32 protein-coding genes and 2 tRNA genes (1 of these 34 running past the window's edge) are annotated in these 49,621 nt (G+C 69.9%); 25 read left to right on the top strand and 9 right to left on the bottom strand.

The features are described from left to right. Positions 1–254: the 3' portion of a 50S ribosomal protein L19 gene (rplS, locus tag H4F98_RS12695; RefSeq protein WP_141519391.1), read on the top strand. 133 nt of this gene lie to the left of the window's left edge; only the last 254 of its 387 coding nucleotides appear in the window; the start codon falls outside the window, past its left edge; its stop codon occupies positions 252–254. A gap of 97 nt (positions 255–351) precedes the next feature. Further along, a complete protein-coding gene (locus tag H4F98_RS12700) occupies positions 352–783 on the top strand; it encodes an RNA-binding S4 domain-containing protein (protein WP_182688214.1) in 432 nt (143 codons plus the stop codon). Between the two features lie 14 nt (positions 784–797). Here H4F98_RS12700 and H4F98_RS12705 read toward each other — a convergent pair whose 3' ends face one another. Further along, positions 798–1,418 carry a DUF937 domain-containing protein gene (locus H4F98_RS12705; protein WP_182688215.1) on the bottom strand — a complete coding sequence of 207 codons (621 nt, stop codon included), beginning with the start codon at positions 1,416–1,418 and terminating at the stop codon, positions 798–800. A gap of 62 nt (positions 1,419–1,480) precedes the next feature. Beyond that, positions 1,481–1,957, bottom strand: coding sequence for an Lrp/AsnC family transcriptional regulator (locus H4F98_RS12710; protein WP_182688216.1), 477 nt, complete (start codon positions 1,955–1,957; stop codon positions 1,481–1,483). A gap of 91 nt (positions 1,958–2,048) precedes the next feature. On the opposite strand from H4F98_RS12710, the gene H4F98_RS12715 reads away from it, so the two are divergent. Next, positions 2,049–3,248, top strand: coding sequence for a trans-sulfuration enzyme family protein (locus H4F98_RS12715; protein ID WP_182688217.1), 1,200 nt, complete (start codon positions 2,049–2,051; stop codon positions 3,246–3,248). Positions 3,249–3,593: 345 nt separating this feature from the next. Here H4F98_RS12715 and katG read toward each other — a convergent pair whose 3' ends face one another. Next, the gene (gene katG, locus H4F98_RS12720; RefSeq protein WP_182688218.1) at positions 3,594–5,846 is read right to left on the bottom strand and encodes a catalase/peroxidase HPI; all 2,253 of its coding nucleotides are present in this window, start codon (positions 5,844–5,846) and stop codon (positions 3,594–3,596) included. A 309-nt stretch (positions 5,847–6,155) separates the two neighbouring features. Between katG and H4F98_RS12725 the strand changes: the two genes are divergently transcribed. Further along, positions 6,156–6,824: a hypothetical protein gene (locus H4F98_RS12725; RefSeq protein ID WP_182688219.1), complete on the top strand. Its 669-nt coding sequence runs from the start codon at positions 6,156–6,158 to the stop codon at positions 6,822–6,824. A gap of 117 nt (positions 6,825–6,941) precedes the next feature. Continuing rightward, positions 6,942–7,556 (top strand): glutathione S-transferase family protein, encoded by a 615-nt coding sequence (locus tag H4F98_RS12730; RefSeq protein WP_182688220.1) that lies wholly within the window; start codon positions 6,942–6,944, stop codon positions 7,554–7,556. A 1-nt stretch (position 7,557) separates the two neighbouring features. Here H4F98_RS12730 and mutS read toward each other — a convergent pair whose 3' ends face one another. Continuing rightward, a complete protein-coding gene (mutS, locus tag H4F98_RS12735) occupies positions 7,558–10,155 on the bottom strand; it encodes a DNA mismatch repair protein MutS (protein ID WP_246373177.1) in 2,598 nt (865 codons plus the stop codon). Positions 10,156–10,289: 134 nt separating this feature from the next. Here mutS and H4F98_RS12740 point away from each other — a divergent pair, with 134 nt between their 5' ends. Genes H4F98_RS12740 through arsH form a run of 4 tightly spaced genes read left to right on the top strand, consistent with a single transcriptional unit; the run spans position 10,290 to position 12,923 of the window. Then, positions 10,290–10,619, top strand: a complete 330-nt coding sequence (locus H4F98_RS12740) for an ArsR/SmtB family transcription factor (protein ID WP_182688221.1) — start codon at positions 10,290–10,292, stop codon at positions 10,617–10,619. 32 nt (positions 10,620–10,651) lie between these two features. Next, the gene (gene arsC / locus H4F98_RS12745; RefSeq protein WP_425487606.1) at positions 10,652–11,083 is read left to right on the top strand and encodes an arsenate reductase (glutaredoxin); all 432 of its coding nucleotides are present in this window, start codon (positions 10,652–10,654) and stop codon (positions 11,081–11,083) included. After that, positions 11,080–12,180, top strand: coding sequence for an ACR3 family arsenite efflux transporter (arsB, locus tag H4F98_RS12750; protein ID WP_182688223.1), 1,101 nt, complete (start codon positions 11,080–11,082; stop codon positions 12,178–12,180). Before arsC ends, arsB begins: the two co-directional genes overlap by 4 nt. Beyond that, positions 12,177–12,923 (top strand): arsenical resistance protein ArsH, encoded by a 747-nt coding sequence (gene arsH, locus H4F98_RS12755; protein WP_182688224.1) that lies wholly within the window; start codon positions 12,177–12,179, stop codon positions 12,921–12,923. The genes arsB and arsH overlap by 4 nt, the downstream gene beginning before the upstream one ends. A gap of 4 nt (positions 12,924–12,927) precedes the next feature. On the opposite strand, the gene H4F98_RS12760 is transcribed toward arsH, so the two are convergent. Both H4F98_RS12760 and H4F98_RS12765 read right to left on the bottom strand, forming a co-directional pair. Then, positions 12,928–13,791 (bottom strand): universal stress protein, encoded by an 864-nt coding sequence (locus tag H4F98_RS12760; protein WP_182688225.1) that lies wholly within the window; start codon positions 13,789–13,791, stop codon positions 12,928–12,930. An 11-nt stretch (positions 13,792–13,802) separates the two neighbouring features. Next, the gene (locus tag H4F98_RS12765; protein WP_182688226.1) at positions 13,803–15,281 is read right to left on the bottom strand and encodes a SulP family inorganic anion transporter; all 1,479 of its coding nucleotides are present in this window, start codon (positions 15,279–15,281) and stop codon (positions 13,803–13,805) included. A gap of 437 nt (positions 15,282–15,718) precedes the next feature. Between H4F98_RS12765 and H4F98_RS12770 the strand changes: the two genes are divergently transcribed. The 11 genes from H4F98_RS12770 (at position 15,719) to H4F98_RS12820 (ending at position 27,832) form a co-directional block, all read left to right on the top strand. Beyond that, positions 15,719–18,343, top strand: coding sequence for a TonB-dependent receptor (locus tag H4F98_RS12770; RefSeq protein ID WP_182688242.1), 2,625 nt, complete (start codon positions 15,719–15,721; stop codon positions 18,341–18,343). Between the two features lie 65 nt (positions 18,344–18,408). Then, on the top strand, positions 18,409–18,909 hold the full coding sequence (locus H4F98_RS12775) for a CinA family protein (protein ID WP_141519379.1): 501 nt from the start codon (positions 18,409–18,411) through the stop codon (positions 18,907–18,909). A 45-nt stretch (positions 18,910–18,954) separates the two neighbouring features. After that, the gene (gene lexA / locus H4F98_RS12780) at positions 18,955–19,626 is read left to right on the top strand and encodes a transcriptional repressor LexA (RefSeq protein WP_182688227.1); all 672 of its coding nucleotides are present in this window, start codon (positions 18,955–18,957) and stop codon (positions 19,624–19,626) included. A 211-nt stretch (positions 19,627–19,837) separates the two neighbouring features. Continuing rightward, entirely contained in the window at positions 19,838–20,869 is a 1,032-nt protein-coding gene (gene recA, locus H4F98_RS12785; protein ID WP_182688228.1) for a recombinase RecA, read from the top strand. A gap of 68 nt (positions 20,870–20,937) precedes the next feature. After that, the gene (locus H4F98_RS12790; RefSeq protein WP_182688229.1) at positions 20,938–21,522 is read left to right on the top strand and encodes a regulatory protein RecX; all 585 of its coding nucleotides are present in this window, start codon (positions 20,938–20,940) and stop codon (positions 21,520–21,522) included. Positions 21,523–21,716: 194 nt separating this feature from the next. Next, positions 21,717–24,365 carry an alanine--tRNA ligase gene (gene alaS, locus H4F98_RS12795; protein WP_182688230.1) on the top strand — a complete coding sequence of 883 codons (2,649 nt, stop codon included), beginning with the start codon at positions 21,717–21,719 and terminating at the stop codon, positions 24,363–24,365. 144 nt (positions 24,366–24,509) lie between these two features. After that, positions 24,510–24,710 carry a carbon storage regulator CsrA gene (gene csrA, locus H4F98_RS12800; RefSeq protein WP_182688231.1) on the top strand — a complete coding sequence of 67 codons (201 nt, stop codon included), beginning with the start codon at positions 24,510–24,512 and terminating at the stop codon, positions 24,708–24,710. 67 nt (positions 24,711–24,777) lie between these two features. Then, positions 24,778–24,870 (top strand) — tRNA-Ser (locus H4F98_RS12805). A 242-nt stretch (positions 24,871–25,112) separates the two neighbouring features. Next, positions 25,113–25,189 (top strand) — tRNA-Arg (locus tag H4F98_RS12810). A 219-nt stretch (positions 25,190–25,408) separates the two neighbouring features. Further along, a complete protein-coding gene (locus H4F98_RS12815; protein WP_182688232.1) occupies positions 25,409–26,182 on the top strand; it encodes a 4'-phosphopantetheinyl transferase family protein in 774 nt (257 codons plus the stop codon). 255 nt (positions 26,183–26,437) lie between these two features. Next, positions 26,438–27,832 (top strand): TIGR03013 family XrtA/PEP-CTERM system glycosyltransferase, encoded by a 1,395-nt coding sequence (locus H4F98_RS12820; RefSeq protein WP_182688233.1) that lies wholly within the window; start codon positions 26,438–26,440, stop codon positions 27,830–27,832. Positions 27,833–27,868: 36 nt separating this feature from the next. Here the strand turns inward: H4F98_RS12820 and H4F98_RS12825 are convergent, their stop codons facing one another. After that, the gene (locus H4F98_RS12825) at positions 27,869–28,465 is read right to left on the bottom strand and encodes a J domain-containing protein (RefSeq protein WP_220479207.1); all 597 of its coding nucleotides are present in this window, start codon (positions 28,463–28,465) and stop codon (positions 27,869–27,871) included. A gap of 56 nt (positions 28,466–28,521) precedes the next feature. On the opposite strand from H4F98_RS12825, the gene H4F98_RS12830 reads away from it, so the two are divergent. From H4F98_RS12830 to H4F98_RS12850, 5 genes are read left to right on the top strand one after another with little or no spacing between them, the layout of a single operon-like run. Further along, a complete protein-coding gene (locus tag H4F98_RS12830) occupies positions 28,522–36,066 on the top strand; it encodes a polyketide synthase (protein WP_220479208.1) in 7,545 nt (2,514 codons plus the stop codon). Between the two features lie 2 nt (positions 36,067–36,068). Beyond that, complete coding sequence (locus H4F98_RS12835) at positions 36,069–42,671, top strand: non-ribosomal peptide synthetase (RefSeq protein WP_182688235.1); 6,603 nt, start codon at positions 36,069–36,071, stop codon at positions 42,669–42,671. Then, positions 42,668–43,489 (top strand): alpha/beta hydrolase family protein, encoded by an 822-nt coding sequence (locus tag H4F98_RS12840; RefSeq protein WP_182688236.1) that lies wholly within the window; start codon positions 42,668–42,670, stop codon positions 43,487–43,489. The genes H4F98_RS12835 and H4F98_RS12840 overlap by 4 nt, the downstream gene beginning before the upstream one ends. Continuing rightward, a complete protein-coding gene (locus tag H4F98_RS12845; protein WP_182688237.1) occupies positions 43,486–44,373 on the top strand; it encodes an alpha/beta fold hydrolase in 888 nt (295 codons plus the stop codon). The genes H4F98_RS12840 and H4F98_RS12845 overlap by 4 nt, the downstream gene beginning before the upstream one ends. Next, the gene (locus H4F98_RS12850) at positions 44,370–45,875 is read left to right on the top strand and encodes an oligosaccharide flippase family protein (RefSeq protein WP_182688238.1); all 1,506 of its coding nucleotides are present in this window, start codon (positions 44,370–44,372) and stop codon (positions 45,873–45,875) included. The genes H4F98_RS12845 and H4F98_RS12850 overlap by 4 nt, the downstream gene beginning before the upstream one ends. Here H4F98_RS12850 and H4F98_RS16980 read toward each other — a convergent pair. Next, the gene (locus tag H4F98_RS16980) at positions 45,764–47,977 is read right to left on the bottom strand and encodes a choice-of-anchor Q domain-containing protein (protein WP_182688239.1); all 2,214 of its coding nucleotides are present in this window, start codon (positions 47,975–47,977) and stop codon (positions 45,764–45,766) included. The two genes, H4F98_RS12850 and H4F98_RS16980, sit on opposite strands and share 112 nt — an antisense overlap. A 243-nt stretch (positions 47,978–48,220) precedes the next feature. Further along, a partial coding sequence (locus tag H4F98_RS12860; RefSeq protein WP_220479209.1) for an NEW3 domain-containing protein occupies positions 48,221–49,621 on the bottom strand: 1,401 nt, incomplete at its 5' end.

Raw genomic sequence — 49,621 nt, forward strand, 5'->3', positions numbered from 1 at the left:
TCCAGGCCTATGAGGGCGTCGTGATCGCGCGCAAGAGCGCCGGCCTGAATTCCTCCTTCACCGTGCGCAAGATCTCGCACGGCTTCGGCGTCGAGCGCGTGTTCCAGAGCCACAGCGCGATCATCGATTCGGTCAGCGTGAAGCGTCGCGGCAAGGTCCGCGCCGGCAAGCTGTACTACCTGCGCGGCCTGGAAGGCAAGAAGGCGCGCATCAAGGAAGACCTGGCGGCTTACGCGAAGGCCAAGGCCAAGTAAGACCCACCCGCCCGGGTTTCCGCAGCGGCCGCCCCATGGGCGGCCGTTTGCGTTCTGGCGCCGACCCGCCGGCGAACGAGCCGCTAGACTTCCTCCCATGGCGCACATTCCATCCCCGGGCGGCAGCCCGCCCGCCGACGAGGCGGCCACGGTACGACTCGACCTGTGGCTCTGGGCCGCCCGTTTCTTCAAGACGCGCGGCCTGGCGCGGCAGGCGATCGAGAACGGAAAGATCGAGGTCGGCGAGCAGCGGCCCAAGCCCTCGCGCTCGGTGCGGGTGGGCGATGCCCTGCGCGTCGCGCGCGGCGAGGAGCTGTTCGACGTGCGGGTCCTGGGCCTGAGCGATACGCGCGGCCCGGCCACGGTCGCGCGCACCCTGTACGAAGAGAGCGAGGCCTCGCGTGCGGCGCGCGAACAGGCACGTGCCCTGCGCGCGGCCGCCCACGCCGGCTACCGGGCGCCGGAGGGCAAACCCGACAAGCGGGCCCGGCGGCTGATCCGCGCGCTGGGCGACATCGACGCGACCTGATCCGGCGGAGCGCCTCAGCGCCCGCCCAAGAGCGAACCGCCCAGGCGCAGGAGGTCGCCCAGGTCGGTATCGCCGTCGCTGTCCTGGTCGAGGACCGCGCCCAGCAGGCCACCCGCCAAGCCGCCCGACTCGCCGATGCGCCGGCTTTCCTCGCCGAGCACGCTGCCCAGGCTTTGCGGCGTCGGCGACAGCGGCGTGGTGCCGGCGGGCGCCGGATCGGAGGAGAACATCCGCCGGGCCAGGTAGGCCATGACCAGGGGCGCGAGCATTTTCAGCAGGCTGCCCGCGCGATCGCCGTCCAGGCCGGTGCTGGCCTCTATGCCACGAATCGCGGTCTGCTGGCGTCCGCCCAACACGTGTTCGAGGATGCCAGCGCCCTGGCCGCCGCCGCCCAGCACCGCGCCCAGCACGCTGCCGACGTCCTCGCCGGCGTGGTCGCGCTGCAGCGCGCCGAACAGTGCGTCGGCGCCTTCCGGCTGGCTGGCGTTGCGGCCCAGTGCGCCCAGCAGCAGGGGCAGGGCGGTGGCGACGGCGCCTTGGACCTGGCTGTCGGACAGGCCGAGCTGGCGGCCGATGTCGGAAAGGGGTTGGCCCTGCAGGCGGCCGAGGAGGTCCTGTGCGATCGGGCTGGTCATGGGCGTTTCATCCGTAGGTGCGGGGTTCCATCCTACGCCCGATGACCGTCCCCGGAGCGCGCTCAGGGATCCGGCGATCGGAAGACCGGCAGTTCGGTGTTGCGGCGGAACTCGAAGATCAGCTGCGTCTGGATGTGCGCCACTTCCTCGCGCTCGGTGAACGCGGTCAGGGCGAATTCGCGCAGGTGGTCGCTGTCGCGCACGCCGACGTGGACGAGAAAATCGTCTGCGCCGGCCAGGTGGTAGAAGGCGAGCACTTCCTGCAGGCCCTGCAGGTGGCGGTGGAAGCTGTCGACCATCGCGCGCGAATGGCGGGCGAGCCGGACCACGACCATGGCCTGCAGCCCGATGCCGATCGCGGCCGGGTTGATCTCCGCGTGGTAGCCCTGGATCGTCCGCGACTCGTGCATGCGGCGGATGCGCTCCAGCGCCGTCGAGGGCGCGATCCCGGCTTTCTCTGCCAGGGTCTTGTTCGGCAGCCGCGCATTCTTCCGCAACAGCCGCAGCAGGGCGAAGTCGGTTCGGTCGAGTCGGAACATTCCGGGGCCTTGACGAATATCGTTCGGCCGTCAGGTTATCAGGCGCAGGTGTTTCTAGTATCGGGGGGATATCCGACGAAATGGTGCTGCCATGACCCGATTTTCGACCCGTGCCGTGCACGCCGGCCGCGACGAGCTGCGCGAGCTCGGCGTCCACGCCCCGCCGATCGACCTGTCCACGACCTATCCGGTGACCGACCTGGAAGCGGGCACCGCCAGCTTCGACGCCCTCGTCGGGGGCCAGGCCCGCGCCGGCAATCCGATCTATGCCCGTCTGCACAACCCCACGGTGGCCCGCGTCGAGGACGCGCTGGCCGCGCTGGAGGACACCGGTGCCTGCGTGGCCTTCGGCTCGGGCATGGCGGCGCTGACCGCGGTCCTCATGGCCCGTCGCGCCCACGGCGCCCACGTGCTGGTGGTGCGTCCGCTCTACGGCACCTCCGACCACTTGCTGGCCAGCGGCCTGTGCGGCATCGAGGCCGAGTTCGTCGAAGCGGGCGAGATCGCGTCGCGTCGACGCGCCGACACCACGCTGGTGATCGTCGAGACGCCGGCCAACCCGACCCTGGACCTGGTCGACATCCGCGCGGTCGTGGCCGCCGCCGGCGACGTGCCGGTGCTGGTCGACTCGACCTTCGCCACGCCGGTGCTGCAGAACCCGGCCGCGCTGGGCGCTCGCTACGTGCTGCACAGCGCGACCAAGTTCCTGGGCGGGCATGGCGACGTGATCGCCGGCGTGGTGTGCTGCGCCGACGAGGACGCCCGGCCCCTGCGCACGGTACGGGCAGCGACCGGCGGCCTGTTGCATCCACTGGCGGCCTACCTGCTTCACCGCGGCCTGCCGACGCTGGCCCTGCGCGTGGAGCGCGCGCAGGCCAATGCCGAAGTGCTTGCCGAGCGGCTGCAGGCGCATCCGCGCGTCGCGAAGGTGTTCTACCCCGGGCTGGGGACGGTGAGGAACGCCGCGCTGCACTGGACCCAGATGCGCGGCCCTGGTTGCCTGGTGGCGTTCGAACTGGCGCAGGGCCATGCCGCCGCGGCGTCGGTGATGCGCGAAGTGAAGCTGCTGACGCCCGCGGTCAGCCTGGGCTCGGTCGACACCCTCATCCAGCATCCGGCCGGCCTGACCCATCGCGTCGTCGGCGAGGCCGACCAGCTGGCCCATGGCATCACGCCTGGACTGCTGCGCATGTCGGTGGGCATCGAGCATGTCGACGACCTGTGGGCGGACCTGTCGCGCGCACTGGAGGCGGTGCCGGCTGGCGTGCAGCGGGACGCAGCGGCGGCGTAGTCGAGCGCACGCATGGCGCACGATGGGTTTTGCTTCGCGCTACCCATCCTACGACCCGGCCTCTCATCGCGCTTCGTAGGGTGGGTAGAGCCCAAGGCGAAACCCACCGTGCGCGCAGCCGCACGCAGGACGCACGATGGGTCTTCCTTCGCGCAACCCATGCGAAGAGCAATTTGGGGTCTGCCGGCAACGTAGCCCGGGCAAGCGAAGCGCGCCCGGGGCCCCGCGCGGGATCCGTCCGGGCGACGTGGATGCTGGCGGCCTGCCTTGCTCCGGCCCCCGGCGGACGCACAAGGAAGAAGCCCGGCGGATGCCGGGCTTCTTCGCGAGCACGCGTCGGACTGCTCAGGCGAGGTCGAAGCGGTCCAGCTCCATGACCTTGTGCCAGGCGGCGACGAAGTCCTTGACGAACTTGTCCTGCCCGTCGGCGCTGCCGTAGACCTCCGACAGGGCGCGCAGCACCGAATTCGAACCGAAGACCAGGTCCACGCGGGTGCCGGTCCACTTGAGGTCGCCGCTCTTGCGGTCGCGGCCCTCGAAGGCGTCGCGCGCATCGGACGTCGGCTTCCACTCGGTGCCCATGTCGAGCAGGTTGCGGAAGAAGTCGTTGCTGAGCACGCCGGGGCGATCGGTGAACACACCGTGCCCGGACTCCCCGCTGTTCGCGCCCAGCACGCGCAGGCCGCCGACCAGGGCGGTCATTTCCGGCGCGGTCAGGGTGAGCAGCTGCGCCTTGTCCACGAGCAGGTGTTCGGCCGGGATGGCGTAGCGGGCCTTGGCGAAGTTGCGGAAGCCGTCGGCGACGGGCTCCAGCGGTGAGAAGGAGTCGACGTCGGTCTGCGCCTGCGAGGCATCGGTGCGACCGGGCGAGAACGGCACGCTCACCTGGACGCCGGCCTCGCGCGCCGCCTTCTCGATCGCGGCGCCGCCGCCGAGCACGATCAGGTCGGCGATCGACACCTGCTTGCCGTTGGCCTGGGCGCCGTTGAAGTCGGCCTGGATTCCCTCGAGTGCCTTGAGCACCTTGCCCAGGCGGGCCGGGTCGTTGGCCGCCCAGTCCTTCTGCGGGGCCAGTCGCACGCGCGCACCGTTGGCGCCGCCGCGCTTGTCGCCGCCACGGAAGGTCGAGGCCGAGGCCCAGGCCGCGGCGACCAGGTCGCCGACCGCGAGACCGGAGGCGAGGATCTTCTCCTTGAGCGCGGCGATGTCCTTGTCGTCGATCGCCGGGTAGTCGGCGGCCGGGACCGGATCCTGCCAGATCAGCGCCTCGTCAGGCACTTCCGGACCGAGGTAGCGGCTGCGCGGTCCCATGTCGCGATGGGTCAGCTTGAACCAGGCACGGGCGAAGGCGTCGGCGAACTGGTCGGGGTTCTCCAGGAAACGGCGCGAGATCTTCTCGTAGGCGGGATCCATGCGCAGCGAGAGGTCGGTGGTGAGCATGGTCGGCAGGATCTTGCGGTCCTTGTCGTAGGCATGCGGGATCGAAGGCTCCGCGCCCTTGGCGACCCACTGGTGGGCGCCGGCCGGGCTCTTGGACAACTCCCACTCGTGGCCGAAGAGGTTCTCGAAGAAGCTGTTGCTCCACTGGGTGGGGGTCTTCGACCACGTGACCTCCAGGCCGCTGGTGATGGTGTCGGCGCCCCTGCCGCTGCCATGGCGGTTGTGCCAGCCGAAGCCCTGGGCCTCGAGTTCGTCGGCTTCCGGCTCGGAGCCCACGTTGTCGGCTGCGGCCGCGCCATGGGTCTTGCCGAAGCTGTGGCCGCCGGCGATGAGGGCGACGGTTTCCTCGTCGTCCATGGCCATGCGGCCGAACGTATCGCGGATGTCGTGCGCCGCGGCGATGGGGTCGGGGTTGCCGTCCGGGCCTTCCGGGTTGACGTAGATCAGGCCCATCTGCACCGCGGCCAGGGGGTTCTCGAGCCGGCGGCTGTGTTCGTCGCCGTCGGCGTCGTCGTCGGACACCAGCACGGCATGGTCGCCGCCCTTGACCACGCCTTCGTCGCCGTGGGCGTAGCGCACGTCGCCCCCCAGCCAGGTGGTCTCGCGGCCCCAGTAGACGTCCTGGTCGGGTTCCCAGGTGTCCTCGCGGCCGCCGCCGAAGCCGAAGGTACGGAAGCCCATCGTCTCAAGCGCCACGTTGCCGGCGAGGATCATCAGGTCGGCCCAGGAGATCGCCTGGCCGTACTTCTGCTTGATCGGCCACAGCAGCCGGCGCGCCTTGTCGAGGCTGACGTTGTCCGGCCAGCTGTTGAGCGGGGCGAAGCGCTGCTGGCCACGACCGCCGCCGCCGCGGCCGTCGCCGATGCGGTAGGTGCCGGCGCTGTGCCAGGCCATGCGGATCATCAGCCCGCCGTAGTGGCCGAAGTCGGCCGGCCACCAGTCCTGCGAATCGGTCATCAGGTCGGCCAGGTCCTGCTTGAGCGCCGCATAATCCAGGCCCTTGAAGGCCTTGGCGTAGTCGAAGCCGGGGTCCAGCGGGTTGGAGCGCGCGGAATGCTGGTTGAGCAGGTCCAGACGCAGCCGGTTCGGCCACCAGTCCTGGTTCTGGGTACCGCCACCGGCGGTGGCGTGGAAGGGGCACTTCTTCTCGCTGGACATGGTCGATCTCCTTGGGCCATTCGCGCCCGGACCCATGTCCGGGCATTCAGTAGGGTGCGTCGCGCGCGGCGTCGGATTCCCATGGGGCACCGGGGCGGCAAGGCGGTGGAAGCACCCGACCACCGTACGCCGGTGCCGTTCATATCTGAAATTGAATGTTCTGCTCGTTCGGATAGCGAGGGGCTATCGCCAAAGCCGGGCGAAGGAGCGCATCATGCGCCCGCAACGATGACGGAATCGTCCACGCCTGTGTGGCGCTGCGGTTACCATCGAGGCCCTCCGCCGCCACCCTTCCGCGCCCGCGCCTCCATGACCGATCCCCGACCCGCCTCCGACCCCGCCGACATGATCGCCCGCAGCGCGGCCCACTTCGCCGCGGAGGGGTTCAGCGTATTGCGCGGGGTGCTGGCGCCGGCCGAAGCGGAGCTCTGCGCCAACTACGCGGTGATGCAGACCGGCGTGCCGGGCCATTACACCGTCGAAGAGAGCCTGGGGTCGCAGGGGCGTTATGCCGACACGCTGTCGGAATGCCTGCTGTTGCGCGTCCTGCCCTTGATGGAGCGCGTGGCCGGCGGTCCCCTGCACCCGTGCTATTCCTACCTGCGGGTGTACATGCCCGGCGCCGAACTGCCCCGCCACCTGGACCGGCCCTCCTGCGAGATCAGCACCTCGCTGACCCTGGGCTTCGATGCCGACCGCCCCTGGACGCTGGGACTGCAATCGGGCGGCGGCGACCTGGAACTGCCGCTGGCCGCGGGCGACATGCTCGCCTACAAGGGCGCCGAACTGCCGCACTGGCGCGGTCGCTTCGACGGGCGCTACTGGGTGCAGGTCTTCCTGCACTACGTACGGGCCGATGGCGAGTTCGCCGACTACCGGTTCGACGGTCGCGACCGCATCGGTCCGTTCGACCCGGCCCGGCAGGTCCGGCGCTTCGATGCCACGCCGCCGACGGGCGCGGGTGGCGAGGCCGCCTGACTGTCGCGTGCCGGCCCCATCGACGGGGCCTGGGCGGAGCGTGCTGACATACCCTGTCAGCAGGGCAGGCGTACCGTGGGCCCCCTTGCCCCGCCCACGTTCCAGGAGGAACCGCCGATGTCCACGCTGACCCTGTATACCCACCCCGAGTCCCGCGGCGTCGTCGCGCGCTGGATGCTCGAGGAGACCGGCCAGTCTTACCGCACCGAGTACCTCGAGTACGGCACCACGATGAAGGCGCCGGAGTACCTGGCGATCAATCCGATGGGCAAGGTGCCCGCGATCCGCCACGACACCACCGTGGTGACCGAGAACGCCGCCATCTGCGCCTACCTGGCCGACGCGTTCCCCGCCGCAGGGCTGGCGCCGCCCTCGGGCAGCCGCGAGCGCGGCGATTACTACCGCTGGCTGTTCTTCGTCGCCGGTCCGCTGGAAGCGGCGGTGCTGGCCAAGCTCGGGGGCGCGACGCTGGAGCCGCGATCCGCCGGCTTCGGTTCGCTGGAAGACGTGCTGGCCACGCTGGACGCGCTGGTGTCCAGCCGCGAGTTCGTCGCCGGCGACCGCTTCAGTGCCGCCGACCTGATGCTGTCGGCCTACCTGGGCTGGTACATGCAGTTCGGCGTCATCGACAAGCGCCCGGCCTTCGAGGCCTACGCTGCCCGCCATGCCGGCCGCGAGGCCGCTGTGCGCGCGCGCGCGACCGAAGCCGAGCGCGCCGCCGCCAAGGCCTGAGTCAGGCCAGCGACTTCAGGCGGTACAGGGCCTCGAGCGCCTGCTTCGGCGTCAGCTCGTCCGGCTCCAGTCCGGCCAGCGCTTCCATCGCCGCCGATGGCGCGGAAAACAGCGTGGCCTGGCGCGGCGCATCCAGCACTTCCGGCACCAGCGGCGCCGCGCTGGGCGCATCGTGGCCACGTTGCTCCAGCTCGGCCAGGCGGCCCTTGGCCTGCTGCACCACCGACCGGGGCAGGCCCGCCAGCGCCGCGACCTGGAGGCCGAAGCTGCGGTTCGCCGGGCCGTCCTTGACCGCGTGCATGAAGACCAGGCGGTCGCCATGTTCGCGGTCGTGGTGCTCGACCGCGTCCAGGTGCACGTTGGCGATGCCGCTGCCCGGTTCGGCGAGCGCGGTGAGCTCGAAGTAATGCGTCGCGAACAGCGTGTAGGCGCGGTTGTGGTGGGCGAGGTGGCGGGCGCAGGCATCGGCCAGGGCCAGGCCGTCGTAGGTGGAGGTGCCGCGGCCGATCTCGTCCATCAGCACCAGCGATTCCGCGGTGGCGTGGTGGAGGATGTAGCTGGTCTCGCTCATCTCCACCATGAAGGTGGACTGTCCGCGGGCGAGGTCGTCGCCGGCGCCGATGCGGGTCAGGATCCGGTCGATCGGACCGATCGAGGCGCGCTCGGCCGGCACGAAGCTGCCGATGTGGGCGAGCAGGACGATCAGCGCGTTCTGCCGCATGTAGGTGCTCTTGCCGCCCATGTTCGGGCCGGTGATGACCAGCATGCGGCGTGATTCGTCGAGCACCAGGTCGTTGGGCTCGAACGGATCCTCGCGCACCGCCTCGACCACCGGGTGACGGCCGCGCTCGATGTGCAGGCAGGGCCGCTCGTCCAGGTCCGGCCGCGCCCAGTCCAGCGCGTGCGCGCGCTCGGCCAGGCCGGCGAGCACGTCAAGTTCGGCCAGTGCGGCTGCGCAGGCGCGCAGCGGCGGCAGGCGTTCGTTGAGCGTGTCCAGCAGTTCTTCGTACAACAGGCGTTCGCGCGCGAGGGCGCGCTCGCGCGCCGACAGCACCTTGTCCTCGAAGTCCTTCAGCTCTTCGGTGATGTAGCGCTCGGCGTTGGCCAGCGTCTGCCGCCGCGTGTAGTGCGTGGGCGCCTTGCCGGCCTGCGCCTTGCTGATCTCCAGGTAATAGCCGTGCACGCGGTTGTAGCCGACCTTCAGCGTCGGGATGCCGCTGGCTTCGCGCTCGCGCGCTTCAAGTTCGACCAGGAACTGGTCGGCGTTGCTCGACAGGCGCCGCAGTTCGTCGAGTTCGGCGTCGTGGCCCTCGGCGAACACGCCGCCGTCGCGGGCGAGGACCGGCGGCTGCTCGACGATCGCCGAGGCCAGCAGTCGCGCGTGCGCATCGTGTTCGCCCAGGGCATCGAGCAGGGCCGCCAGGCGCGGTGCGTCCAGTGGCGAGAGCAGGGCATGCACGCCCGGCAGCAGGCCCAGGCCGTCGCGCAGCGTGGACAGGTCGCGCGGACGTGCGCTGCGCAGCGCGATGCGCGACAGGATGCGTTCGAGGTCGCCCAGGGCACGGAAGCGCTCGCGCAGGTCGTCGCCCGCGCCGCTGTCCATCAGGGTTTCGACCGCCTGGTGGCGCAGGCGCAGGGTCGGCCGGTCGCGCAACGGCCGGTGCAGCCAGCGGCGCAGCAGGCGTCCGCCCATCGGCGTCACCGTGCTGTCGAGCACGCCGAGCAGGGTGTGGCGGGTGTCGCCGTCGATGCGGGTGTCCAACTCCAGGTGGCGCCGGGTGGCGGCGTTCATCGCGATCGCGCCGTCGCCGGACTCGACCGCGATCGAGGACAGGTGCGGCAGGCGCTGCTTCTGCGTTTCCTCCACGTAGCCCAGCAGGGCGGCGGCGGCGGCGATCGACAGCGGCTTGTCCTCGATGCCGAAACTGCCCAGGTCGTGCAGGTTGAAGAAGCGCAGCAACTGGCGGCGACCGCTGTCGGCGTCGAACAGCCAGGGCGGGCGGCGGCGCAGGCCGCCGCGCGCGGTGACGAAGCCCGGCCAGCCGTCCTCGTCGGCGACCAGGGTCTCGGCCGGCTCGAGGCGGGCCAGTTCGGCTTCCAGGGTGTCGTCGCCGGCGACTTCGTTGACCAGGAAGCGCCCGGCCGCGAGGTCGGCCCAGGCCAGGCCGTAGCCGTTGCGGCCACGCGCGATCGCCAGCAGCAGGGTATCGCGGCGCTCGTTGAGCAGGGCCTCGTCGGTGACCGTGCCCGGGGTGATGATGCGCACGACCTTGCGCTCGACCAGGCCCTTGCTGGCGGCCGGATCGCCGATCTGCTCGCAGATCGCGACCGACTCGCCCAGCGCCACCAGGCGCGCCAGGTAGCCTTCCGCGGCATGGTGCGGGACGCCTGCCATCGGGATCGGCGCGCCGCCGGAGCTGCCGCGCTGGGTCAGGGTGATGTCGAGCAGCCGCGCCGCCTTGCGCGCGTCGTCGTAGAACAGTTCGTAGAAATCGCCCATCCGGAAGAACAACAGCACGTCCGGATGCTCCGCCTTGGCGGCGAAGAACTGCTTCATCAGGGGGGTGTGCTCGGGCGTCTTGTCGGCGCTCTTGGACATCGGCTCGCTTGGCTGGTCGTGGGGCGGGCAGGGCGGGCCCGTCGCGGCCAACGATTGTAACGGCAGGGTCAAGCCCGCCTGGATCGAGGGGGCGGGCCTCGACTTCAATACCACTGTTCCAGTATTATCGAATAATGGACGACACCGCTGCGCTCGACGCCCTCGCCGGACTGGCCCAGAAGACCCGCCTGGCGATCTTCCGCCACCTGGTCGAAGCCGGCCCGAAAGGGGCCACGCCGGCCGACCTGGGCGAAGCGCTGGGTATCGCCGCGACCACGCTGTCGTTCCATCTCAAGACCCTGTCCCAGGCCGGACTGGTCGATGCCGACCCGCAAGGGCGCAGCATTACCTACCGCGCCGACTTCGCCGCCATGCGGGGCCTGGTCGACTACCTCACCGACAATTGCTGCGGAGGCGACGCCTCGGCGTGCGTGCCGGCCGGTCGCGGCGGAGACTGCGCATGAGCCCGAACGACACGCTGGCCGCCCTGGATCCGGTGGACGTGGTGATCTACCACAACCCCGACTGCGGCACCTCGCGCAATACCCTGGCGATGATCCGCAATGCCGGCATCGAGCCGCACGTGGTCGAGTACCTGAAGTCGCCGCCCACCCGCGCGATGCTCGAGTCGTTGCTGGCGCGCATGGGCATGGGGGCACGCGAGCTCCTGCGCGAGAAGGGCACGCCCTACGCCGAGCTCGGCCTGGACGACCCTTCGCTGGACGACGCGACCCTGCTCGACGCGATGGTGGCCCATCCCATCCTGGTCAACCGGCCGATCGTGGTCTCGCCGCTCGGCGTCGCCCTTTGCCGTCCGTCCGAGCGCGTGCTGGACCTGTTGCCGTCGCCGCAACGTGCGGCCTTCGCCAAGGAAGACGGTGAAGCCGTGGTCGATGCCGACGGCCAACGCGTCGGTCCCGCGCCATGAGCGCCGGAACGCCCCGGCTGGGCTGGCTGGACCGTTACCTCACGGTATGGATCTTCACTGCGATGGCGGTGGGGATCGGCCTCGGGCTCGCGTTCGAGGGCCTGCCGGTCGCGCTCGACCGCATGTCGATCGGCGGTACCAATCTGCCGATCGCGATCGGCCTGGTGCTGATGATGTATCCGCCGCTGGCCCGGGTGCGCTACGAGTCGCTGCACCGGGTCTTCGAGGACCGGCGCGTGCTGGTGCTGTCCCTGCTGCAGAACTGGGTGGTCGGTCCGGTGTTGATGTTCGCCCTGGCGGCGATCTTCCTGCACGACAGCCCCGAGTACATGACAGGGCTGATCCTGATCGGCCTGGCGCGCTGCATCGCGATGGTGCTGGTCTGGAACCGGCTGGCCTGCGGCGACAACCAGTACGTCGCCGCCCTGGTGGCCTTCAACTCGCTCTTCCAGATCGCGTTCTTCAGCGTCTATGCGTGGTTCTTCCTGTCGGTGCTGCCACCGCTGTTCGGCCTGCAGGGCAGCGTGGTCGACGTCGGCTTCGCCACCATTGCCCGGGCGGTGCTGACCTACCTGGGCCTGCCGTTCCTGGCCGGGTGGCTGACGCGATACGTGTTGCGCAGGCGGAAGGGCGACGACTGGTACGAGCAGGTCTTCCTGCCGCGGATCGCGCCGCTGACCCTGGTCGCCCTGCTGTTCACGATCGCGGCGATGTTCACCCTCAAGGGCGGCGACGTGGTGCGGCTGCCACTGGACGCGCTGCGCATCGCGGTCCCGCTGGCGATCTACTTCGTGGTGATGTTCGTGGCCAGCTACCTGATGGGCCGCGTGGTCGCGATCGACTATCCCCGCACCACCGCCCTGGCCTTCACCGCGGCCAGCAACAATTTCGAGCTGGCGATCGCGGTGGCCGTCGCTGCGTTCGGGCTGGCCTCGCAGGTGGCTTTCGCGACGGTCATCGGGCCGCTCGTGGAGGTGCCCGTGCTGGTCGCCCTGGTCCACGTCGCGCTCTGGATCGGGCGCCGCTGGTTCCCCGCGACGCTGCCCGACGATGCGCGTGCCGCGGTGGCGACCGAGCGGCGGGCGGCGAACGCATGAGCGCGGCCGGGCATGTGCCGGGGCCGCGCGAGCGCGCGCTGTCCGATCCCGACCGGCTGCCGGCACTGGAGCCGTCGCAACTGCAGCTTGATGTCCTGCGTGCCGGGATAGATGGCCATCCGCCGAGGATCCTGCTGCTCTATGGCTCCCTGCGCACGCGTTCCTACTCGCGCCTGGCGGTGGAGGAGGCAGCCCGCCTGCTGCGCCTGATGGGCGCCGAGCCGCGCATCTTCGATCCGCGCGACCTGCCGCTGCCCGACCAGGCCGGCGCCGAGGATCACCCCGCGGTCCAGGAGTTGCGCGCGCTGTCGCTGTGGTCGGAGGGGCAGGTGTGGTGCTCGCCCGAGCGCCACGGCCAGCTCACAGGCGTGATGAAGGCGCAGGTCGACCACCTGCCGCTGTCGATGGGCGGCATCCGGCCGACCCAGGGGCGGACGCTGGCGGTGATGCAGGTGTCCGGGGGCTCGCAGTCGTTCAATGCGGTCAATTCGCTGCGCCTGCTCGGGCGATGGATGCGCATGTTCACCATCCCCAACCAGTCGAGCGTGGCCAAGGCCTGGCAGGAGTTCGACGACGAAGGCCGCATGAAGCCCTCGGCGTACTACGACCGCATCGTCGACGTGATGGAGGAACTGGTCCGCTTCACCGTGCTGCTGCGACCGCACGCCGGGCGACTGACCGACCGCTATTCCGAACGCCGCGAAGCGGCGTCGCGGCTGGCGCGCCAGGCGCTGTCGTCCTGAGGCGTCAGCGCAGCAGCAGGACCGGGATGGTGCACTGGCGCAGTACCGTGGTGGTGGTGCTGCCGACGATCAGTTGGCGGATGCGGGAGTGGCCGTAGGCGCCCATGACCAGCAGGTCGATCCGGTGCCGCTCCACTTCAGCGGCGATCACCGTGTCAGGAGCGCCCGCCAGGCATTCAGCGTCCACCTCGTAACCGGCCTCGCGCAGCCGTGCGGCGGCGGCCTGGAAGCCCTCGGGTTCGGCGTCGCCCACCGCCAGCAGGCGACACGGCAGTCCGGCGAGCAGGGGGCTGGCGACGACCATCTCGACGCATTTGCGGGTGGTGGCGCTGCCATCGAAGGCGACCATGAAGCGGGTGGGGGCCTTGAACGCGCGCGCCGCCACCAGCACGGGGCGATGGACCGCGCGGACCACGCGCTCCAGGTTGCTGCCGGGGTGGGCCCTGGCGAAGTCCGCGTGTTCGCCGCGCTTGCCCACCACGAACAGGCGCACGTCGTCTTCGATGTCGAGCAGGTTGTCGACCAGCGCGCCATGGCGCAGCCGGCACTCGGCGTCCACGTCCACCTGTTCGGCCAGGCGCCCGCGCGCCAGGTCGAGCAGCTCGCGCCCACGTGCCTGCGCCAGCCGCGAACGCTCGGCGTCCGCGTCCGCCAACCGCTCCAGCAGCATCTCGCGGTCGCCCAGCGCCAGGTTGCCGCTGAGGTCCTCGCTCGATCCCGCGGTCGCGCGATCGATCGCATGGAGCAGGGTCAAGGGTGCGCCCAGCCGCATCGCGGCCCATGCCGCGGTCCCGGCGACGCTGAAGGTGTAGGACGATGCATCCACGGCGGCCACCACGCGTCCATCGGTCTTGATCAGTGACGTCATCGCTGCGTTCCTCAGTGGTCGCCCATCAGGCGTTCGGCATCGGGCTTGTCGTGCACGCCCAGGCGGTCGACGATGGTGCGGCTGGCCTCGTTGAGGCCGCGCACGTCGACGTCGGTGCCCTCGCGGCGGAACTTGATCACCACCTTGTCCAGCGCGCCCACAGCGCTGAGATCCCAGAAGTGGGCGCTTGAGACGTCGATCACCACGCGTTCGAGCGCTTCCTTGAAGTCGAACGCGGCGACGAACTGCTCACTGGAGGCGAAGAACACCTGCCCGGTGACCACGTAGGTCCGCGCGCGGCCGTCATCGCCGGCGGTCGAGCCCACGTGCAGCACGCGGCCCACCTTGCGCGCGAAGAAGATGCCCGACAGCAGCACGCCGGTCAGCACGCCCTTGGCCAGGTCATGGGTGAAGACGGTGACGATCACCGTCGCCAGCATGACCACGCTCGACGTGCCCGGGTGGGTGCGCAGGTTGAGGATCGAGGTCCAGCTGAAGGTGCCGATCGAGACCATGATCATCACCGCCACGAGCGCCGCCATCGGGATCTGCTTGACCCAGGGGCCGGCGAAGACCACCAGTACCAGCAGCACTGCGCCGGCGACCAGGGTCGACAGGCGCCCGCGGCCGCCCGACTTCACGTTGATGACGGACTGGCCGATCATCGCGCAGCCGGCCATGCCGCCGAGCATGCCCGCGGCGATGTTCGCCACGCCCTGCCCGGCGCATTCGCGGTTGCGGTCGCTGGGCGTGTCGGTCAGGTCGTCGACGATCTGCGCGGTGAGCAGAGATTCCAGCAGGCCCACCACCGCGAGCGTGGCCGAGTAGGGCGCGATGATCCGCAGGGTTTCCCAGTCCAGGGGCACGTCCGGCAGCAGGAAGACCGGCAGGCTGTCGGGCAGCTCGCCCATGTCGCCGACGGTGCGGATGTCCAGCCCCAGCGCGACCGCGACGATGGTGAGGACCACGATCGCCACCAGGGGCGAGGGGATCGCGCGCGTCAGGCGGGGGAACAGGTAGATGATCGCCAGGCCGGCGGCGGTCATCGCGTAGACCGTCCAGGGGACGTTGATCAGCTCGGGCAGCTGGGCCATGAAGATCAGGATGGCCAATGCGTTGACGAAGCCGGTGACCACCGAGCGCGAAACGAACCGCATCAGCCCGCCCAGCCGCAGCAGGCCGGCGACGATCTGGAAGCCTCCGGTCAGCAGCGTCGCGGCCAGCAGGTATTGCAGGCCATGGTCCTTGACCAGGTCGACCATCACCAGCGCCATCGCCCCGGTCGCCGCCGAGATCATGCCCGGCCGGCCGCCGGTGAAGGCGATGACCACCGCGATGCAGAACGAGGCGTACAGCCCGACCTTGGGGTCGACACCGGCGATGATCGAGAACGCGATCGCTTCGGGGATCAGGGCCAGGGCGACGACGAGCCCGGCGAGGACGTCGCCGCGGACATTGGAGAACCATTGCTGGCGCAAGGGGATGGACATGGTCGGGTCTCGCCGCGCTGGACGCGGCCGGTTCGGGTTCTGGAAGTCCGGAGTCCCTTGGACGGGAATCGGGTACGGCCCGTGCATATCCATTGCGGGGCGCGCCACGGCCTCGGGGGCCGACGGAAGCGAGGCTCGACATGGTACCGGCTTGCGCCGCCGCGATCACCTCGTGCGTGCCCGGCGAGCGTCGTCGGCACCACACTGCTGCGCTGCCGCGTGCGAACATTCCACGGCGTGATACCGTCGGTCGTGTTCGCGGTCGCAGGGGCAGGGTACAGGACGGCGGCAGGTGGACCGGACGCCAGGGGCTCCGCCGGCGCGTGCGTCGCGCCGGGCGGGAAAGTCGCCGGGAGTCGCGCAGTGGCGTACCTGGGACATGCATGTCTGAAGGCTCGTCGATCCATCAACGCATGTCAGCAATCGGGGAAGAACGCATGCCTGCTCTCAAGAACCGCACCCGGGCTCCGGCCACCCACCGCCTCTCGCTGTCCGTGGGCATCGCGCTTGCCGCCTGCGTGGCGTTGCCGGCCGTGGCCCAGGAGGCCGGCGAAGAGGAATCCGAGTCCGCCACCACGCTGGCCGGCCTGGTGGTGACCGCGCAGAAGCGCGAAGAGGTCCTGCAGGACGTGCCCATCTCGATCACCGCGCTGCCCGAGCAACTGCTCCAGGATACCGGCGTGCGCGACGTCAAGGACCTGCAGGTGCTCGTCCCGGGCCTCACCGTCACCAGCACGCAGAGCGAGGCGCAGACCACCGCGCGCATCCGCGGCATCGGCACCGTCGGCGACAATCCCGGCCTGGAGTCCTCGGTCGGCGTCGTGATCGACGGCGTCTACCGTCCGCGCAACGGAGTGGGCTTCGGCGACCTGGGCGAGATCGAGCGCATCGAAGTGCTGAAGGGGCCGCAGGGCACCGTCTTCGGCAAGAACACCTCCGCCGGCGTGATCAACGTGATCACCCGCCGGCCGGACTACAACACCTACGTCGACGGCGAGCTGACGGTCGGCAACTACGGCGCGCTCGGCGTGGCCGGCACCTTCAACAGCGCCCTGGGCGACAACTCGGCCATGCGCGTGTACGCGGCCAAGCGCAAGCGCGATGGCTGGATGGACGTGCACACCGGCAATGGCCCGCGGCGCGAGGACGAGGACTACGACCAGAACTTCCACTCGTTGCGCGGGCAACTGCTGCTGGAGCCGACCGACACGCTGGACATCAACTTCATCGCCGACTTCACCAGCCGCGAGGAGAACTGCTGCACGGCCGTGACCCTGGTCCGTGGCGGCACGGCGCCGCTGGTGGATGCGCTGGCGCCCGACGAGGGCGTCAGCCCCGTCGCCGACCCCGAGGCGCGCCAGGCCTGGGGCAACCGCGGCACCGGGCAGGACATCAAGGACAAGGGCCTGTCGATGGAGCTCAACTGGGAGACCCCCTGGCTGGGCGGCGCCACCCTGACCTCGATCACCGCCAAGCGCGACTGGGACGCCATCAACGGCCTGGACTACGACTACAGCACCGCCGACATCATCTATCGCAACGCGGACGAGGACGAGTCGCTGAGCGCGTTCGACACCTTCACCCAGGAACTCCGCCTGACCGGCTCCACCGACGCTTTCGACTGGATGGTCGGCGGCTTCTACTCCGACGAGGACCTCAAGCGCAACGACTCCTACCGGATGGGCGCCGCCTATGAGCCCTACGTATCGACCCTGGTGTTCCAGCGCGTCGCCGCCGGGATCACCGCCGCCGGGCTGCCGATCGACATGAGCAACCCCGCGACCTTCTTCTCGCAGGTCACCGGGCAGCCCTACGGCACCGGGTTCGCCGGCCTGGGTGCGCTCGACCGCTACGAGCAGGACGCCAAGAGCTATGCGCTGTTCACCAACAACACCTGGCACGCGACCGACGCGCTCGACCTGACCCTGGGCCTTCGTTACACCCGCGAGGACAAGGAACTGGACTCGCGCTACAGCAACCCCAACGGCAGCCCGGGTTGCGCCGCCGCGCTGGCCAACCCGGCGGGCAGCGTCGCGCAGGCGCTGCTCGCGCGTGGCGTGCCGCTGGGCGCATTGACACCGGCGCAGCAGGCGGCATTGCTGGGGCAGCTGGCCCCGCAGGTGGTTGGTTTCATGTGCCTGCCCTGGGCCAACGCGTTGCAGGCGGGTCGCGCGACCCACCAGGAGCGCGAAGAGAAGGAGTGGTCGGGCACCGTGAAGGCGGCCTACCGCTGGAACGACCAGCTCATGACGTATGCCTCCGCCGCGCGCGGTTACAAGGCCGGTGGCTTCAACTTCGACCGCGTGCAGTCCGCCGATGGACAGTCCAGCAGCGGGGCGGGCATCATCCCGGTCGACGACACGTCCTTCCCGGGCGAGTTCGTCGACAGCTACGAGCTGGGCGCCAAGACCACGTGGATGGACGGCAACCTGCTCCTCAATGCGACCCTGTTCCACCAGACCTACGAGGATTTCCAGCTCAACTCCTTCCTGGGCACGAGCTTCGTGGTGAGGTCGATCCCCGAGGTCGTGTCCAAGGGCGTGGACACCGAGGTCCTGTGGGACACCCCGCTCGACGGCCTGATGCTGCAGGCCGGCCTGACCTACGCCGACACGCGCTATGGCGACGAGACGCCGACCGCCGACTTCGTCTTCCCCGGTTCGCTATACAAGCTCCCGGGCAGTCGCGCCAGCTTCGCGCCGCTCTGGTCGGGCTCGGCTTCGGTGACCTACGAGTGGGATTTCGGCGGCTCGCTGATGGGACGTTTCAACCTGGGCGGCAAGTACATGTCCGACTTCAACACCGGCTCGGACCTCGACGCGGAGAAGACGCAGGAGGCCTATGCGATCTTCAATGCGCGCCTCGGGATCGGCTCGCGGGACCGCCGCTGGATGGTCGAGCTCTGGGGGCAGAACATCTTCGACGAGTACTACACGCAGGTCGCGTTCGACGCCCCGCTGCAGGCCCCGGGTTCGCCCGCGCCCGGCGATCCGCTCAATTCCTACAACGGCTTCCCGGGCGCGCCGGCGACCTACGGCGTGACCCTGAGGGTGCACTACTGAGAGCCGCCGTCGCCGCGCGTTCCCGCTTCACCGGGCGCGCGCGGCGGCCGTTATAGTGTCCAGCCATGAACGCCGACATCTCCGATATCGCCCTGCGCGCCCTTGCCGAGCAGGTCGCCCGCACCGCCATCGACCAGCACCACCGCCTGACCACGGCGGAAAGCTGCACGGGGGGCTGGATCGCCAAGGCCCTGACCGACATCGCCGGCTCCTCGGACTGGTTCGAGTGCGGGATCACCGCCTACAGCTACGAAGCCAAGCAGGCCCTGCTGGGCGTCCAGCCGCATACGCTCGAGGAGCATGGCGCGGTCAGCCGTGAGACGGTGATGGAAATGGTCTCCGGCGCGCTCGTGCAGTCCGGCGCTTCGGCGGCCGTCGCCGTCACCGGCATCGCCGGTCCGGGGGGCGGCACCGACGACAAGCCCGTGGGCACCGTCTGGATCGCCTGGAAGCGCCGCGGCGGCTACCCGACGGCGGTGGTCTTCCACTTCGACGGCGACCGCGAAATGGTCCGCCGGCAAACGGTCGCGGCGGCCCTGCACGGCCTGATCGAGCTGATGACCTGAGCCGCTTGACGGGGCAACAAGTCTGTTAGTAGTATTGCTACTAACATGGACATCACCGAAACCCAGCACGCGATCTGGCACCTGATCGCCGAACGCATCCAGACCGAAGGCATGCCGCCCTCGCAGACCGAGATCGCGCGGGCCATGGGCTTCAGCAGCGTGCGTGCCGCGCAGTACCACATCGAGGCCCTCGAACAGGCCGGCATCATCGAGCGCGTGCCGGGACGGGCGAGGGGCCTGCGGCTGCGGATGCAGCCCGACGGCCTGGGCGACGACGCCCCGGCGGACGCCGCGCAGGCCGATCCCGCGCCGCGTGCGCGGCTGAACGACGATGCCCTGCACCTGCCGGTCCTCGGCCAGGTCGCGGCGGGCGTGCCGATCGGCGCCGACATCGGTTCGGACCAGATGGTCCTGCTGGACCGCAACTTCTTCTCGCCTTCGCCGGACTACCTGCTTCGCGTCAAGGGCGACTCCATGCGCGACGAGGGCATTTTCGACGGCGACCTGATCGGCGTGCACCGCACCCGGGATGCACGCTCCGGGCAGATCGTGGTCGCCCGCATCGACGACGAAATCACCGTGAAGCTCCTGAAGCTGGGCCGTGAGCGGATCCGCCTGCTGCCGCGCAACCCGGACTTCGCCCCGATCGAGGTCCAGCCGGGCCAGGAGTTCGCCATCGAAGGCCTGTACTGCGGCCTGGTGAGGCCGAGCCGTTGAGCCTCGCGCTTCCTGCCGGCGTCATGGCCAGCGGCATTCGGTTTTTTCCTACATCCCGTCACGGACGTGCCCGACGCGCCAACGCGCCCACCCCCGACAGGCAGCCGTCCACCACCGGGGCATCCTGCGTTCTGGCGGCGATCTCAGCTCCTGCGACCTGCCTTCCGTACAGTCACCCCATACCCACTCCAGCGACCTAGAGGACCTCACGATGGACGAGAACAAGAAGCGCGCGCTTTCCGCCGCACTGGGCCAGATCGAGAAGCAGTTCGGCAAGGGCTCGGTCATGCGGATGGGCGACCGCGTCGTCGAGGCCGCGGAGGTCATCGGTACCGGCTCGCTGATGCTGGACATCGCCCTCGGGATCGGCGGCCTGCCCAAGGGGCGCGTGGTCGAGATCTACGGCCCCGAGTCTTCCGGCAAGACCACCCTGACCCTGCAGGCCATCGCCGAGTGCCAGAAGAAGGGCGGCACCGCGGCCTTCATCGATGCCGAGCATGCGCTCGATCCCATCTATGCCGCCAAGCTCGGCGTCAACGTCGAGGACCTGCTGCTCTCGCAGCCCGACACCGGCGAGCAGGCCCTTGAGATCGCCGACATGCTGGTGCGCTCCAGCGCGGTCGACATGGTGGTGATCGACTCGGTCGCGGCGCTGACGCCGCGAGCGGAGATCGAAGGCGAGATGGGCGACCAGCTTCCCGGCCTGCAGGCGCGCCTGATGAGCCAGGCCCTGCGCAAGCTGACGGGCAACATCAAGCGCAGCAACTGCCTGGTGATCTTCATCAACCAGCTGCGCATGAAGATCGGCATCATGATGCCGGGCCAGAGCCCGGAGACCACCACCGGCGGCAACGCCCTGAAGTTCTATGCCTCGGTCCGCCTAGACATCCGCCGCATCGGCGCGGTCAAGAAGGGCGACGAGATCATCGGCAACCAGACCCGCATCAAGGTCGTCAAGAACAAGATGGCCCCGCCGTTCAAGCAGGTCATCACCGAGATCCTCTACGGCGAGGGCATCTCGCGCGAAGGCGAGCTGATCGACATGGGCGTCACCGCCAAGCTGGTCGACAAGGCGGGAGCCTGGTACAGCTACGGCGACGAGCGCATCGGCCAGGGCAAGGAGAATGCCCGCAACTACCTCAAGGAAAACCCTGCGGTGGCCGAGCGCCTGGAGGCGGCCTTGCGGGCCCAGTTCGTGCCCGAGGAGGCCGAGAAGGGTGAGGAGGAGGCCGATGAGGATTGATCCAGCCGGCGCTTGGGTGAGCCAAGCGCCCGGACCCGCCCGATGGGGCGGGTCCGATGGAGACATGCATGAGCAGCGCGCCAGGCCCTGAGGACGGCTTGTTCCCACCTGCCGGCGACCCGCCGGTGGCCGACGGGGACTGCGGGGTGGGTTTCGAGGGCCAAGGCGGGGAGGGGCGCGGGCGCCGTCGTGGCCGGCCCGAGCAGACGCCCCTGCAGCGGGCGCTCGCGCTGCTGTCGCGCCGGGAGCACTCGCGCAAGGAATTGACCGCCAAGCTGGTGTCGAGGGGCTTGGAGCCCGCGGCCGTGGATGCTGCCGTGGAGCGCCTGGCAGGCGAGGGCTGGCAGGATGACGCGCGCTTCGCCGAGGGCCTGGTGCGGACGCGGTCGGACAGCGGCTATGGCCCGGTGAGGATCCGCGCCGAACTGGCCACCCATGGACTGGACGAGGTGGCCGTGGAAACGGCGATGGCGACCTTCGAAGGCGACTGGGTCGAGCTGGCACGCGACCTCGCGCGTCGACGCCTCGGGCATCGCGGGCTGGAACCGGGCCTGCAGGCCCAGCGCAAGATCGCCGACCTGCTGATGCGCAGGGGCTTCCCGGGCGATGTCGTGAGGGCGGTCAGCCGCTTGCCGCTGGACGAGGTGGACTGAACGCGCCCCCGGGGGGGGCGAAGGGGCAGGCGGCCCGGGCCCGGACCGCGTTCCGCCCCTGATCAGGCAGGCGGTAGCCAAGGCTGATACCCTATCGGGCTTCCGTTTGGTTGCCTGCCCGGATCGCTGCCCGCATGCTTCGGGGCACGACGGGTCATGGCGGCCCGGCCCAGCCCTCCGATCCAGCGCCAGGCATGAGCACAGCGACCCCCCTCAGCACCCAGCAGATCCGCAGCGACTTCCTCGAATTCTTCCGGGGCAAGGCACATACCATCGTGCCCTCCGCACCGCTGGTGCCGGCCAATGATCCGACGCTGCTGTTCACCAATTCCGGGATGGTGCAGTTCAAGAACGTGTTCCTGGGCAGCGAGAAGCCGGGCTACGTACGTGCCGCCGACGTGCAGCGCTGCCTGCGCGCGGGCGGCAAGCACAACGACCTCGACCAGGTCGGCTACACCGCCCGCCACCACACCTTCTTCGAGATGCTGGGCAACTGGTCGTTCGGCGACTATTTCAAGGTCGAGGCCATCGAATGGGCCTGGGAGCTGCTGACCCGGGTGTGGAAGCTGGATCCCGATCGCCTGCTGGTCACCGTCTACCAGACCGACGACGAAGCCTTCGAGATATGGAACACGCGGATCGGCGTCCCCGCCGATCGCATCGTCCGCATCGGCGACAACAAGGGCGCGCCCTTCGCGTCGGACAATTTCTGGCAGATGGCCGACACCGGTCCCTGCGGCCCGTGCACCGAAATCTTCTACGACCACGGTCCCCACATCGCGGGCGGTCCCCCGGGGTCGCCGGACGAGGATGGCGACCGTTTCATCGAGATATGGAACCTGGTGTTCATGCAGTTCGACCGCCAGCCCGACGGCAGCCTGCTGCCGCTGCCTGCGCCCTGCGTCGACACCGGCATGGGCCTGGAGCGCATCGCGGCGATCCTGCAGGGCGTGCACGGCAACTACGACATCGACCTGTTCCGCTATCTGATCGCCCAGGCGGCGGCGCTGACCGGCACCGAAGACCTTGGCAACAAATCCCTGCGCGTCATCGCCGACCACATCCGCGCATGCAGCTTCCTGGTCATCGACGGCGTGCTGCCCAGCAACGAGGGGCGCGGCTACGTGCTGCGCCGGATCATCCGCCGCGCCCTCCGCCACGGCTGGATGCTCGGCCAGAAGCAGCCCTTCTTCCACCGCATGCTCGCGCCCCTGATCGAGGTGATGGGCGACGCGTATCCCGAGCTCGTCGCCAAGCGCGAGTTCGTCGAGCGCGCGCTGAAGGCCGAGGAGGAGCGCTTCGCCGAAACGCTGGACGCGGGCATGCGCATCTTCGACGAGGTCGCCGCGCGAGCGCAGGGCACCATCCCCGGCGAGGACGCCTTCCGCCTGTACGACACCTACGGCTTCCCCGTCGACCTGACTGCCGACATCGCGCGCGAGCGCGGGCTCGAAGTCGACATGGCCGGCTTCCAGGCCGCGATGGAGCGCCAGCGCGAGACCGCGCGCGCATCGGGCAAGTTCGGTGGCGGCACCACCCTGCCGGCCGAGCTGGCAGCCCAGTTGGCGCCCACCGTGTTCCTGGGCTACGAAGCCGCCGACGCCGACGACGTGGAAGTGCTCGCGATCCTGCGCGACGGGTCTCCGGTCGACACGCTGGACGCGGGCGAAGAGGGCGTGCTGATCCTTGATCGCACGCCGTTCTACGCCGAGAGCGGTGGCCAGATGGGCGACGCCGGTGAACTCGACGCCGATGGCCTGCGCTTCGATGTCCGCGACACCCTCAAGATCGCCGGCCAGTTCCATGGCCACGCCGGCCGCCTGGCCAGCGGTGGCCTCAAGCGAGGCCAGCGCCTGCGCGCGCGCATCGACGACGCCCGCCGCGCGGCCATCGTGCTCAATCATTCCGCCACCCACCTGCTGCATGCGGCCCTGCGTGCGGTGCTGGGCGAGCATGTCACCCAGAAGGGCTCGCTGGTCGCCCCCGACCGGCTCCGGTTCGACTTCGCGCATTTCCAGCCGGTGTCGGCCGCTGAACTGGCGGAGGTGGAGTCCCGCGTCAATGCCGAGATCCGTCGCAACCACGCCGCCGAGGTCCACCACATGGGCATGGACGAAGCGCTGGAGTTCGGCGCGCTTGCCCTGTTCGGCGAGAAGTACGGCGATCGCGTCCGCGTGCTGCGCATGGGCGACGCCTCCACCGAGTTGTGCGGCGGCACCCACGTCGGCCGGACCGGCGACATCGGCCTGTTCAAGATCCTCTCCGAGGGCGGTGTGTCTGCCGGTGTCAGGCGCATCGAGGCCGTGACCGGCGAAGGCGCGCTCGCCCACGTGGCCGCCGAGGAACGTCGACTCGGGGAGGCCGCGCGCCTGCTCGGTGCGACGCCCGCCGAGGTGGGCGACAAGCTTCGTGCGCTGCTCGAGCGCCAGAAGAAACTCGAGCGCGAGCTCGACGCCCTGAAGGCCCAGGCCGCGGCGGGCGCGACCTCCGACATCGCGGGCCGGGCCGTCCACGTGGGCGATGTCCGCGTCCTGGCCGAACGCCTGGAGGGCTTCGACAGCAAGGCGCTGCGCGAGGCCGTCGACCGCCTGAAACAGCAACTCGGCGACGCCGTCGTCGTGCTGGCCGGCACCGCCGACGGCAAGGCGGCGCTCGTGGCTGGCGTCAGCGGCAAGGCGGCTGGCAAGATCAAGGCCGGGGAACTGATGGGCCACGTGGCCGGTCAGATCAACGGCAAGGGGGGTGGGCGTCCTGACATGGCCCAGGGTGGGGGCGAGGATGGCCCGGATCTGGTTTCGGCCCTGGCTGGCGTGTCCGGCTGGGTTGAACGGCAACTGAGCTGATAGTCCGGATAGGCCCCATACGCTTGTGGCCCGGACTTCTCAATAGGATAATTGCCAATTGTTTTTCAACCTGCGCACCGTGTACCTTGATGGACGTGGTGCAACCGTCGGCACCCGAAGCGGCCGGCATGAGGAGAGTTTTCAATGCTAATCCTGACGCGTCGCGTCGGTGAAACCCTGATGATCGGCGACTCGGTGACCGTCACCGTGCTCGGCGTCAAGGGCAACCAGGTACGTATCGGCATTACTGCGCCGAAGGACGTAGCGGTTCACCGTGAAGAGATCTACCAGCGCATCCAGCGCGGCGAAGGCGCCGCCGACGACGCTGGCAAGCCGGTCGACTGATAAAAAGTTTGCCGCGCGTGGGGTGAGCCGTTATGATTCCCGCCCGCATCGCTTTTGTTGGTGTCGCGGAGAGTTGCCCGAGTGGCTGAAGGGGCTCCCCTGCTAAGGGAGTATAGGGTTTATAGCTCTATCGAGGGTTCGAATCCCTCACTCTCCGCCAGTTCCATATCGATGTTGCCTCCAGCGGTACTGCGCCGGGTTTCAACGCCGCGCAGGTCCGCTACCCGGTCTGCAATCGCCATGCTGGATGTCCGCATCCGGCACTCGTGCATGCAGGGGGCGACACGCGATGACAGCCGGAGCCTTCGTCGATACGACGGCTTCGATGTCGAAGAAAGACCGGAAAACGTGCAGGAAAATGGTTGACGAAAAGCATCATCATCGTCATAATTTTCCGACTACGCGCCCGTAGCTCAGCTGGATAGAGCACCAGGCTACGAACTTGGGGGTCGGAGGTTCGAATCCTTCCGGGCGCGCCATTATCAAGAACATCAGGGCCGACGGCGCATGCCGGCGGCCCTTTTGTTTTCCGTCGTGTTTCCTCGCCTGCGGCACGCCTGTCCGTCCCGGTGCCGCCGCTGGAGGCGTGCAGGCGCGAGCGTCGACGCAACGCACGATCGCCTTGGCGCGCGCGCCCATGTTGCCGCATGCTGCAGGCCCGACCCGAGTCGCCCGGCCAGGATGGAGTGCCGCCCCCGATGTCGTCCCAGGATCCGCATGCATGCCCGGCATCCGTGGATGCCTTGTTCGCCGACTTCTCGGCCTGCTTGCGGGCCGCGCTTCCGGGCACACCCCGTTGGCCGGCGACCTTCGCGGTGCTGCTCGAATGCGATGCGTGGATCGATCGCCTGGCTGACGCGAGGGCGCTGATCGGCGAGGCCGAGCGTGAGCGCGTCGATCGCCAGCGGCGCCCCGGCGACCGCGATATGCATGCCTTGGCGTATGCCTTCCACCGCATGACGGCGGCCTGCGCGACGGGCCTGCAACCGTCGCGCTTGGCCCTCGTGCGCGATGCCATGGGGTGTCCACGCCTGCCCGGTACGCCCTGGCACACCAGCCTGAGCCACGCCGATGGCGCGGTGGCCGTGGCCTTGAGTCTCGACGGTCCGGTCGGGATCGACCTGGAAGCACGCGCCAAGGCCGCGATGCTGCCGGAGCTGGTGGACTCGGTCTGCACAGCGTCGGAGCGTCGGCGGCTGGCGGGGGAGGGCACCGGCCTGGGGGCGAGCCTGCTTGAACTGTGGGTGCGCAAGGAGGCCCTGCTCAAGGCCACCGGGCAGGGCATGTCGCTGGAAATGACCGCCATCGATGCGCCCCCCGACGCATGGCTGCCCTTGCCCGGCGATGGTCGGGAGATCCGCATCCGCATGCTCGAGGCCGGTCCGGCGCACGTCGCGGCGCTGGCGTCGTTGGCTCCCGGGGAGCCACCGGTCATCGCCTGGCTCGCGCCCCCGGCGCCAGCGCGCGGATAGCGGCTCGGGCACCGGCTGGCCTCCAGCCACCCTGCCGGGTCCCGTGGCGTGGCCGTGCGGCGACGGAGGCCGGTTGGGCGGCACCTTGCCGTTCTTGAATGCAGGTCAGTGGCATTCAGAGGCATCAGGGATGTTCAAGCAGGTCGGGGGAGCCTCCAGGCGGGGTGGTGGTGGAGCGCGCTCGCGCAGTGCCGTGCGCGGCGTTGGCGCTGGTTGGCAGCGATCCGGGAAGCGGGACGCCCGCGGAGGCCGTGCATGAGTGCGTCCATGCGGAGCCGCAAGAGCAGGACGTTGCTGACCCTGTGGATCCTCGAACTCGCACTGGTGATGATCGCCGTGCCGGCCGCGGCCTGGCTGCGTTTCCACGACGACCCCGCCGGCCACCAGGAGTTCGCCGAGTGGCTCTGGCTGCGCGCGTTCATGGTGGCGATGGCGGTAACCGGCGCGATGGCCGCGTTCGGCCTGTACCAGGTGCACGTCCGCCACAAGTGGGTGGACCTGATCCTGAGGTTGACGCTTTCCTTCGCGTTCGGCGGCATTGCCCTGCTGGTGGCGTACTACCTGCTGCCGGCCATCTATATCGGGCGTGGCGTGCTCGCGATGACGCTCGTGCTGGGCTTTGCCGGGGTGCTGCTGGTGCGCATGGGCCTGTTCCGCGTGCTCAGGAGCGATGCGTTCAAGCGCCGCGTGCTGGTGCTGGGCGCGGGCGAGCGTGCCGACCTGATCAACCAGCGGATGCGGCGGCAGAGCGACCGGCAGTCGTTCGTGGTGGTCGGCTTCCTGCCCCTGGAGGGCCAGCAGGTCCTGGTCGCCGACGGACTGCTCGTCGCCGAAGGCGGTTCGCTGATGGACCTGGTCGATCGCCTGCAGGTGCACGAGATCGTCGTCGCGGTGGACGAGCGCCGTGGGGCAATGCCCATGGAACAGATGCTCGCGTGCGCGCAACGCGGCGTCACGGTGACGCATCTGTCGACGTTCTTCGAGCGCGAGGCCGGCATCGTCAAGATGCAGGTGGCCGACCCGTCCTGGCTGGTGTTCTCCGGTGGCTTCGACCATTCCACGCCCCGTCGCCTGAGCAAGCGCTTCTTCGACCTCGCCGCGGCGTTGGTGCTGCTATTGCTGGCGTGGCCGGCGATGCTGGTCGTGGCCCTGTGCATCTGGCTCGAATCCGGAGGGCCGATCTTCTACCGGCAGACGCGCGTGGGCGAGGGCGGCAAGCACTTCGACCTGGTCAAGTTCCGCAGCATGAGGACCGATGCGGAGGCCGACGGTGTCGCGCGCTGGGCCAAGACCGGCGACGACCGCACGACGCGCGTGGGGCGCTTCATCCGCCTGACGCGTCTGGACGAGCTGCCGCAGCTGTTCAACATCATCAAAGGACAGATGAGCTTCGTCGGCCCGCGGCCCGAGCGCCCCCAGTTCGTCGACATGCTGGACCAGGAACTGCGCTATTACTCCGTGCGCCACAGCGTCAAGCCGGGCCTGACCGGGTGGGCCCAACTGCGCTATCCATACGGTGCCTCGGTGAAGGACGCTGAGGAAAAGCTCAAGTTCGACCTGTTCTACGTCAAGAACCACGGCCTCGTGTTCGACCTGATGATCCTGCTGCAGACGGTCGAAGTGGTGATCTTCCAGCGCGGCTCGCGCTGATCCCGACCGGCGGCCGGCATCGTGCCGGCCATGGCGTCAGGGCGACGGAAGCCCGCCCGAAGGGGCGGGCGTGGACGTGGGCGGTGCGGCGCGTGCGCGATCGGGCCCCGTTGCCGGACGACCTTCGGGCGTACTGGCTTCCAGGATGACGATCAGGACCACGATCAGCACCACGACGAGGGCCGCGAGTCGGGTCTGGCGCCGCGGGTTGCCGTCGGCTTCCAGCCGCATGGGCAGCGTGGTATCGCCTTCGGCGGGCGGCACATGCCGCCGCCGCGGCACCTCGACCAGGCGGCTGGATGGCGCGGCGCCCGGGAGCCGGCCATGGGCGCGATGGAAGCGCGTCGCCGTCGTGTACAGCGAGGTCAGCTCCGACAGCGACAGCGCGTCCGCCTCGGCGGCGCCGGTCGTCGCGCCGGGATGGCGGTCGGGGTGCAACTCGGCGACCTTGCGGCGATACGCCCGTTTGAATGCCTCGAGCGTGCAGTCGGGCCGCAGGCCGAGCTGCGCGTAAAGCCGGTTGAAATCCGAATCCATGTCGTCCCCTGGGAGAAACGCGCACGGGCGCGTCGCCGGGCCGTTCGCGGGCCCTCTGGATGAAGGACGGAAAATGGCCGAAATCGAGGCCGTCATGCGTATCTCCTAGCCGTGGACAGGATGTTTTCGAACGTCGAGACGGAGTAGGCCGGGTGGATCCGTTCCAGAACCAGGAAGACTATTGGCAGGGGCGGCTTTCGGGGGCCTCGTTGCGGATCGACCTGCCTGTCGCCCGGGACGACGCGCGCCACGCGATCCGGACGCATGTGCCGCTCGACCCCGCTTCCGCCCGCTCGCTCTCCGTCCTGGCCGAACGCCTCGGCGCGACGCCCGCCGACATCGTATTGCTGGCGTGGTCGAGCCTGCTCGCCCGCATCGCTTGCGTCGACGACGTCTGGGTCGCCGCGCTCGGGCCCGGGTTCGACGACGGCGAGGCGGCCTGGTCCGGCCTGGCGCCGATCGCGGTTTCCTGCGCGCGCGGCACGAGCGCAAGCGATTGCATGGCGGGGATGCGGGCGGCCCGGACCGAAGCACGCGCGCACGCAGGCCTGCCGCGCGCGCGATGGGAGACCCTGCTCGGCATGGGCGAGTCGACCGCTGGCCGCGGGTTCCAGGTGGGCTTCCTCGAGATTGCAGGCGCTCGTGATGGCGTCACCGCGGTGCCGCTGCCGCTGGAAGCCTGCGACCTGCTGTTGCAGGTGGCAACGTCGGACGAAGCCGTTGGGATCGACCTCGTCGTGCGGGCGTCGCCGACGGAGGCGACGATGGTGGAGAAAATCGCCGCCTGGCTGTCGCGCTGGATCGCGCTCGTGATCGACGCGCCTGCCACGCCGTTCGGCGCATTGCCGCTGGTCGCCGCGGAAGAGCTTCCCGCGCTGCTCGCGAAGGGTGTACACCAGGTCGACCTGCCACCCGGCACCTGCGTGCACCAGCTTTTCGAGGCTCAGGCGTCTCGCACCCCGGACGCGACGGCCGTGGTGGATGGCGAGCGTCGCCTGGACTACGCGGGGCTCGACCGCCGCGCCAATCGCCTCGCGCGTCGCCTGCGGGCCCTTGGCGCCGGCCCGGGCGCGCGCGTTGCGATCTACCTGGATCGGCAGCTCGAACTGGTGGTCGCCGTTCTCGCGACCCTGAAGGCGGGCGCGGCCTACGTGCCCCTCGACCCGGCCTATCCGGCCGAGCGGCTTCGCCACACCCTGGCCGACAGCGCGCCGGTCGCGGTGATCACACAGGCATCGCTCGGGGACGGCTGGGCGGCCTTGGGCGAGGCGCCGGCGGGAGACGCTGCGGTCCTCGACCTGGAGGCCGGTTCAGCGGCCTGGGACGACCTCCCGGACGACGAGCTGGCGGTCGCCGAAACCGGCGTGCGACCGGAGCACCTGGCGTATGTGCTCTACACCTCTGGTTCGACGGGCAAGCCCAAGGGTGTGGCGATGCCCCATGCGCCGCTGGTGAACCTGGTCCTGTGGCAGAACCGCCAACCGGGACACGAGGTTCCGTTGCGCACGCTGCAGTTCGCCGCGCTGGGCTTCGACGTCGCGTTCCAGGAAGTGTTCAGCACCCTGTGCAGCGGGGGCGAGCTGCACCTCGTCGACGGCGATACCCGGCTGAGCGGCGATCGGCTGTATGCCTTCATCGCCGAACACCGGATCGAGCGGATCTTCCTGCCGTACTTCGCCCTGCAGATGCTGGCCGAAGGACACGCCAATGCAAGCACGGGCGAGGCGCCGGCGCTGCCCGCCTGCGTCCTGCGCGAAGTGGTCACCGCCGGCGAGCAGTTGCGCATCGAGCCACGCATCCGTGCCTTTTTCGAGGCCATGCCGGCCTGCCGCCTGCACAACCATTACGGCCCGACCGAAACCCATGTCGTGACCGCGCTGGCGCTGGACGGCGACCCCTCGCGCTGGCCGCGCCTGCCGTCCATCGGCACGCCGATCGACAATGCCCGCTGCTACCTGCTCGACGCGACCGGGCAGGCCGTGCCCGAGGGCGTGGCCGGCGAGCTGTACCTGGCCGGCCCGGTCGTCGCCCGGGGCTACCTGGGGCGCGATGACCTCACCGCCGAACGCTTCCTGGCCGATCCCTTCGTCGACCGTGCGGACGCGCGCATGTACCGCACCGGCGACCTTGCGTGCTGGCAGGCCGACGGCACGCTGGAATTCCTGGGGCGTCGCGACTTCCAGGTCAAGATCCGCGGCTTCCGCATCGAGCTTGGCGAAGTCGAGGCACAGGTGATGGCCTGTCCGGGCGTGCGCGAGGCCGGCGTGGTGGTCCGCGAGGACACGCCGGGCATGAAGCGCCTGGTGGCGTACTTCACCGCACTCGAACCCGACGCGCCCGTGCGCGTGGACCGGCTGCGCGCGCACCTGCTGGCCTGCCTGCCCGACTACATGGTGCCGGTGGCCTACGTGGCGATGGATGCCATGCCGCTGTCGCCCAACGGCAAGCTGGACCGGGCGCGACTGCCCGCGCCGGGCCGGGGGCGACCGGAATGGGCCGGTGCGTTCGCGCCGGCGCGCAACCCGTCGGAAGCCGCGCTGTGCCGGCTGTTCGCCGAGGTGCTGGACCTGGAGCGGATCGGTCGCGACGACAACTTCTTCGACCTCGGCGGCAGTTCGCTGCTTGCCCTGCACCTGCTGCAGGCGATCCGCCGCGAGGGCCTGGGCGAGGTCGGGGTGACGAGCCTGTTCCGCCTGCCGACGCCGGCCGGACTGGCGCGCGCGCTGGCCGACGCCGGCGACTCCGACGCTGCGTCCTCGCGCTTCGCCTCGGGCGAACGCCGGGGCGAGGCGTCCGATCCGATCGCCATCATCGCCATGGCCGGGCGCTTCCCCGGCGCGGACGACGTGGAGGCCTTCTGGGACAACCTGTGCGAGGGCCGCGATTCGATCAGCTTTTTCGGTGCCGACGAGCTCGATCACTCGATCGACCTCGCCGAGCGCCAGGACCCGGCGTATGTCGCCGCGCGCGGCGTGATCGACGGCGTCGAACTGTTCGATGCCGCGTTCTTCGGCATCAGCCCCCGCGAAGCCGAACTGATGGATCCGCAGCAGCGGATCTTCCTCGAACTGTGCTGGGCGTGCATGGAGCGCGCGGGCCACGTGCCCGGCGCCACCGATGGCCCGGTGGGCGTCTTCGCCGGCATGTACAACGCCAGCTACTTCCAGAAGCACGTTTCGGCGCACCCCGACCGCGTGGAGCGCCTGGGCGCATTCCAGGTGATGCTCGACAACGAGAAGGACTATATCGCCACGCGGGTCGCGCACAAGCTCGACCTCACCGGTCCGGCCATCAGCATCCATACCGCGTGTTCGACGTCGCTGGTCGCCATCGCGCAGGCCGTCGACAGCCTGCGCGCCGGGCGTTGCGACATGGCCCTGGCCGGCGGTGCGTCGATCACGTGCCCGCCACGCAGCGGTTACCGTTACCAGGAAGGCGCGATGCTCTCGCCCGACGGGCATACGCGCAGCTTCGACGTCGATGCCAAGGGCACCGTGTTCTGCGACGGCGCCGCGGTGGTGCTGCTCAAGCGGCTGTCGGCGGCCCTTGCCGACGGCGATCCCATCCATGCGGTGATCCGGGGCGTGGGGATCAACAACGACGGCGGCGACAAGGCGAGCTTCACGGCGCCCAGCAGCGAGGCCCAGTCCGCAGTGATCGCGATGGCGCATGCCGACGCGGGCGTCCCGGCGCGCAGCATCGGCTACGTCGAGGCGCACGGCACCGCCACGCCGCTGGGCGATCCGATCGAGATCGAAGGCCTGACGCGCGCCTTCCGGCGCGGGACCGACGCACGTGGCTTCTGCCGCATTGGTTCGGTCAAGAGCAACGTCGGCCACCTGCTGATCGCGGCCGGGGCGGCGGGGGTGATCAAGACCGCGCTGTCGCTCGAGCACGAGTCGCTCCCGGCGACCCTGCACTTCAACACGCCCAATCCCGCGCTCGAGCTGGACGCGTCGCCGTTCGTGGTGAACGCCGACCGCACGCCCTGGCCACGGGGCGCCGAAGCACGTCGCGCGGGCGTCAGCTCGTTCGGTGTCGGCGGCACCAATGCGCACGTTGTGCTGGAGGAAGCGCCCGTCCGCGAGGCGACGGTGCAGTCCCCGGATCCCAAGCTGCTGGTGCTGTCGGCGCGTACGCCGGCCGCGCTGGCGGCATCGGCCGAGCGGCTTGCCGTCCATCTCGAGCACGCGCCTTCGCTGAACCTCGACGATGTCGCCTGGACGCTCGCGGTCGGACGCAAGGCCTTCGCACACCGGCTTGCGGTGGTGGCCACCGACGCGGCCGACGCGGTGCGCGCACTGCGCGAAAGGGAGACCGTTGCCATCGCATCGCGCAGCCGGCCGGCGCGTGCCTCGCAGGTGGTGTTCATGTTCCCGGGTCAGGGCGCGACCTACGCCCGGATGGGGCTTGGCCTGCGCGAGTGCGAGCCGGCCTTCCGCGAGGCGCTCGATGCCTGCGCCGCGGCGCTGGGCGGGGATTTCGGCTTCGACCTGCTCGAACGCCTGGCAAGCGAGGATCCGCAGGCCCTGCTGCCGACCTCGGTCATGCAGCCGGCGACGTTCGCGATCGAGTATGCGTTGGCCCGCTGGTGGCAGGCCCACGGCATCGAGCCGGTGGCGATGATCGGCCACAGCGTCGGCGAGTTCGTGGCGGCGACCCTGGCCGGCGTTTTCTCACTGGAGGATGCCATCCGCCTGGTTGCCGGTCGCGGTGCGTTGATGCAGGCGCAAGCCCCCGGCGGCATGCTGTCGGTGCGCATGGACGAGGCGGCGCTGGCTGCGCGCCTGCCCGAGGGCGTGTCCCTCGCCGCGGAGAATGCCCCCAACGCCTGCGTCGTCGCCGGGCCGCACGACCGACTTGCCGACTTCCAGGCGAGGCTGGAAGACGAGGGCATCGCCTGCCGCCTGCTGCACACCTCGCACGCCTTCCATTCGGCGATGATGACGCCAGCGGTGGCGCCGTTCCGCGCCGCCGTGGAGGCGGTGGCGCGACATGCGCCGCGCTGCCCGATCGTGTCGACGACGACCGGCACCTGGCTGGACGAGGCACGAGCGGCGTCGGCCGACTACTGGGCCTCGCACCTGCGCGAGCCGGTCCGTTTTTCGCGCGCTCTCCTCACCGCGCTCGAATCGCCGTCGATCGCCCTGCTCGAAGTCGGGCCCAGGACCAATCTCGCCAGCCTTGCGCGCATGCATCCCCAGGTTTCGCGCCAGCACGTGCCGCTGGTGTCCAGCCTGTCCGACGGCAGCACCGACGAGGCCATCGAGCTGCGGCGCGCACTCGGCGCGCTCTGGACCGCCGGCATCGACACCCGCCCGGGGCAGCTGGACACGCGCGGGTCCAAGCGTCGCGTGCGCCTGCCCAGCTATCCCTTCGAAAGCCAGCGCTACTGGCTCGACGCCCCCTCCGCGACCCGCAACGTGGTCCCGCACCCGGCCGCCGTGGCCACCCAGGAGAACCCCATGCCGCACCTCGTCCCGGCGAACGAAGCCGCTTCGACCACGCCGTCGCCCGCCCACCGCCAGGACCGCAAGAGCCGTCTGGTGGGGCAGCTTCGCGAGGCCATCGAAGACGTGTCCGGCATCGACATGGACGATGCCGAGGCCGAAGCCAACTTCATCGAGCTCGGCCTCGACAGCCTGATCCTGACCCAGGTCGCCCTGCAGTTGCAGAAGTCCTTCGGCATGCCGGTGACGTTCCGCCAGCTGATGAGCGATACCTCGACCCTGGCCTCGCTCGCCGACTACCTGGACGCGCGTTTGCCGGCCGAAGTCGAGGCCCCGGCCGAGGTGCCGGCAACGCCCGCCGCCGCGTCCGTGGCCCCCGCGTCGCCGGCCGCCCCTGTCGCCCCCGGCGCGAACGCCGCGGCGCCGGCCGTCTCGCCGTTCCTGACGACCGGGACGGGTGCGGCGGACGGGAGCCTGCTGCAGCAGGTGATCGCGCAGCAGATGCAGCTGATGTCGCAGCAACTGGCCTTGCTGGGCGGTGTCGCCGCCCCGCACTCCGCCGTGGCGGCAGCCGCGCCAACGCAGACGCCCGCGCCCGCTGTCGCGGCCGTCCCGGCCGCGTCCAACCCGGCACCGGCGCCAGCACCCGTGGCCGCGGCGGGCGATGCCGACGAAGACGTCGCGGCGCTCGCGCACACCCGTTACGACATCAAGAAGGCCTTCGGTGCCATCGCGCGCATCGACAGCAATGGGCAGCTGGTGCTGAGCGAGGGACAAAGGGCCGCACTGGATGCGTTCATGGCACGCTACATCGCCCGCACCCCGAACTCGAAGGCCTACACCACGCGCCATCGTCCTCACATGGCCGACCCGCGCGTCGTCAACGGCTTCCGGCCGCTGACCAAGGAGATCGTCTACCAGATCGTCATCGAGCGTTCGCGCGGATCGAAGATGTGGGACATCGACGGCAACCAGTACGTGGATGCGCTCAACGGCTTCGGCATGAGCCTGTTCGGCTGGCAGCCCGACTTCATCGTGGACGCGGTCCGCAGGCAACTCGACCAGGGCATCGACATCGGGCCGCAGCATCCGCTCGCGGGCGAAGTGTCGGAAATGATCTGCGAGCTGACGGGTCACGACCGCGCGGCGCTTTGCAATACCGGCTCGGAAGCGGTGCTGGGCGCGCTGCGTATCGCGCGTACGGTCACCGGTCGCGAGACCCTGGTGGTGTTCAACGGCTCCTACCACGGCATCATCGACGAGGTCATCGTCCGTGGCACCCGCAAGCTGACCTCGGTACCCGCCGCGCCCGGCATCCTGCGCAACACCGCCGAGCACGTGCTGGTGCTGGACTACGGGACCCGGGAGGCGATGCGGATCATCCGCGAGCGCGCCCACGAGATCGCGGCGGTGCTGGTTGAGCCGGTGCAGAGCCGTCGCCCCGACTTCCGTCCCGTGGCCTTCCTGAAGGAACTGCGCGAGGTCACCGCCGAGGCCGGTGCCGCGCTGATCTTCGATGAGGTCATCACCGGTTTCCGCGCGCACCCGGGCGGTACCCAGGCGATGTTCGGCGTCAAGGCCGACATCGCGACCTACGGCAAGGTCGTCGGTGGCGGCCAGCCGATCGGCGCCATCGCCGGCAAGCGCGAGTTCATGGACGCGCTCGACGGCGGGCAGTGGGAGTACGGCGACGACTCCGTGCCCACCGTCGGCGTGACCTACTTCGCCGGTACCTTCGTGCGCCACCCCATGGCGCTGGCCGCGGCGCACGCCGTGCTCACCGAGATGAAGCGGCAGGGCGGGGCGCTGCAGGAAGGACTCAACGCGCGCGTCACCGCGATGGCCGAGGAGATCAACGCGTTCTGCGCAAGCCGCGGTGCGCCGGTCGAGGTACGCCACTTCGCCTCGGTCTGGAAGACCTTCTTCCTCGAGGACCATCCGCTGCAGGACCTGTTGTTCCCGATGATGCGCAGCCGTGGCATCCACATCCTCGACAACTTCCCCTGCTTCCTGACCACCGCGCACGACGACGCCGACTTCCGCGCGATCATCGAAGCGTTCAAGGCTTCCATCGTGGAGCTGCAGGAGTCCGGCTTCCTGCCCGGCAAGGCCGCCGCCACCATGGCGGCGATGGACGCGGCGGCGCCGCCGGTGCCGGGCGCACGCATCGGTCGCGATCCGGAAGGGCGCCCGGCGTGGTACGTCGCCGACCCCGACCGCCCGGACCAGTACGTCAAGGTGGGTTGATGGTGGGCCAGGCATCGAATCCGTCCAGGGACGGGATTGGCGAAGCGGTCGACTACGATCCCTTCGCCGGCGGTCCGATCGAGCGCGTCGTCCCCACCACCGAGCCGCAGCGCGAGTTGTGGCTCGCCTCGCGGCTCGGCGACGAGGCGTCCCTGGCCTACAACGAGTCGGTGTCGCTGCACTTCGACGGCGACCTCGATCGCGTCGCCCTGGCCCGCGTCCTGGCATCGCTTTACCGACGGCACGATGCCCTGCGTGCCTGCTTCGGTGCCGACGGCGAGACCATGTGCGTCGCCCAGGCGGGTGCCTTCGAGACGGCCGAACACGACTTCACGGCACTCGACGCCGACGCGCTCGCGCGGGCCGTCGATGAGCGACTGCGCGCCAGCGTCGACACCCCCTTCGACCTGCTCCACGGCCCGCTGTTCCGTGCCGAGCTGCTGTGCCTGCCGGGCGGGCGGCACCGGCTGGTCCTGAGCGCGCACCATATCGTCTGCGACGGCTGGTCGTGGTGGGTGATGGTGCGCGAACTCGGCAGCCTCTACGCGCAGGCCATCGGCCATGGCGGCGAGCCGCTGCCGGCACCGGTCGCGTTCTCCGACTACGCGATGTCGCGAGGCGATGCCGCCGCCACGGCCTTCCTCGCCGCGGACGAAGCGTTCTGGACGTCCCGCTTCAAGGACGGCGCGCCGGTGCTCGAACTGCCGCTGGACCGGCCGCGGCCCGTGAGGCGTACTTCGGCGTCGCGACGTTACGACCATGTATTCGACGCGGACCTCCTGCGCGAGGTTCGGCAGATGGGTGCGCGGCGGGGCAGCAGCCTGTTCGCGACCCTGCTGGCAGGCTTCGCCGGACTGATGGCGCGACTGTCCGCGCAGGAGGACGTGGTGGTCGGGATCCCGGCCGCCGGGCAGTCGGTGGACGGGCATGGTGGCCTGGTCGGGCATTGCGTGAACCTGCTGCCCCTGCGATTCGCAATCGCGCCCGAAGCGCCCTTCGAAGCGCTGCTGGGTTCGGCGCAGGGCGTGCTGCTGGATGCCCTCGACCACCAGCGCTACACCTTCGGCACCCTGCTGCAGCGCCTCAGGCTGGCCCGCGATCCCGCGCGCCTGCCGCTGGTCAGCGTGATGTTCAACATCGACCAGGCCCTGGACCAGGAGAGCAACCGGTTCCCCGGGCTGGGCCTGGAATTCGACTGCAATCCGCGCAGCCACGAGAACTTCGAGCTGTCGATCAACGCCGTGCAGGCGCACGGCGAGCTGCGCCTGGAATGCCAGTACAACACGGACCTGTTCGACGAGGCCACGATCCGTCGCTGGATGTCGGCGTACGAGGCGATGCTGCGCCAGGCCACCCGGCAGCCGGGGACGGCGCTCGCGGCCCTGGAGCTGCTCGACGGTCCGGCGCGGATGGAACTGTCGGCGCTGCAGCCGGCCGCGGTCGGCCGCGACCGCGAGCAGCGGATGCACGAGTATTTCGAGCGGCAGTGCGACCTCGCCCCGCATCGGATCGCGCTCCGCCATGGCGACACCGAATGGGATTACCGCACGCTCGAGTCGCGGGCCAACCGCGTCGCCCACCTGCTCAGGCAGCACGGCGTGCACGCCGGCAGCCTGGTCGGCCTCGCCCTGGAGCGCGGCCCCGACATGGTCGCCTGCCTGCTGGGCGTGCTCAAGGCCGGCGCAGGCTACGTGCCGCTCGACCCCAAGTTCCCCGCCGACCGCCTGGCCTACATGGCCGGCGACGCCGGTCTGGCGGCGCTGCTGACCCAGCAGGCATCCGCGCCCGTGTTCGACCTGCGCGGCCGGCCGGTGCTGGTCATGGAGCAGATTGAAGCGCAGCTCGCGGCGATGCCCGACACCCGCCTGGGGCGCGATCCGCAGGCGGCCGGCCCCGATTCGGTCGCTTACGTGATCTATACCTCGGGCTCGACCGGCCGGCCCAAGGGCGTGCAGGTCCCGCATGGCGCGGTGGGCAACTTCCTGGTCGCCATGCAACGCGAGCCGGGCCTCGCGGCGGACGATCGCCTGCTGGCGGTGACGACGCTGTCGTTCGATATCGCGGTGCTGGAACTCATGCTGCCGCTGAGCGTCGGGGCCGCCGTGGTGATGGCCGATCGCGATACCGCGATGGACGGCGAGGCGCTCGCACGCCTCGCGCGCGACGCCGGCGTCACCTGCATGCAGGCCACGCCCTCCACCTGGCGGTTGCTGGTGGAAGCCGGCTGGCAGGGCGGCGAAGGCTTCGTGGCGCTGTGCGGCGGCGAACCCCTGCCGCCCGACCTCGCCGGCGAACTGCTGGCGAGGACCGGGGCCTTGTGGAACATGTACGGGCCCACCGAAACCACGGTGTGGTCGACCTGCGCGCGGGTCAGCGCGGACGCGCGGGGGCGGCCCGACATCCATATCGGTCGTCCCGTGGCCAACACGCGCGTCTGGATCCTCGATGCACGCGCGCGGCCGTGCCCGCGCGGCGTCCCGGGCGAGATATGCATCGCCGGCGAGGGCGTGACCCTGGGCTACCTTCAGCGACCGGAACTGACCGCGGACCGCTTCGTCGACGTCGAGGGCCTTCCGGTCGCGGACGGCGTCACCGAACACCTGTACCGGACCGGCGACCTCGGCCGCTGGCGGCCCGACGGCATGCTCGAGCACCTGGGGCGCCTCGACCACCAGGTCAAGGTGCGCGGCTACCGCATCGAGCTGGGTGAGATCGAATCCGTGCTGGCCAACCACCCCGCGGTGTCCCGTGCGGTGGTCGTGGTGCGCGAGGACCGTCCCGGCGACGTCCGCCTGGTGGCGTACGTGGTCGCGGACGCGGGCACGGTGGCGGACGACGCGGGCCTGAAGGCGCATCTCGCGCAGACCCTGCCCGAGTACATGCTGCCCCAGCATTTCATCGCGCTGGCGGCGATCCCCCTGCTGCCGAACGGCAAGATCGACCGAAGGGCACTGCCCGCGCCCCTCGCCGCCGAGGCGCCGGTGGCGCGGATCGCGCCGCGCAGCCCGACCGAGGCCACGATCGCCACGGCCATGGCCGGGATGCTGGGCCTGGAGCGCATCGGCGTGGAGGACGATTTCTTCGCCCATGGCGGTCATTCCCTGATCGCCGCGCGCCTGGTGTCGCGCATCAACCGCGAGCTGGATGCGTCGCTGACCCTGCGCTCGCTGTTCGACGCGCCGACCGTCGCGCGCCTGGCGATGCTCGTGGACGGCGCCGGGGCGGCGCCCGCGGCGTCCGCTCGCGGCGAGATCCAGGCACGCGCCGACCAGCAGCGCGCCCCGCTGTCGCCGGTGCAGGAACGCCTCTGGGTGCTCGAGCAGATGCAGCCCGGGCGGGTGACCTACAACACCCCGTCGGCCCATCGCCTGCGCGGACCGTTGGACCATGCCGCGTTCGAGCGCGCGTTCCAGGCCATGGTCTGCCGGCAGACCTCGTTGCGCACGGTGATCGTGCTCGACGACGGCGGCCCGTGCCAACGGGTGCGCGACGACATCGACGCCGCGCTTCCGATCCACGACCTCTCCACCCTCGACGAGGGCGACCGCGAGCCGGCCCTGCGCGAACGCATGGAGGCGCTGATCGCCGAGCCCTTCGACCTGGAGCGGGGCCCGCTGTTCGTCGCCAGGCTCTACCGCTTGTCCGAGCGCGACCACGTCCTGTTCTTCATGACCCACCACGTGATCTGGGACGGCTGGTCGTTCGACGTCTTCTACACCGAGATGTCCGCGCTCTACGAGGCGTTCCGCAAAGGCGAGCCGCCGGCCCTCCCGCCGTTGCGCCTGAGCTACGGCGACGTCGCCGCCTGGTACCAGGAGTGGCTGCGCGGCGAGGCGCTCGATCGCCAGCTGGACTTCTGGAAAGAGCACCTGGCCGGTGCGCTGGAGCCCTTGCGCCTGCCGCTGGACAAGCCGCGTCCGCCGGAGGCGAGCGGCGCCGGCGACATCGAGTGGCTCAGCATCGACCGCGCGACCGCCGACGCCGCGCGCGCGCTCGGCACGCGAAGCGATGCCACGCTCTTCATGGTCCTGCTGTCCACCTACTACCTCTTCCTGCACCGTTTGTCCGGCCAGGACGACCTGGTGGTCGGCCTGCCGGTCCGCAACCGCGACAGCGAAGAGCTCGAGTCCATCATGGGCTTCTTCGTGAACATGCTGCCGGTGCGCTTGCGCATTACGCGGGGCATGCCGTTCCAGGCGCTGCTTGGACAGGTGCGGCGCGCCGTGCTCGACGCGTTCTCGCATCCCGACGTGCCCTTCGACCGCCTGCTGCAGGCCCTGGACGTGCCCCGCGACCCGAGCCATGCGCCGATCTACCAGTCGAGCTTCTCCTTCCAGGACGTGCGCATGCGCCGCACGCACTGGGCCGAGCTCGAGCACGAGCACCTGCTGGTGTTCCAGAAGGCGAGCGCCGGCGACCTGGGCCTGTGGTTCCTGGAGCACGGCCAAGGGCTGTCGGGTGTCATGAGCTTCAATACCGACGTGCTGACGGCGGCTTCGGCCCGCTTGTTCAACCAGCGCTTCTGCAGCCTGCTGAAAGCCGTCATCGCGACGCCGGACATGCCGGTCGATACGCTCGACGCGCAATGCGAGGCCGACCGCGATCTCGCGCGCATCGCCAACGCGACCTGGCGCGAGCTGCCCGAGGAGCCCACCGTCGGGCGCTGGTTGTCCGGACGCGCTTCGGCCTGGGCTTCCCGCCCGGCCGTCCGCTTCGGCGACGTCGCATGGACCCATGGCCGACTGCACGAACGAAGTCTTCGCATCGCGGCATGCCTGCGGGCCCTGGGTGCGCGCCGCGATTCGCGCGTCGGCATCTGCATGCATCGTGGACCGGACATGGTCGCGGCGATGCTGGCGGCGCTGCGACTGGGCGTGGCTTACGTGCCCATGGACCCGGACTATCCCCGCGACCGCCTGCAGTTCATGGTCGACGATGCGCGCCTGGCGCTGATCGTCAGCGAAGCCGGCCTGTGCACGGCGCTGGAGTTGCCGCATACGCGCGTGTTCGAGGTCGACACCGAAGCGGCGCTCCTGGCGCGCACCGATCCGCTTCCGGAGACGACCGACCTGGCGGCCCCGGATTCGGTCGCCTACGTGATCTACACCTCCGGCTCCACCGGTCGCCCGAAGGGCGTGCAGGTCCCGCACCGGGCCGTCGTCAATTTCCTGCAGAGCATGCAGCATGCCCCCGGCCTCGAGGCAGGCGATCGCCTGCTGGCGGTGACGACCACCTCCTTCGACATCGCGGTGCTCGAGCTGTTCCTTCCGCTCGCCGTCGGAGCCGAGACCGTACTGGCGGATCGCGACACGGCGGTCGATGCTTTCGAGTTGGCGTCGTTGCTCGATTCCAGCGGTGCGACGTTCATGCAGGCCACGCCGTCGACCTGGCGCATGCTGGTCGGCACGGGGTGGCGGCCGGCCGGGACCTTCAAGGCCCTGTGCGGTGGCGAGCCGCTCGCGCCGGACCTGGCCGACGCCCTTCGCGGATGCTGCAGCGAAGTCTGGAACATGTACGGGCCCACCGAGACCACGGTCTGGTCGACGTGCTGGAAGGTGCAGCCGGACGAGGCGGGCATCAGCATCGGCGTGCCCATCGACAACACCACCGTGCACGTGCTCGACGCGGCAATGCAGCCGTGCCCGCCGGGCGTATCGGGCGAGATATGCATTGGCGGCGCCGGCGTCGCCCTCGGGTACCTGGATCGCCCGGAGCTGACCGCGGAGAAGTTCATCGCCGATGCGTTCGGCGGCGAGGGCGCGCAGTCCGGCCCGGGACGCCTGTACCGGACCGGCGATCGCGGGCGCTGGCGCAGCGACGGCATGCTCGAGCACCAGGGGCGCTTCGACCACCAGGTCAAGCTGCGCGGCCATCGCATCGAGTTGGGCGAGATCGAGGCCGCGCTGATGGCCCACGATTCGGTGTCGCGCACCGTCGTGGCCACGCGGGAAGACCGTCCCGGCGACGTCCGCCTGGTCGCCTACGTGGTGCCGGCGACCCACCAGGCGGTTTCGACGCAGGCGCTGGGCGAGTACCTCCGCGCGCGCCTGCCGGTGTACATGCTTCCCCAGCACATCGTCGTCCTTGGATCGCTGCCGCTGCTGCCCAACGGCAAGATCGACCGTCACGCGTTGCCGTCGCCGAATCCGGCAGACGAGGCCCGCGCTGCGACGGGCGCGGACGCCGGATCCCCGGTCGCGGCGCCGGCACCTGACGCTGCCGTAGCGGCTCGGCCGGACGGCCGCCTGTCCGCGACCGCGCGGCCGGCCCGCCACGCGTCCTCCGCCAGCGCCCGGGTACGTTACCTGATGGGTGTATGGGAAGAGTTGCTGGGCGTGGACGTCCTGGCCACCGACAACTTCTTCGACCTGGGGGGGCATTCGATGCTGGCGGTACAGATGGCCAACCGCGTGGCGCGCGACACCGGCGTTCGCTTGAAACTGATGCGCCTGGCGAGCCTGAGCCTCGAACAGGTGGCCGAAGCGCTGCCCGACATGGACGCGAGCGTCGAGCTTGGCGAGGACCCGGTCCCGCAACCCTTCCTGTCCAGGCTGCGACGCCGGGTGGAACGCTGGATGGGCAAGGGGGCGAAGGCGGCGCCATGAGCGAGCCCTTCTTCTTCGGCGACGAAGCGCGGGCCCTGTTCGGCATGCTGCATTCCCGTCGCAGCGCCCGCATGGCTCCGGCGTCGAGCACCGGCAAGCCGGCCTGCGTGGTCTGCGCGCCGCTGCTGCAGGACGCGACGCGGATCCAGCGGGCCATGTGGCACCTGGCCGAATCGCTCGCCGAGGCGCAGCACGACGTGCTTCGCTTCGACTGGTACGGCAGCGGGGACTCTGCGGGCGACGGCGCCGATCTCCGCCTGGAGGGCATGGCGGAGGACCTCGAGGCTGCGATCGTCGAACTTTCGACGTCCACGCGAGCCGGGCGACTGAGCGTGCTCGCCTTCCGCAGTGCGGCGCTACCGGTGCTGGCCCACGCGACAGCATCGAAATCCCCGGTGGACCTGGTCCTTTGGGATCCGATACTGGATGGCGCGGCCCTCGTCGAGGATTGGCAGCGCCAGCAGGTCGAGCAGTTGACGGTGGCCGGTCGCTACCCGTTCGGCACGCCTGCATCGGAGCCGGGGGAACTCATGGGGCACGAAGTGGGCGACGCACTCCTCGACGCGTTGCGATCCACCGACCATTCGCGCGTGGGACTGCCGGCCGGCAGCCGGATACTGGTGGCCGCGTGGCGCGAATCCCAGTGCCTGTCCGCGTTCATCGAGTGGCAGCGTGGCCAAGGCATCGAGGTGGAGTGCCTCTGGCTCGACGCCGGGGAAACGCCCGCGTTCGACGTGCCGCGCCAGTTCGAAGCGCAGGTATTCCCGCGTCGCAGCGTCGGCATGCTGGTCGAGCGCATCACGGGCATGGCGGCATGAACGCCGAAATCAGGCAGTGGCCCGTGACGCGGCGGCATCGCAATGCGCAGGGCGAAAGCGCGCACCGCTTCGGTCCCGGCCTGGTGGGCGTCCTGCACCGCCCCTGCCATGAAGCCGGGCACGTGCAGCCGGTGGCCGTGATCCTGCTCAATGCCGGGCTCACCGGGCGCGCCGGACCCTACCGGGAGTACGTCATGATGGCGCGCGCGCTCGCGCGCGCGGGCTTCACCGTGTTCCGCTACGACCAGTCGGGACTGGGCGACAGCCTGGCGCCGATGCAGCAGGCCGGCGATCGTCGCCAGCGCGAAGCGCGCGCGGCCATGACCCTGGTGGGGGCGGAAACCGGCCTGATGCGCTTCGTGATGGGCGGCCTGTGCTCCGGCGCGGACGACGCCTTCCACCTCGCCGGCGACGATCCACGCATCGTCGGCACGATCCTGCTGGACGGCATCGGCTACCGCACCCCGCAGTTCTGGCTGCGCCATGTGGCGCCGCGACTGCTCAGCCCCCGGCGCTGGGTCTCGCTGCTGGCCAGGCTGCGCGCCCGCGGCGGTGGTGGTGCGCCCACGCTGCTGGACTACCGCGACTTCCCCGAGCAGGCGCATGCCCGTTCGCAACTGCGCGCCCTCGTCGATCGCGACGTGCGCCTGTTGTGCATCTACACCTCCGGCAGCTACTACTACGTCAACCACGCGGGCCAGCTGGCGGGCGCCCTGGGCCCGGCGGCACGCGCGCGCCAGGTGAGCGTGGAGTTCTGGCGCGACTGCGACCACACCTTCTACCTCCGCCGCGACCGGTCGAGGCTGCTCGCGCGGACCGTGGCGTGGATGCGCGACAACTTCGGTACCGACGAGGCATCCCCGCGCCTCGCGGCGATGCCATGAGCCGCGACGCACTGGGCGTGGCGACGCACTACCGTCGCTACGCCACCGGAAACGCGCTCACCCTGCTTGCGGGGCTGGTCTCGTTCCCCCTGCTGACCCGCTTGCTGGACAACACGCAGTACGGCATGTTCGGCTACTACGGCGCGTGGATCCTGATGGCGATCGCCGTGGGTAAGTTCGGCGCCCAGCATGCCATCCTGCGCTTCTATCCCCACGATGGCGGCGCGCGCGAGCTGCGCGCGTTCGCGACCAACCTGTTCTACGTGCCGCTGGGGCTTGCGTTCGTCGTCTGGGCGCTGGTCGTCGCCGGGATGGTGCTGGTCGACGCGATCAGCGGCGAGCGGCAGGGGACCATGTTCTGGCTCGTGGTGGCGATGGCGCCGATGGCGGTCTTCTCCAGCCTGGTCGATACCGTCCAGAAGGTCACCGAGCGTTCGCAACTGGTGATGTACCTGCGCATCAGCAGCCGCTGGGTCGAGTTGCTGCTGATGCTCGGCGCGGTGTTGCTGGTGCAGGCGAGCGCGGTCGCCGCGTACTCCGGCAAGCTCGCCACCACGCTCCTGTTCGGCGTCTTCTACATCCTGTGGATGCGCCGGCACCTGAACTTCTCGCGCGCCGACATCAACCTGTCAGAGACGCGTGCCGCGCTCATGTTCGGCATGCCGATGGCATTGAGCGAGATCATCTCGGTGACCCTGGTGTCTCTCGACCGCTGGATGCTCAAGGACATCACCGGCGACTTCGCGCTGGTGGGCGTCTACAGCATCGGGTCATCGCTGGCGATGCAGGTGAGCCTGTTCATGAATGCTTCGGTGTTCGAGGCCTTCCTGCCCACGGCCAATCGCGTGTACGTCACCGAAGGCGACACGGCGCTGCGCGAGCTCAAGTCCCGCGTGCTCGTGCCGATGACCTATGGCGCGGCGTGTGTCGCTGTGCTGCTTGGACTGTTCGGCAGCGACCTGATCCTGGTCGCCAGCGGCGTCGACAAGATCGCTTCGGGACCCATCTTCTCGTTGCTCGCGATCGTCTGCGTGCTGCAACCGGTGTTGCTGCTCGCAGGCTACGGGCTGCTGCTCGAGAAACGCTCGAAGACGGTGTTGGCGCTGGTGTTCCTCAGCCTGCTGTTGAACGGCGTACTCAACTACCTCTGGATACCCGCCCACGGCGTGATGGGCGCGGCCTGGGCCACGGTGGCAAGTTCGAGCGCCCTGGGTCTTGCTCACTGCGTCGTGGTCAAGCGCTCCCTGCTTTGCCTGCCCGACCGCCGCAGCATCCTCGGTGCGGCGGTGGCGGTCGCGCTGGTGGTGCTGTTCGAGCGCTGGTTGGACCGGCAAGGCATGCCTGCCGGTTGGGCGAGGTTGCTGCTGGGCGGCGGGTCGGCCGGAAGCCTCTACCTGGCGAGCGTGCTGGTGCTGGACGCCAGGGCGCGTGAGCTGGTCCGGGGCGTGCTGCGTTCCGCCAGGGGGCGAGTCATTTCCCCGCGCTCGGGCAACACGGGCTGAGCGCGTTCGCCCGAGTTCGATGCCGGCTCGATCGCCGGTTCGGGCGCCGAGGCCGATGTCCCCGGAGCGACCTCCACCCGCGATGCTTGCGTGGCATGCGCGGCCTGTTCGCCGGGTGTGTCCGCGCGTCCGTCCTCCTTCCAGCGGTCCACGAAGAAGTCCGCCGCCGCCATCAGCCAGCGCGGCTGCTGGGTGAAGGTCCGCCACGCGAGCTCCAGCGGTCGATCCCGCAGGTTCGCTGCAGGCGCATTCCAGGCGCGCGCGCGGGCGAGCGAGAGGAAACGACCCAGGGTGGACCATGCGCGCGACACCTTGTCAGCGGCCGGTACGCTGGAATCGGCGTCGTCCGTCGTGCCCGCGACGGGCGTGGCCGGCGCCGCGGTCGACGTGCTGGCGCTGCCTCCACTGCCCAGTTGCTTCAACTGCGGGGGCAGGGGCTTGCTGATGCTGGGCGGCGGGTGGCCGCTGGACACCTGGACTTCGATCGCCCCGATGTCGGCGGCGCTGCCGGACGGGCGCGCATTGCCGTAGAAGTCCTTGTCCAGTCCGGCCAGGTAAGGCGCCTTGTCGATCAGCGGGCTGCCCGACTGGGGCGTGGCGTCGAAGTTGCCGATGGCGGTGGACGCGATACGGGGGTTGCTGCAGGTGCTGCCGCTCGGGCACTGGCCCTGCTTCACGTTGTAGAAGAGGTTGCCCGAATACGTGAGCCTGGCGCTGGAGTTGTAGGCGTAGTGACCGCAGGTGAGCTCGCCCGTGTTGCCCTGGAGATCCGAGCGCCAGTCGACCTGGCCGATGAGCGCGTTGTTCTGGATGTTGAGGCTGGAGGTGGACGAGCCGCCCTCGCTGAGGATCAGGCAATCGCCCTGGCCGGTGATGGTGTTGTGGCGGATGGTGATGTCCTGGCCTGCGACGAGTCCGACCGAGATCGCATTGCCCAGCGCCCGGCACTGGTCGTCGGACTTCATCGAGTCGCGGCCATTGAAGTAGGCGCAGTTGCCGACCACGACCGAGTTCTCGATCAGCGTCTTGCCCAGCGTCTTGAGCTGGTTGCCGGCGTTGCCGGCTGCGTGGGTGCGGCGCACGGTGACGGAGGAGTTGCTGCCGCCGTCCATGTACAGCAGGTCCAGGCCGTCGGATGTGTTGTGGTGGATGTAGGAATCCTCGATCAGCCAGTGACCGCCCGTCTTCGCGGTGCCAAGGCCATCGCCATAGCCGCTGGCGGTCTGCGCCCAGCAGGCCCAAGGCGAGCGGGACTGCCACTTCTCGCCACAGCCGTTCCAGGCGATCTCCACGCCGCGCAGGATGATGTTGCCGCTGTTGGAACTGCCCGAGCCGATGTCGCCGTCCCAACCGGCCCAGCCGTTGGCGACGATCTTGACGTTCTCCACGGTCCAGTCGGTCAGCCCGCCGGCGACGATGCCGCGGTTGGCCATGCCGTGGATGTCGAGGTGGTGCAGGTACACGTTCTTCGAGTTGGACGCCATGATGCCCACGCCGGCCCATTGGCCGTAGGGCGTGCTGTCGCGCTTGCAGCGCGCCGAGGCATCGCTGTGGAATTCGACGCAGTCGCTCTGGTCGGTGATCTCGAGGTTGCCGATCTCGACGTTCGAGCTTCCGGTCAGGTTGAGCATGTACTGGACACGCTCGGTGCCCCAAAGGCGGGGCTTGTTGCTGGCGCTCGTGCCGAGGATGCGCGTGCGGCTGGTCGCGCTGGGGCCGCTGGGGATCGGCGGCAGGTAGCAGTCGTAGCGCCCGCCGTCGTAGCAGCGGCCGCCGGAGGCGCCGGGGGCGCCCCAGCCGAGCATGTAGCTCCCGGGTGTGATGTACACGGTGTCGCCGCCCACGATCCGCGCGCTGCCGCCGGCCGGCAGCGCCTGGTGCAGGGAATTCCAGGCGCAGGCCTGGTTGCTGCCCGAGCCGGGATAGGCGGCGTTCGACTTGCCGGTGCACTGGGCGGCGCTGCCGCCGTCGGTGCGGACATAGTAGGTGGTCGCCTGGGCGGCGCCGGTGCCCAGGCCCAGCAGGAGGAGACAGCCGGCGAGGCGGCCACGAAGCGGTCGGGCAATGGACGCGAAATGCGGTGAAGTGCTGCGAAGTGTCACGAATACGGCTCCAAAGATCGGGGGAAGGCTTCGGAAGGGACGGCGAGCGGCAAGTGTTGGCGGTTTTTTGTCCAGCTTCTGCAGAATGGGGCACAAATACGGCAAATCCGGGTTTGTGAATACTGTTTTGGCCAACTTAAACCGCGGAAATTTCGAGCCTTTTTCATGTCTAAGTGACGAGCGTCACAAAAATACGGGCGGCTCTGGGCCGCCCGTAGGGGTGTCGCACGTCCCAAGCGTGGGTCAGCGCACCTGGAACGTCGTCTCGTCGGTTGTCGAGACGCTACCCCGCGATGCCGTGGCACGGACGGTGTAGGTTCCCGACGGCGCCCACCACCACCAGCGGCTGAGCGTGCCCGACGCCGTGGCCTGGCCGTTGGCGTTCGCGGTGGCGGTGTAGGTCTCGCTCGCCCCGTAGGGGTTGGTGACCACGAAGCTCACGTTGGCACCGCCCGCGGCCTGGCCATCGAGCAGCACGCGCGAGGTCATGCGCACGGTGTCGCCGCGACGGTAGGTGCCCTTGTCCGTGCTCAGGGACTGTTCGAGCTCGCCGGCCGGCGGCGGTTGCGGCGCCTGGACCGCGTAGCTGGCCGAAGCATTGGCGGTATGGATGCCGCCCACGGGGCTGCCGGTGCCTGCGCCAATGGAATACGTGCCGGCGCCGGCCGTTGCCGCCGAGGTGACGTCGAGCGTCGCGCTGGTGCTCGCGCCCGGGGCCAGGGTGGCCGTGCTCTTGCTGAGCGTCCCGGTCCAGCCACCCGGCACGCTGCGCGCCAGGTTGAAGCTGGTGCTGGTGCACGCGCTGCTGTCGCGATTGGTCACGTTGAGCGTGTAGCGTACGGTGCTGCCGGCCGCGACGCCGCCGCTGGGGCCGCTGAGGCTGAAGGACGGCGCGGCACGGGTGCAGGTCGCCGCGGGCGCGGCCACGTTGTAGGTCGTCGAGGCGTTGCGGGTATGGATGCTGCCATTGGCGCTGCCGATGCCGACGCCAACGCCATATCCGCCCTGCGTGGCCGACGCCGGGGACACGACGCTCAACGTGGTGCTGGCCGACGCACCCGGCGCAAGCGTCAGGGTGCTCTTGCCCAGGGTGCCGGTCCAACCCGAAGGCACGCTGCGCGCCAGGTTGAAGGTGGTGCTGGCGCACGCGCTGCTGTCCTGGTTGGAGAGCGTCACCGTGTAGCTGACCGTCGAACCGGCCGCGACCGCGGCGGTGGAGCCGCCCAGCGCCAGCGACGGTGCGTTGCGGCTGCAGCTGGGCGTCGGCGTGCCGCCGCCGGACTGGCGTTCGACGGCCCCGATGTCGGCGGCCGCGCCGGAGGGGCGCGGGTTCTTGAAGAAGTCGTTGGTGATCGCGCTCAGGTAGGGCGCCTTGTCGACCAGCGGACTGCCCTCGAGCGGGGTGGCGTCGAAGTCGGCCATCGCGGTGCGGGTGAGGCGCGGATCGCTGCAGACGCTGCCGGAGGGGCACTGGCCCGACTTGACGTTCCAGAACGCATTGCCGCTGTAGCTCAGCACCGCGCTGGAGTTGTAGGCGTAGTGGCCGCAGGCCAGCTCGCCGGGGTTGCCGGTCGCGTTGCCGCGCCAGTCGACCTGGCCGACGAGCACGTTGTTCTGGATGCTCAGGGTCGAGGACGAAGAACC

This window comes from Marilutibacter spongiae, from assembly GCF_014145325.1.
GTDB classification, from domain to species: domain Bacteria; phylum Pseudomonadota; class Gammaproteobacteria; order Xanthomonadales; family Xanthomonadaceae; genus Marilutibacter; species Marilutibacter spongiae.

Coding starts and splice junctions, on each gene's coding strand:
- H4F98_RS12700 (WP_182688214.1), top strand. CDS start 352: ATGGCGCACATTCCATCCCCGGGCGGCAGCCCGCCCGCCGACGAGGCG.
- H4F98_RS12705 (WP_182688215.1), bottom strand. CDS start 1,418: ATGACCAGCCCGATCGCACAGGACCTCCTCGGCCGCCTGCAGGGCCAA.
- H4F98_RS12710 (WP_182688216.1), bottom strand. CDS start 1,957: ATGTTCCGACTCGACCGAACCGACTTCGCCCTGCTGCGGCTGTTGCGG.
- H4F98_RS12715 (WP_182688217.1), top strand. CDS start 2,049: ATGACCCGATTTTCGACCCGTGCCGTGCACGCCGGCCGCGACGAGCTG.
- katG (WP_182688218.1), bottom strand. CDS start 5,846: ATGTCCAGCGAGAAGAAGTGCCCCTTCCACGCCACCGCCGGTGGCGGT.
- H4F98_RS12725 (WP_182688219.1), top strand. CDS start 6,156: ATGACCGATCCCCGACCCGCCTCCGACCCCGCCGACATGATCGCCCGC.
- H4F98_RS12730 (WP_182688220.1), top strand. CDS start 6,942: ATGTCCACGCTGACCCTGTATACCCACCCCGAGTCCCGCGGCGTCGTC.
- mutS (WP_246373177.1), bottom strand. CDS start 10,155: ATGTCCAAGAGCGCCGACAAGACGCCCGAGCACACCCCCCTGATGAAG.
- H4F98_RS12740 (WP_182688221.1), top strand. CDS start 10,290: ATGGACGACACCGCTGCGCTCGACGCCCTCGCCGGACTGGCCCAGAAG.
- arsB (WP_182688223.1), top strand. CDS start 11,080: ATGAGCGCCGGAACGCCCCGGCTGGGCTGGCTGGACCGTTACCTCACG.
- arsH (WP_182688224.1), top strand. CDS start 12,177: ATGAGCGCGGCCGGGCATGTGCCGGGGCCGCGCGAGCGCGCGCTGTCC.
- H4F98_RS12760 (WP_182688225.1), bottom strand. CDS start 13,791: ATGACGTCACTGATCAAGACCGATGGACGCGTGGTGGCCGCCGTGGAT.
- H4F98_RS12765 (WP_182688226.1), bottom strand. CDS start 15,281: ATGTCCATCCCCTTGCGCCAGCAATGGTTCTCCAATGTCCGCGGCGAC.
- H4F98_RS12770 (WP_182688242.1), top strand. CDS start 15,719: ATGCCTGCTCTCAAGAACCGCACCCGGGCTCCGGCCACCCACCGCCTC.
- H4F98_RS12775 (WP_141519379.1), top strand. CDS start 18,409: ATGAACGCCGACATCTCCGATATCGCCCTGCGCGCCCTTGCCGAGCAG.
- lexA (WP_182688227.1), top strand. CDS start 18,955: ATGGACATCACCGAAACCCAGCACGCGATCTGGCACCTGATCGCCGAA.
- recA (WP_182688228.1), top strand. CDS start 19,838: ATGGACGAGAACAAGAAGCGCGCGCTTTCCGCCGCACTGGGCCAGATC.
- H4F98_RS12790 (WP_182688229.1), top strand. CDS start 20,938: ATGAGCAGCGCGCCAGGCCCTGAGGACGGCTTGTTCCCACCTGCCGGC.
- alaS (WP_182688230.1), top strand. CDS start 21,717: ATGAGCACAGCGACCCCCCTCAGCACCCAGCAGATCCGCAGCGACTTC.
- csrA (WP_182688231.1), top strand. CDS start 24,510: ATGCTAATCCTGACGCGTCGCGTCGGTGAAACCCTGATGATCGGCGAC.
- H4F98_RS12815 (WP_182688232.1), top strand. CDS start 25,409: ATGTCGTCCCAGGATCCGCATGCATGCCCGGCATCCGTGGATGCCTTG.
- H4F98_RS12820 (WP_182688233.1), top strand. CDS start 26,438: ATGAGTGCGTCCATGCGGAGCCGCAAGAGCAGGACGTTGCTGACCCTG.
- H4F98_RS12825 (WP_220479207.1), bottom strand. CDS start 28,465: ATGACGGCCTCGATTTCGGCCATTTTCCGTCCTTCATCCAGAGGGCCC.
- H4F98_RS12840 (WP_182688236.1), top strand. CDS start 42,668: ATGAGCGAGCCCTTCTTCTTCGGCGACGAAGCGCGGGCCCTGTTCGGC.
- H4F98_RS12845 (WP_182688237.1), top strand. CDS start 43,486: ATGAACGCCGAAATCAGGCAGTGGCCCGTGACGCGGCGGCATCGCAAT.
- H4F98_RS12850 (WP_182688238.1), top strand. CDS start 44,370: ATGAGCCGCGACGCACTGGGCGTGGCGACGCACTACCGTCGCTACGCC.